Here is a 44,999-nt window from a genome sequence, read left to right on the forward strand (position 1 = left end):
GGAATGTGCCCCGGCGCAGTTCTTAGTGAACCTGCACCACGTCGCCGACCCGATCAAGGCATGCGACTACGCGGTACTGCTAAAGCGTCTGATCAAGAACATCGCCTACGACCATGAAATGGACACCACCTTCATGGCCAAGCCTTACCCGGGTCAGGCAGGCAACGGTTTACACGTGCACATTTCGATCCTGGACAAGGACGGCAAGAACATCTTTGCCAGCGAGGATCCCGAGCAGAACGCCGCATTGCGTCACGCAATCGGCGGTGTGCTGGAGACCCTGCCCGCTCAAATGGCGTTCCTGTGCCCTAACGTCAACTCCTACCGCCGTTTCGGCGCACAGTTCTACGTGCCGAACTCGCCGTGCTGGGGTCTGGACAACCGTACCGTGGCGATTCGCGTACCGACCGGTTCTTCCGATGCCGTACGTATCGAACATCGTGTAGCCGGCGCCGACGCCAACCCGTATCTGCTGATGGCTTCGGTCCTGGCCGGTGTGCATCACGGTCTGACCAACAAGATCGAACCGGGCGCGCCAGTCGAAGGCAACAGCTACGAGCAGAACGAACAAAGCCTGCCGAACAACTTGCGCGATGCCCTGCGCGAGCTGGACGACAGCGAGGTGATGGCCAAGTACATCGATCCGAAATACATCGATATCTTCGTCGCCTGTAAAGAGAGTGAGCTGGAGGAGTTCGAACACTCCATCTCCGACCTCGAGTACAACTGGTATCTGCATACCGTTTAAGCGGATTCGTGATCCAGATAAAAACGCCGTTGGCTGATTCAGCCCACGGCGTTTTTTTATGGCCGCCTGCGGCGGATCGCTGGCAAGCCAGCTCCCACAGGATTTTTTTCGAACACAAAACTCATGTACCCAATCAATCCCTGTGGGAGCTGGCTTGCCAGCGATGGCGTCCGGGCAGACAACATCAAACCCTGCTCGTACAATGCCCGCTGCCCCGCAGGAGACTTTCATGACGCGTCCCGCCCCTATTCGCAAACCCCGTGCCCGCAGTCAGGCGCGGATCGATTCGATACTCGATGCCGCGCGCACGCTGCTGGCCGCCGAGGGCGTGGGCAGTCTGTCGATCTACAGCGTCGCCGAGCGCGCGCAGATTCCGCCCTCCTCGGTCTACCACTTCTTCGCCAGCGTTCCGGCGTTGCTCGAAGCCCTGACTGCCGATGTCCACGCTGCTTTCCGAGCCTGCCTGCAAGCGCCCATCGACCATGAAGCCCTGCGCGACTGGCGCGACCTGTCACGTCTGATCGAACAGCGGATGCTGGAGATCTACGCTGAAGACGCCGCTGCACGCCAACTGATCCTCGCGCAACACGGCCTGACCGAAGTGACCCAGGCTGACCGTCAGCACGACATCGAGCTGGGTGATCTGATGTACAAGGTGTTCGACCATCATTTCGAGCTGCCGAAGCTGCCGACCGACGTCGATGTGTTTGCTCTGGCGATGGAGCTGGGCGATCGCGTGTATGCGCGCTCGGTGCAGCAGCACGGGCAGATTACTCCGCGCATGGCTGAGGAAGGGATGCGCGTGTTTGATGCCTACATTGGGCTGTATCTGCCGCCCTATCTGCCGAAAAGAAATCTCCATTGATCTGACTGGCCTCATCGCTGGCAAGCCAGCTCCCACAGGTTGATCAGTCGCTCACAGAATCCCAACCCACTGAAGATCATTGTGGGAGCTGGCTTGCCAGCGATGGCAGCGCCACCATTCTCAGATCATGCAGACAAAGAAAAACCCCGAAGGGCTCACACCCTCCGGGGTTGTTTTTTAATCACCGGCTTACAACTTGGCGATCGATACCTCGGTGGATTTCACGAAGGCGATCACCTCGCTGCCCACCACCAATTCCAGCTCCTTGACCGAGCGGGTGGTGATCACCGAAGTGACGATCCCGGAAGCGGTCTGCACGTCGATTTCCGACAGCACGTCGCCGAGAACGATTTCCTTGATCGAGCCTTTGAACTGGTTGCGTACGTTGATGGCTTTGATAGTCATGGCAATGATTCCTGTCGTTTGCTTGAGTTATTGAGCCCAACGCAATTGCGTAGGCAAGGGTGAAACGGGTTCCGGCTCCGGCGGTTCGCCGGGCATGGACAAAACTCGGTTGAGCACTTCGGTTTCCAGTGATGCCAGGCGATGCGAGCCGCGTACTCGCGGACGCGGCAGCTCGACATGCAGGTCGAGCCCCACTTCACCGTCTTCGATCAGAATCACCCGGTCGGCAATCGCCACGGCTTCGCTGACATCGTGGGTCACTAGCAACACCGTGAAGCCGTGTTGCTGCCAAAGGCGTTCGATCAGTTGCTGCATCTCGATGCGGGTCAATGCATCCAGCGCGCCCAGCGGTTCGTCGAGCAACAGCAGACGCGGCTGATGGATCAGCGCCCGGGCCAACGCCACACGCTGCTTCTGTCCACCGGACAAAGCGGCCGGCCATTCATTGGCGCGATCCGCCAGCCCTACTGCTTCCAGCGCGTCCAGCGCTTGTGGGCGCCAGTTACCCTTGAGGCCGAGACCGACGTTGTCGATGATCTTTTTCCACGGCAGCAAGCGTGCTTCCTGAAACATCAGGCGGGTGTCTTCCCGCGCTTCACTGAGCGGCGCAGCGCCGGCCAGCAAGTCGCCGCCGGTGGGTTGATCAAGCCCGGCGAGCAAGCGCAACAAGGTGCTTTTGCCGCAGCCACTGCGACCGACCACGGCGACAAATTGCCCCGCTGGAATATGCAGATCGATGTTGCGCAGCACCTGCCGCGCACCGAAGGTCTTTTGCAGATTGCGCACCGCCAGCGGAATCCCGCGCAGCAGGCGTGGAGGTTGTTGAGCGGTCATGCCGCACCTCCTTTGGCAACCTGATAGGCCGGGTGCCAGCGCAACCAGACACGCTCAAGTCCACGGGCGGCAAGGTCTGCCAGTTTGCCGAGCACCGCGTAAAGCAGGATCGCCAGCACCACCACGTCGGTCTGCAAAAACTCCCGGGCGTTCATCGCCAGATAGCCGATGCCGGAGCTGGCGGAAATGGTTTCAGCCACGATCAACGTCAGCCACATAAAGCCCAAAGCGAAGCGCACACCGACCAGAATCGAAGGCAGCGCACCCGGCAGAATCACTTGCCAAAACAGGCTGAACCCGGACAGGCCATAACTGCGCGCCATCTCCACCAGCGCCGGATCGACGTTGCGAATGCCGTGATAGGTATTGAGGTAGATCGGGAACAACGTGCCGAGCGCTACCAGAAAAATCTTCGCCGACTCATCGATGCCGAACCACAGGATCACCAGTGGAATCAGCGCCAGATGCGGTACGTTGCGGATCATCTGCACCGAACTGTCGAGCAGGCGTTCGCCCCACTTCGACAGACCGGTGATGAAACCCAGCACCAGACCGATGCTGCCACCGATGGTGAAGCCCAGCGCCGCGCGCCAGCCACTGATTGCCAGGTGCGTCCAGATTTCGCCGCTGCGCACCAGACTGACCCCGGCCTCGATCACCGCCACCGGAGCCGGCAGAATCCGCGTCGACAACCAACCCGCCGACACCGACAACTGCCACACCGCCAGCAACAACACCGGCAACGCCCAGGGCGCGAGGCTGTGGATAATTTTCTTCATGGCGCGCCTCAGCTCTGCGACGCGGCTTTGGGAAGAATGTCGTTGGCCACCATCTCACCGAAAGGGCTGACGTAACCGGCGCCCTTTGGCAGTTCCGGGCGCTCGATATCGAGGTGCGGGAACAGCAGTTCAGCGACGCGATACGACTCTTCGAGGTGTGGATAACCGGAGAAGATAAAGGTGTCGATGCCCAGGTCGGCGTACTCCTTGACCCGTGCCGCGACGGTCGGACCATCGCCCACCAGCGCAGTGCCAGCACCGCCACGCACCAGACCGACACCGGCCCACAGGTTCGGGCTGACTTCCAGATTGTCGCGACTGCCACCGTGCAGTGCGGCCATGCGTTGCTGGCCCACCGAATCGAAACGCGCCAGCGAGGCTTGAGCACGCTTGATGGTGTCGTCGTCGAGATGCGAGATCAGTCGATCTGCCGCTTGCCAGGCTTCGGCGTTGGTTTCACGCACAATCACATGCAGACGAATACCGAAACGCACGGTGCGCCCGAGCTTGGCCGCTTTGGCGCGCACCTGCTCGATCTTCTCGGCAACTGCCGCTGGCGGCTCGCCCCAGGTCAGAACCATTTCAACCTGCTCGGCAGCCAGATCCTGCGCCGCTTCGGAAGATCCACCAAAGTACAGTGGCGGACGCGGTTGCTGGATCGGCGGATAGAGCAGTTTCGCGCCCTTCACGCTGATGTGCTGACCGTCGTAATCGACGGTTTCGCCTTCCAGCACGCGGCGCCAGATCCGAGTGAATTCCACCGAGGCTTGATAGCGCTCTTCGTGACTGAGGAACAGGCCATCACCGGCCAGTTCTTCCGGATCGCCGCCAGTCACCAGATTGAACAGCGCCCGACCGCCGGACAGGCGATCCAGTGTCGCTGCCTGCCGCGCCGCGACCGTCGGGGAAATGATCCCGGGGCGCAGGGCAACAAGGAATTTCAGACGCTGAGTCACCGGGATCAGCGACGCGGCCACCAGCCACGAGTCTTCGCAGGAACGGCCAGTAGGAATAAGCACCCCGCCGAAACCCAGACGATCCGCCGCTTGTGCGACCTGTTGCAGATAACCGTGATCAACGGCGCGTGCGCCTTCGGCGGTGCCAAGGTAATGGCCGTCGCCGTGGGTAGGCAGGAACCAGAAAATATTGAGGCTCATGGAGTGGTCTCCTTGGGGATTCGAGTTACTGGGCTTGGGAGCTTTGGGCCACAGCGGCCGGTGGTGTCCAGATCACATCCTTGATGCTCAACGGCTTGGGAATCAGCTTGAGCTGGTAGAAGGTGTCGGCGATTTTCTGTTGCGCGGCGACTACTTCCGGGGTCAGGAACAGCGCGCCGTAGCCTTGGCGTTTCACCGAGGTCAGAGTGATGTCCGCCGGCAGGCCGAGCAGTGGCGAAACTTGTTGGGTGACTTGTTCAGGGTTGGCCTTGGACCACTCGCCAACCGCGCGCACTTCTTCAACCAGGGCTTTGATCACCTCGGGATTTTTCTGTGCGTAGGGTTTGGTTGCCAGGTAGAACTGGTGGTTGTCGACGATGCCTTTGCCATCACGCAGGGTTTGCGCTTGCAGCTGTTGTTCGGCGGCGGCCTGGTACGGGTCCCAGATCACCCAGGCATCGACGCTGCCACGTTCGAACGCGGCGCGGGCATCGGCCGGCGGCAGGAATACGGTTTGAATGTCGGTGTATTTGAGGCCGGCGTCTTCCAGAGCGCGCACCAGCAGGTAGTGCACGTTGGAGCCTTTGTTCAGGACGACTTTTTTGCCCTTCAGATCCGCCACCGATTTGATCGGCGAGCCTTTCGGTACAAGGATCGCTTCACTGTTTGGCGCTGGCGGTTCGTAGGCAACGTAGAGCAGATCGGCACCCGCCGCCTGAGCGAACACCGGAGGCGTTTCGCCGGTAACGCCGAAGTCGATCGAGCCGACGTTCAGGCCTTCCAGCAGTTGCGGGCCGCCGGGGAATTCAGTCCATTGCACATCGACGCCTTGCGCAGCCAGACGTTTTTCCAGCGTGCCTTTGGCTTTGAGCAGCACCAGCGTGCCGTACTTCTGATAACCGATACGAAGCGTCTCAGCCTGAGCTTGAGTGATGGCGCCGAAGGAAACAGCCGCAGCAAACAGAGCGACCAGACCACGACGCAAAAATACAGTGCGCATAGCGCTCTCCTTTTGCTGTTGGGTTTTGGCTGCACCTGCTTGGCCGTTAGCGGCTGAGTAAGGCGAGTACTTCAAGTTCCGATGGGAGTGACCTTACCAGCAGTTTTATATATCCATAAATCATATTTATTCATTTGGTTATTCGATATGGAGATATGTAATTAACCTTTCTTCAGGCGAAAAAAAAGGCCGTCGAAACGGCCTGAAATCCCCTGCTATTTGGATCTGTTGTGACCGAACCGACGCCATCGCGAGCAGGCTCACTCCTACATTTGCAATGCGCTCCCCTGTAGGAGTGAGCCTGCTCGCGATGGCAATGGTGGAAGCACCTCCAATCCTGCTGAATTACTTGTTCGGCTGTGGCGTCAGGCGCAGGTACGGCTTCACCGCGCGATAACCCTTGGGAAAGCGCTTCTTGATCTCTTCCTCGTCCTTGAGCGACGGCACGATCACCACCTCATCACCGTCCTGCCAGTTGGCCGGTGTGGCCACCTTGTAGTTGTCGGTGAGTTGCAGCGAATCGATGACCCGCAGGATCTCGTGGAAATTGCGCCCGGTGCTCGCTGGATAAGTGATGGTCAGACGAATCTTCTTGTTCGGATCAATCACGAACAGCGAGCGCACAGTGAGGGTGTCACTGGCATTCGGATGGATCAGATCGTAGAGATCAGAGACCTTGCGATCAGCGTCCGCCAGGATCGGGAAGTTGACGATGGTGTTCTGGGTTTCATTAATGTCTTCGATCCACTTGTGGTGCGAGTCCACCGGATCGACCGACAGCGCAATGGCTTTGACGCCGCGCTTGCTGAACTCATCCTTGAGCTTGGCGGTGAAGCCCAGTTCGGTGGTGCACACTGGCGTGAAGTCCGCCGGATGGGAAAACAGCACGCCCCAGCTATCGCCCAGCCACTCGTGAAAACGAATCTTGCCAGCGCTGGAATCCTGTTCGAAATCGGGTGCGATGTCGCCGAGTCTGAGGCTCATGGTGCTGCTCCTGATGAGTTGTTGTAGGACTCAACTGTAGCTCGGCTTTTGTGCTTAATAAAAAGAATAAATAAATAGATATTTAGATCTTAAAAGAATATTAAACATCTGTTCACTGGACGCTCGGCAGCAAGACGACGAACATCGCCCCCAGGGTTCGAGAAGGCCTGAGTTGCTTTAAAGAGGGGAATTTCGGGGAGGACTTACGGGGGTGAGTCTGACTCGAAAACGCAAAAGCCCCGTCCGGCGCGATGCCGGACGGGGCTTTTTCACATCAGCAGCTTGAGCGCGCTATTACAACAGCGGGATCGAGTAGCTGACGATCAGGCGGTTTTCGTCCTGGTCGCGTTGACCTGGAATGTCGTTGCGCCACATTGCGTTTTTCCACATCAGGCCGAGGTTTTTCAGCGGACCTTCTGGTACGACGTAACCTACGGTCAAGTCGCGTTCCCACTCGGAACGGCCAGTAGCGTTGACAGTGACCTGGTTGTAGCCGACCTTGCCGGAAGTGTCGATGTTATCGCCACGCAGGTAAACCATACCGGCTGTCAGGCCAGGGACGCCAACTTTGGCGAAGTCATACGAGTAGCGAGCCTGCCAGGTACGTTCGCCAGCGCGGCCGAACTTCTGGATTTGCATGTCGGTAATTGTGTAGTTCGACGAACCGTCACCTTGGTTCAGCCATGGGAAGTCGCTGTCGCCATTGCTGACCTGATAACCGCCACCGAAAGTGTGACCTTCAACGGTGTACAGGAACAGGCCGCTGTACAGGTTGTTGTCGACTTTGCCTTTGGTGATGCCAGTGCCGTAATCACCAGTGGTGAAGTAGTTGGCATCGTGACCATTTTTACCATCGTCACGGCTGTTGAAGTAACGGAAGTCTGACTTCAGCACGCCCGGGCCGATTGCCCAGTTGTGAACCAGACCCAGGAAGTGCTGCTTGTAGAAATCTTCCAGGTTGCCGTAGTAGTACTGGGCCGTCAGGTCTTTGGTGATTTTGTAGTCACCACCTGCGTAGATGAACTTGTTGCTGTCGCGGCCGGCGGCGGTACGACCGTTGGCACCGTTGATCGACAGCTGTTCGTTGTTGCTCGAGTTACGACCTTTAACCGCTTCGATCTGACCGCCAACCAGCGTCAGGTCTTTGATGTCACCGGAAGTGATCTGGCCACCCTGCCAGGTTTGCGGCAGCAAACGACCATCGTTGGTCACGATAACCGGGTTTTTAGGCTGCAGAGTACCCAGCTTCAATTCGGTCTGGGAGATCTTGGCTTTGGCAGTCAGGCCCAAGCTCGAGAAGTCATCAACAGCTTCGCCGTTGGATTTGCTTGGGAAAACAGTGCCGCCGTAAGAACCGTAGTTGGTTGTGGTTTTTGGCGAAGCACCGTTAGTACCACCACCGGAATCCAGGCGCACACCCAGCAGGCCGATAGCATCAATACCGAAGCCTACAGTGCCTTGGGTGTAACCAGAGATGAAACGTAGATCAAACGCCTGGCCCCATTCTTCTTGCTTGCTCTGAACACCAGCACGCTTGTTGGCAGGAGCGTTGACGTCGCCGTCACGGTTATCAGTGTTGATGTAGAAGTTACGCAGACCCAGAGTGGCCTTGCTGTCTTCGATGAAACCGGCTGCGCCTGCTTGCTGCGCAATAACCCCAACAGCCACGGCCAGGGCCAAGGTGGACTTGTTCATGTATCGCTCCTCTCGTTTCTAATTCTTGTGTTCCTGGTTCGGGGTCGAATGCCCTGAATCCTAAGATGCGCGATTAGCGCCAGACCGTGACTGACAAGTCAATCGTAACCTTGTGTGTCTACGACCATCGTCTAATCGCAGTGATTTGGTCCCTGCAGGTTAAAGATTTCCTGTTAACCCCAAAAAGAATTATTTAATTCTTTTTCATACCATTCAGGAATATGGCCGAGTAATGGCCTTTTGAGCCCGGACACAGAGTATCGGCTACTAAGCTCATTCCTAAATGGTATTTGTTCGCCATTTTTTAGATCGATTAGCTTTGGCGTAAACCCCACACGTCAAACCCTTTCGAAAAGGCGACGCCATAATGGCCAAACGCGCACTATCCAGTCAATTTGTTACAGTTTGTGTGTCAGTAATAATTTCCTTCTCCGCTCAAGCCTCCAACCTCACGATCGGTTATCAAACCGGTATCGACCCGAGCAAAGTGCCCCAGGCCGACGGCGTCTACGAACAAACCATTGGCCAGAAAATCGACTGGCGTCGTTTCAACAGCGGCCCGGAAGTTGTGACAGCCATTGCCTCGGGCGATGTGCAGATCGGCAACCTCGGTTCCAGCCCTTTGGCCGCTGCCGCCTCGCGTAATCTGCCGATTGTCGCGTTCATTGTTTCCGCACAAATCAATGCCGCCGAAGCACTGGTAGTGCGCAATGGCAGTGGCATCAATACCCCGCAGGATCTGGTCGGCAAGACCATCGCCACACCCTTCGTTTCCACTTCCCACTACAGCCTGCTCGGCGCGTTAAAGCACTGGGGCCTGGACGCCACCAAAGTCAAAGTGGTGAACCTGCAACCCGCTGAAATTGCCGCTGCGTGGAAGCGTGGCGACATTGATGGCGCGTTTGTCTGGTCGCCGGCGCTTGGTGAAATCCGCAAGACCGGTAAAACCCTGACCGACGCCGCACAAGTCGGCCAATGGGGCTCCCCAACCTTTGAAGTCTGGGTAGCCCGCAAGGACTACGCCGAGAAGCATCCAGAAGTCGTGGCCAAATTTGCCAAGGTCACTCTAGACGCGTTCGCCGATTACGCCAGCCATAAAGACCAATGGACAGCCGAGTCCGAGCCTGTGCAGAAAATCGCCAAATTGACCGGTGCCAACGCGGCTGACGTGCCGGAATTGCTCGCCGGCTCAACGTTCCCGGATGCCAAGGCGCAACAATCGAGCGCGCTGCTGGAGGGCGGCACGGCGAAGGCGATTGGTGAAACGGCGAAGTTTTTGAAGGAACAAGGGAAGGTTGAAACGGTGTTGCCGGATTACTCCCCGTACGTCAGCGCGAAGTTTGTTGCTGATTGACAGATAACCCTGTGGCGAGGGGATTTATCCCCGTTGGACTGCGCAGCAGTCCCTTTCTTGGGGCAGCTTCGCTACCCAACGGGGATAAATCCCCTCACCACAATAGTTATGCAGGGTCTTCTGTATCAGAGGGTCTTTTCGAAGATCTTCGAATTACGCTGATAGTTGTACAGCGAGGCCCGTGCCGCCGGCAGACGCTCGACGCTGCTCGGCTCGAAGCCGCGCTCGCGGAACCAGTGCGCGGTCCGCGTGGTAAGTACGAACAGCGTCTTCAACCCTTGCGCCCGGGCACGGGTTTCGATGCGTTCGAGCAATTCATCACCGCGACCGCCATGGCGGTACTCCGGGTTCACCGCCAGACACGCCAGCTCACCGGCATCCGAATCGGCAATCTGGTACAGCGCCGCACAGGCGATGATCATCCCTTCACGCTCGACCACGCTGAACTGCTCGATCTCGCGCTCCAGCACTTCGCGGGAGCGACGCACCAGAATCCCCTGCTCTTCCAGCGGGCTGATCAAGTCGAGCAAACCGCCGACGTCTTCAATGGCCGCTTCACGCACCAGTTCGAATTGTTCCTGAGCGACCAGCGTACCGCCGCCGTCACGGGTGAACAGTTCGGTCAGCAGCGCGCCGTCCTCGGCATAACTGACGATATGGCTGCGCGCCACGCCGCCACGGCAAGCTTCAGCCGCAGCATCCAGCAGTTCTGCCTGATAGTTGCTGCCCAGACGCTGCAAATGCGCCGGCACCTGTTGCGGACGCAGTTCACGCACCAGCCGACCGTTTTCATCGATCAGACCAAGGTCGGCACCGAACAGCAGCAGCTTGTCAGCACCGAGGTCGATGGCCGCGCGGGTGGCGACGTCTTCGCAAGCTAGATTAAAAATCTCGCCAGTCGGCGAATAACCCAGTGGCGACAGCAGCACGATGGAGCGCTCGTCGAGCAGGCGGTTGATGCCTTTGCGATCGACCCGACGCACTTCGCCGGTGTGGTGATAATCGACGCCTTCGAGCACACCGATCGGACGAGCGGTCACCAGATTGCCGCTGGCCACCCGCAGACGTGAGCCCTGCATCGGCGACGAGGCCATGTCCATCGACAGACGCGCCTCGATGGCGATACGCAGTTGGCCGACCGCGTCGATCACGCACTCAAGGGTTGCAGCATCGGTGATGCGCATTCCGTGGTGGTAATGCGGGGTCAGGCCGCGAGCGGCGAGGCGGGTTTCAATCTGTGGGCGCGAACCGTGCACCAGCACCAGTCGCACGCCGAGGCTGTGCAGCAAGACCAGGTCGTGGACGATGTTGCCGAAATTCGGATGCTCCACGCCGTCGCCGGGCAGCATGACGACGAAGGTGCAATCGCGATGGGCATTGATGTAAGGAGACGCGTGACGAAGCCAATTGACGTATTCGGGCATGAACCTGGGCCTGTAATAAATAGCAGCCGGAAAAAAGGGCGAAACGGAAAACGCACAGCGGGCTGATGGTTATCGTCGGAACAGGCTTGGCGACACGCGCGCTCTCCTCATGAATACGGGTTGGGTTACCGGCAATTTACAGCGTTCGGTCAGACAAAACACAGTCTCCTGTAGGAGCCAGCCTGCTGGCGATAGGGTCGACTCATTTAACATGAATGTGTCAAACCTGACGCCATCGCCAGCAGGCTGGCTCCCACAGGGATTAACCAGACGGCACAGATGTTTTGTCCGGGGTCAGGCAGTAATGTTCAATCAACTGCCGTAATAGATGCACGGTAGGCTGCAAACGTGACATTTCAAGGTATTCGCCCGGCTGATGCGCGCAGGCGATATCACCGGGGCCGAGCACGATGGTTTCGCAGCCAAGGCGCTGAAGATAAGGCGCTTCGGTGCCGAACGCTACTGCTTCGGCGCGATGACCGGTGAGCTTTTCGGCAATCCGCACCAGTTCTGCGTCTTCAGCCTGCTCGAACGGCGGTACTTCGGGGAACAGCGGCGCGTAATCGATCTTCACCTGATGCCGTTCGGCAACCGGATTGAGCTTTTGCAGGATCGCTGCGCGCAGGGCTTTCGGGTCCATGCCCGGCAAAGGTCGCAGGTCAAACTCCAGCGAACACTGACCGCAGATGCGGTTCGGGTTGTCGCCGCCATGAATGCAGCCGAAGTTCATCGTCGGTTGCGGCACGCCGAATTGCGGGTTGTTGAACTCGCGCTGCCACAACAGGCGCAGACCGCGCAGTTCGCCAATCGCATCGTGCATCGCCTCAAGCGCGCTGTGGCCCAGGCGCGGATCAGAGGAATGACCGCTCTGCCCGAGAATGTCGATGCGTTCCATCATGATGCCTTTGTGCATGCGGATCGGCTTGAGCCCGGTCGGCTCGCCGATCACGGCCGCCCGGCCCAATGGACGTCCGGCTTCGGCCAATGCGCGGGCACCGGACATCGAGCTTTCTTCATCGCAAGTGGCGAGGATCAGCAGCGGTTGCTTGAACGGTTGGTCAAGCAGCGGCTGCACGGCTTCGATGATGAGGGCGAAGAAGCCCTTCATGTCACAACTGCCCAGGCCAACCCAGCGCCCGTCGACTTCGGTGAGTTTCAGCGGATCGGTCTGCCACAGCGCACCATCGAACGGCACCGTGTCGCTGTGTCCGGCCAAAACCAGACCACCGGGACCCGAGCCATAGCTGGCGAGCAGATTGAATTTACCGGGGCTGACCTGCTGGATGTCGCAACTGAATCCCAGATCACCCAACCATGTCGCGAGCAAATCGATCACTGGCCGGTTGGATTGATCCAGACTCGGTTGAGTACAGCTGACCGACGGCGCGGCGATCAACGCAGCGAACTGGTCTTTCATGGACGGCAAAGGCATCGCTGACTCCAACTCCCGATTTGAAGTCCATCATAGAACCATCCGGCGCCAGGAATAAACCGCCGCAAGGCGTAGGAAGGTTCAGTCCTGTACACTGCACGACCTTGGCAGCCACACATTCCCCCGGCTGCGCTCCCGATCCTGGATTTTCCGGCCATGCAGAAAGAAACCGAAATCAAACTCCGCGTCAGCCGCGAAACCCTCGCCGCCCTGCGCGAGCACCCGTTACTGAAAAAACGCAACAAAAGTGGCTGGGAACGCCGTGAGTTGATGAACCAGTACTTCGACACCCCAGAGCGTGACCTGGCCCAGGCCAAAGTTGCCCTGCGCCTGCGCAAGGATGGCGAAGAGGTGATTCAGACCCTCAAGACCCGTGGCCAGAGCGTCGCCGGTCTGTCCGAGCGTAACGAATACGACTGGCACCTGCCGAAAGCCAAGCTCGATGTGAAGAAACTCGACGGCGAATGCTGGCCCGAGTCCCTCGCCGAGCTGGACAAGAAAACCCTGAAGCCGATATTCACCACCGACTTCGTGCGCGAACGCGCTGAAATCGCCTGGGGTCGCGGCAAGGCCAAAGTGGTCATCGAAGCCGCTTTGGACCTCGGCCACGTGGTGGTCGGCAAGCAGAAAGAAGAAATCTGCGAGCTGGAACTGGAATTGCGCGAAGGCGAGCCTGCCGCGCTGCTGGAACTGGCCGCCGAACTGGCCGAAACCCTCGCGCTGATGCCGTGTGACATCAGCAAGGCTGAGCGCGGCTATCGCTTGTACGACGCCAACAGCTACTCGCTGAGCCTGCCGGCGCCAGAACTGACCGCCGAAACCCAGCTGGACGACGCGTTCGCCGCTTTGAGCTGGCACTTGCTCGGCAGCAGCCAGCGTCTGGCCGAACAGTATCGTTTCAACGGCCACTGGCGCCTGTTGCTGGACTGGGTCGAGAACCTCGCCGAACTGCGCGCCCTGCTGAGCAGCCTCGGCCAGGCCGCACCGCGTCAGTCGACTCACGATCTGCGCGTTGCGCTGGATGCCTTGCTCGAAGACTGGCGCCCACTGGTTCAGGCCGGTATCGAAGATGAAGACGTGCGCAAAGCCGCACCGGAGCAGTTCCTCGAAGAACTGGAAGACCCGCGCTGGGGCCTGTTCTCGCTGACCACTTCGCGCTGGCTGATGGCTCGCACCTGGACGGCTGATCGCAACACCCGTGGCAACCGTCAGGGTGGCGCGCAGTTGCACAGCTGGTTGCCGCGCCTGCTCGGCGAAGAAGCTACCGCCCTGCAATTGCAGCGTTACCAGCAGCAGCCGGAAGATCTGGCTGAACAACTGCCGCGTATCGAACGCATCCAGGTCTGGCTGCACCATGCGCGCAACATTCTGGAAATCCCGGAAATGGATCGCCTGTACGGTGAGCTGAACAAACTGGCGCAACTGGCCAACGAACCGACGATCACTGACGAACTGCTCGATGCACGCAAGCAGCAGGCGATTGCGGTTTACCAGAACCGTGCCTGGAAAATGCTCCTGCGTATGTAAGTCCGCCATCGCCAGCAGGCTGGCTCCCACATTGGTTTTGTGCGCACCACAAATCCCCTGTGGGAGCTAGCCCTGCTAGCGATCAGGCCAGCCGCCTCACCTCAAACCGGCAAACTGGTGGTCGACTTGATCTCCGACAACGCCACAATCGAATTCACTTCCTGTATCCCCGGCACCAGCGACAGCTTCTCGAAGAAGAACCGCTCATACGCCTCGATGTCCGCCGCGACGATCCGCAACAGAAAATCCACCGCGCCCATCAGCACATAGCACTCCAGCACTTCCGGAAAACCGCGAATCGCCTCGGTGAATTCAGTGAAGTTCGAACGCCCGTGGGCGTTGAGTTTGATCTCGGCAAAAATCTGCGTGTTCAAACCGATTTTCTTCCGGTCCAGCAAGGTCACCTGCCCGCGAATGATCCCCTCCTCCTTCATCCGCTGAATCCGCCGCCAGCACGGCGATTGCGACAAGCCCACCTGCTCGGCGATCTGCGCACTGGACAGCGAAGCGTCCTCTTGCAGCAGGGCGAGAATCCTGCGGTCGTAGCTGTCCAGCTCGCTATGCATAGAAAAACCTCAAACTGATTACTTGGCGAATTGATTAGGTCGATTAATCGCTGATAACGCTCATCATAGATAAGAAATACCCCGTACCGAATGTAAAAATTCCTCCAGAAAATCTGGAGACCTGCCATGCCCCATCTCGAAGCCGTGCCCAGCGCCCCATTGCGCGCCGATGTCTGGAACGTCAGCAACGCCCACTGCCTTGCGCAATACCAGCTTCTTGCCGAAGCCGAGCCGGATTTGCTGGTGCGGGTGCTGAACCTGTTCGCGTTGCAATTCCTCACGCCACAACAGGTCAACGTGCAGCGGCTCGACGATCTGCTGTCGGTCGATATCGTCATCGACGGGCTGAGCTGGCACCGTGCGCAAGTGATCGCGGAAAAACTTCGTAACCTGATCAGCGTCTGTTCGGTGAACCTGCAAAACGCTGACAGCGCTTGGGATGCGCCGTCGCAAGCGACCGGCTGACAAATCCGGCAACGGCTTCGTCGGGTAGTGGCCCAACGGTCTGCGGGGCCGCGACTATCCTTTTGCGCAATGTCGCTCAAAAGGAAGCCCGCATGTCCGTTCAACTTGCCACTCAGGACCGCTGGCTGGATCTCAACGATGTGTTGCGTGAACTGGTCGCCCAAGGCTTCATCAGCCAGGATTCGGCCGAGCAGGCGCTGAACGCTCGCCGCCGCCACGCCAGCAATGGTCAGCAACATCCGCTGGAGTTCATCGCCAGCCAGCAACTGGACGACCTCAGCCGTCCGGGGAAACATCTGGACCTCGAAAGCCTGACCCTGTGGCTGGCGCAGCAGGCTGGTCAGCCTTATTTGCGCATCGACCCGCTGAAGATCAACGTTGCCGCGATCACTCCGCTGATGTCCTATGCCTTTGCGCAACGGCACAAGATTCTCGCGGTCGCCGTCGATCGCGACAGCGTTACCGTGGCCAGCGCCCAGCCTTATGTCACTGGCTGGGAAGCCGACCTGACCCATGTGTTGAAGCTGCCGGTCAAACGGGTGGTCGCCAACCCGACCGATATCCAGCGTTTCAGCGTCGAGTTTTTCCGCCTCGCCAAATCGGTGAGCGGCGCGAGTAATGCCGATCAGCAGAGCGCTAATCTCGGCAACTTCGAACAACTGCTCAACCTTGGCGCCAGCGATCAGGAGCCGGACGCCAACGACGCGCACATCGTCAACATCGTCGACTGGCTGTTCCAGTACGCCTTCCAGCAGCGCGCCAGTGATATCCATATCGAACCGCGCCGCGAGCACGGCACCGTGCGTTTTCGCATCGACGGCGTGCTGCATGACGTCTATCAATTTCCACCACAAGTGACCATGGCGATTGTCAGTCGCCTGAAAAGCCTCGGGCGGATGAACGTCGCAGAGAAGCGCAAACCCCAGGACGGTCGGGTCAAGACCAAGACCCCGGATGGCGGCGAAGTCGAGTTGCGCTTATCCACGCTGCCCACCGCGTTCGGCGAAAAAATGGTCATGCGTATCTTCGATCCGGAGGTGCTGTTGAAGAACTTCGACCAGCTCGGATTTTCCGCCGACGACCTGCGCCGCTGGCAGGACATGACCCGCCAGCCGAACGGCATCATTCTGGTCACCGGGCCGACCGGTTCGGGCAAGACCACCACGCTGTACACCACACTGAAAAAACTGGCGACGCCGCAGGTCAACCTCTGCACCATCGAAGATCCGATAGAAATGGTCGAGCCCGCGTTCAACCAGATGCAGGTGCAGCACAACATCGACCTGACTTTTGCTGCCGGGGTGCGCGCGCTGATGCGGCAAGACCCGGACATCATCATGATCGGCGAGATCCGCGATCTGGAAACCGCCGAAATGGCGATTCAGGCAGCGCTGACCGGCCACTTGGTGCTATCGACGCTGCACACCAACGACGCACCGAGTGCGATTAGTCGTCTGCTGGAACTTGGCGTGCCGCATTACCTGATCAAGGCCACCGTACTCGGGGTCATGGCGCAGCGACTGGTGCGCACCTTGTGCCCGCACTGCAAGGCGCCGCTGACCCTCGAAGAGGAAGACTGGCAAACCCTGACCCGCCCCTGGCAAGCGCCGTTGCCGAGTAACGCACAACGCGCCATCGGTTGCCTGGAGTGCCGCGACACCGGTTACCACGGCCGCGCCGGGGTCTACGAAATCATGCAATTGAGCGACAGCCTCAAGGCTTTCATCACCCCGGACACTGACCTCAGCGCGATTCGCCGTCAGGCGTTCAAGGAAGGCATGCGCAGCTTGCGCCTGTCCGGCGCACAGAAAGTCGCGGCGGGGCTGACGACGGTTGAGGAAGTATTGCGGGTAACGCCGCAAAGCGAACAGCGATGAAACGGCTACGGAACCGGATCGGGCAAATGACGATCCAACGCCGTAGTTAACCCCCTTTGGAGTCACCCATCATGCGTCTCAAACTTGCTGTCGCCACTTTGGCCTTATTGTCTCTGCCCGTCGGTTCGGCAATGGCCGACAGCTTTTGGCGTAACGTCCTCTCGTCCGGCGCCACCACCGGTTCGACTTATCTGACCTTCAAGGATCACAAGTTGATCGTCGCAGCTCAGGATGATGCCGGCAGCTTCGTTGCCAGTGACGGCGGTATCCGTGGGCCATATCTGGAAGCGGCGATGCAGAAAGTCCGCGCCGACAACCCGGGCCTGCAAGCGACGGACATGGAACTGGCGAATGCGATTCTGGCGAAGAATGCCGTGGCTTCTGAATAAGCATCCGCAAACGAAAATGCCGCTCAACATGAGCGGCATTTTTTTGCCCCGAATCTCAGATCCGATAAAGATCCCCTGTAGGAGTGAGCCTGCTCGCGATAGCGTTGTGTCAGGCGACATCGTCGGTGACTGATTAACCGCTATCGCGAGCAGGCTCACTCCTACACTGGATCTGTGTGGACTCGAAATCAGCGGTAATCATCCACCGGCACACACGCGCAGAACAGGTTGCGATCTCCATAGACGTTATCGACACGGTTCACCGCCGGCCAGTATTTGTGCGCCTTGGTATGCGCATCCGGCGTCACGCCTTGCTCGATGCTGTACGGGCGCTCCCAGATGCCGGTGATATCCGCCAGGGTATGCGGCGCACCTTTGAGCGGGTTGTCCTCCGCCGGCCAGTTGCCGTTCTGCACCTCGGTGATTTCTGCGCGGATGCTCAGCATCGCCCCGATAAACCGGTCCAGTTCGGCCTTGGATTCACTCTCCGTCGGTTCGACCATCAAGGTGCCCGGCACCGGAAATGACATGGTCGGCGCATGGAAGCCGTAATCCATCAGGCGCTTGGCGACATCTTCCTCGCTGATTCCGGTCTGCGCCTTGAGCGGCCGCAGATCAAGAATGCATTCATGCGCCACCCGCCCGTTACGGCCGGTGTACAACACTGGAAATGCACCGGATAAATGCTGCGCCAGGTAATTCGCCGCGAGAATCGCCACTTCGCTGGCGTCCGCCAGTTGCGGGCCCATCATCGCGATATACATCCAACTGATCGGCAGAATGCTCGCGCTGCCCCACGGCGCCGCGCTGACCGCGCCGTTCTGCGGCAGCGGCCCGTCAATCGGCACCACCGGGTGATTGGCGACGAACGGCGCCAGATGCGCACGAATCCCGATGGGACCCATGCCCGGCCCGCCGCCGCCATGGGGAATGCAGAAGGTCTTGTGCAGATTCATGTGCGACACGTCGGCACCGATGTCCGCCGGACGCGCCAGTCCGACCTGCGCGTTAAGGTTGGCGCCGTCCATGTACACCTGACCGCCGTGCTTGTGGATAACTTCGCAGATCTCGCTGATGCCCTCCTCGTATACGCCGTGGGTCGAGGGATAAGTCGCCATCAGGCACGACAACTTGTCCCCGGCCTCGGCCGCTTTGCTTTTCAAATCATCCAGATCGACGTTGCCCGCGGTATCGCACTCGACAATCACCACGCGCATCCCGGCCATCTGCGCCGAGGCCGGGTTGGTGCCGTGGGCCGAGGACGGGATCAGGCAAATCTCCCGCGCGCCCTGCTGGCGGCTCTCGTGGTATTTGCGGATCGCCAGCAGTCCGGCGTATTCGCCTTGGGCGCCGGAATTGGGTTGCATGCAGATCGCGTCGAACCCGGTGATCGCGCACAACCAGCGCTCCAGCTCTTCGATCATCAATGTGTAACCGACCGCCTGCTCCCGGGGTACGAAAGGGTGCAGATTGGCGAACTGCGGCCAGGTGATCGGGATCATTTCGCTGGTGGCGTTGAGTTTCATGGTGCAGGAGCCCAGCGGGATCATCGACTGGTTGAGCGCCAGATCCTTGTTCTCCAGTTGCTTGAGGTAGCGCAGCATCTCGGTTTCGCTGTGATGGGCATTGAACACCGGGTGGCGCAGAAACGGCGTGCTGCGTTGCAGGTTGTCGGGAATCCCCGAGGTGAGTATTTCGCCGTCGAGATCCTCGACGCTCAGGCCGTGATCGGCGCCCAGCAACACATCGAACAGTCTGGCCACGGTGCTTTCATCACAGATCTCGTCGAGACTCAGGCCCAGACGGCCACGACCGAGAATCCGCAGATTGATCTGCGCTGCCTGCGCACTTTCGATGATCGCGGTTTGCGCGCCGCCGACGTCCAGGGTCAGCGTGTCGAAAAACTGCGCGTTGACCCGTTTGATCCCGTGACGCTCCAGGCCTGTCGCCAGAATGCAGGTCAGCCGATGCACGCGCTGGGCAATTCGCTTCAGCCCCTCGGGGCCGTGATAGACCGCATAAAAACTGGCGATATTGGCCAACAGCACCTGCGCCGTGCAGATGTTCGAATTGGCCTTCTCGCGGCGAATATGTTGCTCGCGGGTTTGCAGGGCCATGCGCAACGCGACGTTGCCCCGGGCATCTTTCGACACGCCGATGATGCGCCCCGGAATCGCCCGTTTGTATTCCTCGCGGCTGGCGAAAAACGCCGCGTGCGGGCCGCCGTAGCCCATCGGTACACCAAAGCGCTGGGACGAACCGAACACTACGTCAGCGCCCAACTCGCCCGGCGGCGTCAGCAGCAACAAGCTCAGCAGATCGGTGGCGACGCAGGCCAGCGCCTGCTGCGCATGCAGATGATCAATCAATGGCCGCAGATCGCGGACTTCACCGTGGGTGTCTGGATATTGCAGCAATGCACCGAACACCTGGTGCTGCTTCAAGTTATCCACAGCATCGATGATCAACTCGAAGCCGAACCCTGCGGCACGGGTCTGCACCACGGAAATGGTTTGTGGATGGCAGTTCTCATCGATGAAAAACACATTGCTCTTGGACTTCGCCACGCGTTTGGCCAGCGCCATGGCTTCTGCGGCTGCGGTGGCCTCATCGAGCAACGAGGCGTTGGCCAGTTCGAGGCCGGTGAGGTCGATGGTCAGTTGCTGGAAATTCAGCAGCGCTTCGAGCCGGCCTTGAGCGATTTCTGGTTGATAAGGCGTGTAAGCGGTGTACCAGCCGGGATTTTCCAGCACGTTGCGCAAGATGACCGCCGGGGTCAGGGTGCCGTGGTAACCCATGCCGATCAGGCTGGTCCAGACCTGGTTCTGTTCGGCGTAACCGCGCAGTTTGGCCAGCGCCGCTTGTTCGTCGAGGGCCGGCGGCAGATCCAGCGCCCGATTGAAGCGGATACCGGGCGGCACCGTCTGTTCGATCAGCTCAATTCGACTGCCGAGACCAAGGCTGTCAAGCATCGCCTGTTGCTCGGCGGCATCAGGCCCGAGGTGGCGGCGCAGGAAGGCGTTAGGGTCGCGTAACTGGCTCAGGGACGGCAACTGGGACATGACGGGCTCTCTCTTGGCTGGCGCTCGGCGTCAATGCAACACGGTCAAACCAGCATAGCAGCCGATCCTTTGCGCACGACTTGGCGGCGATGGGTATTCCGGTTCATGCTGTGGCGCCTGCCTCAGGCATCCAACCATCGGATGATCAAAGTCTCATGAGCCAACAACCGTTCCTGCCGTTTTCCAAACCCGTCATTGATGAAGCCACGATTGCTGCCGTTGGCGAAGTGCTGCGTTCCGGCTGGATCACCAGCGGGCCCAAGGTCCAGGCCTTCGAAGCACAGCTGTCGGAATACTTCGGCGGACGCCCGGTGCGCACCTTCAATTCCGGCACCTGCACCATGGAAATCGCTTTGCGCATCGCCGGCATCGGGCCGGGCGACGAGGTCATCACCACGCCGATTTCCTGGGTGGCAACCGCCAACGTGATTCTCGAAGTCGGCGCTACTCCGGTGTTTGCGGACATCGACCCGGTGACGCGCAATATCGATCTCGATCAACTGGAAGCGGCGATCACCCCGCGCACCAAAGCAGTGATTCCGGTGTATCTGGCCGGTTTGCCGGTGGACATGGAGCGCTTGTACGCCATCGCGCGCAAACACAATCTGCGAATTGTCGAAGACGCCGCGCAGGCCCTGGGTTCGAGCTGGAACGGTCAGCGCATCGGCGCGACGGGGGACTTCGTGTCTTTCAGCTTTCAGGCGAACAAGAACGTCACCTGCTCCGAGGGCGGTTGCCTGGTGCTGAACACGCCCGAAGAAGCACGGCTGGCGGAGAAGTACCGCTTGCAAGGCGTTACCCGCAACGGCTTCGACGGTCTGGACGTTGATGTGTTGGGCGGCAAGTTCAACATGACCGATATCGCCGCCGCCATCGGTCTGGGCCAGTTTGCCCATATCGAAGCGCTGACCGCCCATCGGCGGGAACTGGCCCGGCATTACTTCAAATGTTTTGGCGCGGACTTCGAAGCACAGTATGGCGCGCAACTGCCGCCGGCGGACTTCGAAAACAGCAACTGGCACCTGTTTCAACTGGTGCTGCCAGAGCGCAAGGACGGTTTGCCAGCACGGGCTACATTCATGGAGCAGATGCAGGCCAAGGGGATCGGCATCGGCTATCACTATCCGCCGATTCATTTGCTGAGCTTGTACCGCGAGCGCGGTTTCAAGGAAGGGATGTTGCCGGTGGCGGAACGTGTCGGACGACTGATTGTGTCGCTGCCGATGTTTACCACGATGAGCAAAGAAGATGTCGAGCGCTCGGTCGAGGCGGTGAAAGCCGTCCTCAAGCCTTAACCCGCTCTAAATGTAGGAGCTGCCGAAGGCTGCGATCTTTTGACGTTGGTTTTTAACAACAAGATCAAAAGATCGCAGCCTGCGGCAGCTCCTACGGGGCGAGCATTACTCGCCGATTGCAGCCTTGTACGCATCTGCGTCGAGCAGTTTTTCCAGATCAGCAGCGTTGGCTGGCTTGAGCTTGAAGATCCACGCGCCGTACGGATCGGAGTTCAGCAGTTCTGGCGAAGCGCTCAGCTCTTCGTTGACGGCAATCACTTCACCAGCGATTGGCGAGTAAATGTCAGAAGCAGCTTTCACCGACTCGACCACACCGGCCTGATCTTCAGCGGCGAATTTGTTGCCGACTTCAGTCAACTCGACGAACACCACATCACCCAGCGCTTCTTGCGCGTGATCGCTGATGCCCACGGTGACGGTGCCATCGGCTTCCAGACGTGCCCATTCGTGACTTTCGGCAAAACGCAGTTCGGCTGGGATGTTGCTCATGTTCGGTGCCCTCAAGAAATTGTCAGCGGTCGGACCCGCCGGAAATAGGTTAGATCAAAGTTTTGCCATGACGCACGAAGGTCGGTTTGACCACTCGCACCGGATACCATTTGCCACGGATTTCCACTTCGGCGCGGTCGGCAGTTGCCGTCGGAACACGCGCCAGGGCAATCGATTTGCTTAGCGTAGGAGAGAAACTACCACTGGTGATCTCCCCTTCGCCAACATCAGCGATACGAACCACTTGATGAGCACGCAAAACACCGCGCTCCTCAAGCACCAGACCAACCAGTTTGTGCGCAACGCCGGCAGCTTTTTCCGCCTCCAGCGCAGCGCGGCCGATGAACTGACGCGAGGCCGGTTCCCAGGCAATGCTCCAGGCCATATTCGAAGCAAGCGGCGAAACGTCCTGATGGATGTCCTGGCCATAGAGGTTCATTCCGGCTTCAACCCGCAAGGTGTCGCGGGCACCGAGGCCAATGGGCGAAATACCAGCGCCCACCAGATCGTTGAAAAAACCCGGGGCTTGGTCGGCAGGCAGGACGATTTCCAGGCCATCTTCACCGGTGTAACCGGTGCGGGCGATGAACCAGTCACCGTCGGCGCGGCCTTCAAAGGGTTTGATCTGCTGAATCAGCGTGGCGCGGGACTGGGTCACCAGCTCGGCAATCTTGTGCCGGGCCTGCGGGCCTTGAATGGCGAGCATCGCCAGCTCCGGGCGCTCGTGCAGTTGCACGTCGTAAGTGCCGAGATGCGCCTGCATCCAGGCCAGATCCTGATCGCGGGTAGAAGCGTTGAATACCAGCCGATAACCGTCGTCGAGACGGTAGACGATCATGTCGTCGACGATGCCGCCACGCTCGTTGAGCATGGTGCTGTACAACGCACGGCCGGGGCTGTGCAGGCGTTCGACGTCATTGGCCAGCAAATGCTGGAGCCAGGCCTTGGCCTGGGTGCCGGCGACATCGATCACGGTCATGTGGGAAACATCGAACACCCCGCAATCGCGGCGCACCTGATGGTGTTCCTCGACCTGCGAGCCGTAATGCAGTGGCATATCCCAACCGCCAAAATCGACCATCTTCGCGCCGAGGGCGAGATGCAGGTCATACAGAGGCGTACGCTGTCCCATGGGTTTCTCCTTCCGGGCGTGGCGAAGGTGCGGACAGCTGCTGTACGGGTGAAAGCCTTGATATAGAAGGCTCTCAGCCGATTCCAGCGAACAGATCTGTCAGACGAACCGCACCGAATGCCGCGCATTGTAGCCGCATGATTCAGGACTGACGACTAAGTGTTTCGATGCGCAGATCGCCGGATCAGGCCGATGACCGGCAACAGTCCGACCAGAACCAGGGTCAGCGCCGGCAATGACGCCCTCGCCCATTCGCCCTCGCTGGTCATTTCGAAGATGCGTACCGCCAGCGTATCCCAGCCAAACGGGCGCATCAGCAGGGTTGCGGGCATTTCCTTGAGCACATCGACGAACACCAGCAACGCTGCGCTGAGCGTCCCGGGCAGCAATAACGGCAGATACACTTTGAAAAACAGTCGCGGCCCACTGACACCGAGGCTACGTGCTGCTTCGGGCAAAGACGGCCGTATACGCGCCAGACTGTTTTCCAGCGGCCCGTAAGCCACCGCAATGAACCGCACCAGATAGGCCATCAACAACGCCGCCAGACTGCCGAGCAACAGCGGTTTGCCCGCACCGCCGAGCCAGCCGGAAAGCGGAATCACCAGCTCTCGGTCGAGATAACTGAACGCCAGCATGATCGACACCGCCAGCACCGAGCCCGGCAACGCATAACCCAGATTGGCCAGACTGACCCCGGCGCGAATGGGTCTGGTTGGCGCCAGTCGTCGGGCGAAGGCCAGCAGCAAGGCGACGCTGACCGTGATCAGCGCCGCCATGCCGCCCAGATACAGGGTGTGCAGAATCAGTCCGGCGTAACGCTCATCGAGATCGAAGCGACCGCGCTGCCAGAACCAGACAATCAATTGCAGCACCGGAATCACGAAGGCGCAGGCGAACACCAGTCCACACCAGCTCATCGCCGCCCATGCCTTCAAACCGCGCAAGTGATACAACGCCTGGACCCGCGGCCGTTCGTTGCTAGCCCGGTTCGCCCCACGGGCACGGCGCTCGCCGTAAAGCACCAGCATCACCACCAGCAGCAACAGACTGGCGAGTTGCGCCGCGCTGGAGAGGCTGAAGAAGCCATACCAGGTCTTGTAGATCGCGGTGGTGAAGGTGTCGAAATTGAACACCGAGACCGCACCGAAGTCCGCCAGAGTTTCCATCAGTGCCAGCGCCACACCGGCACCAATCGCCGGACGCGCCATTGGCAACGCCACCCGCCAGAAGGCTTGCCACGGCGATTGACCCAGCACCCGCGCGGCTTCCATCAGCCCTTTGCCCTGAGCGAGGAACGCGGTGCGCGCCAGCAGATAGACGTAGGGGTAGAAAACCAGCACCAGCACCAGCATCACCCCGCCAGTGGAGCGCACTCGCGGCAGGCGCAAGCCGCTGCCGAACCACTCGCGCAACAGGGTTTGCACCGGGCCGGCGAAATCCAGCAAACCGACGAAGACAAACGCCAGCACGTAAGCCGGGATGGCGAACGGCAGCATTAGCGCCCAGTCGAGCCAGCGCCGGCCGGGGAATTCGCAGAGGCTGGTGAGCCACGCCAGACTGACGCCCAACAGCGTCACGCCAACGCCGACGCCGAGCACCAGCGTCAGAGTGTTGCCCAGCAGGCGCGGCATCTGGGTTTCCCACAGATGCGACCAGATCTGCTGATCGATGGTCTGCCACGACAGCAGCAGCACGCTCAGTGGCAACAGCACCAGCGCGGCGATGGCGAAGACGACGGGATACCAGCGGCGTTGGGCGGGGTGGGCCACTTCAAAGGTCTCGCGGAAAATCGTGGAGTTTAGGTAAAACGCAAAAAGATCGCAGCCTTCGGCAGCTCCTACAGAATGAATACCATCCCAATGTAGGAGCTGCCGAAGGCTGCGATCTTTTGCTCTTTAAATCAGCGAACTCAGTTCCAGCCCGCCCGATCCATCATGCGAATCGCTTCAGCCTGACGCTTGCCCGCCACTTCCACCGGCAACGTATCAGCAACAAACTTGCCCCACGCCGCCACTTCTTCCGAAGGCGCCACAGCCGGGTTGGCCGGGAATTCCTGGTTCACATCAGCAAAGATCTTCTGCGCTTCAGGCGTGGTCATCCACTCAACCAGTGCCTTGGCGGCTTCCGGGTGCGGTGCGTGTTTGGTCAGGCCAATGCCCGACAGGTTGACGTGCACGCCGCGATCCGCCTGATTCGGCCAGAACAGTTTCACCGGCAGATCCGGCTTCTGCTTGTGCAGACGACCGTAGTAATAGGTGTTGACGATACCGACATCGCATTGCCCGGCGTTGATCGCTTCCAGCACCGCAACGTCATCGGAGAACACATCGGTGGACAGGTTGTTGACCCAACCCTTGAGGATCTTCTCGGTCTTCTCGGCGCCATGCACTTCAATCATGGTCGCGGTCAGCGACTGGTTGTAGACCTTCTTCGCCGTACGCAGGCACAGGCGACCTTCCCAGTTCTTGTCGGCCAGCGCTTCGTAAGTGGTCAACTCGCCCGGCTTCACTCGTTGAGTGGAATAGGCGATGGTCCGCGCACGCAGGCTCAGACCGGTCCAGGCATGAGTGGACGAGCGGTATTGCAGCGGGATATTGGCGTCGATGGTTTTCGAGGTGAACGGTTGCAGAATGCCCATCTGCTCGGCCTGCCAGAGGTTGCCGGCATCGACGGTCAACAGCAGGTCGGCGGTGGCGTTTTCGCCTTCGGCCTTGATGCGCTGCATCAGCGGCGCTTCCTTGTCGGTGATGAACTTGATCTTCACCCCGGTTTTCGCGGTGTAGGCATCGAATACCGGTTTGATCAGTTCATCGATGCGCGACGAGTAAACCACTACCTCATCAGCGGCCTGGGCAGTTGTGCTGCCGATCAGGGTCAGGGCCAGTGCGGTCAGAAGACGCTTGGGTGCCAACATGGGAGTGGTCTCTCGGTCGGAAAATGTGGGCCAAATGATAAGGACTCACATTTACCACCACAATCGAACACTTCCCCAAGTCTTTACCAGATGTTGCGCAAGCTGAAATATGCGGTGACTGCGCGGACGCCTTCGCTGGCAAGCCAGCTCCCACAGGGTTTCACGGTGCACTCCGGATTGCAGCTTCACACCGCCCACTGTGGGAGCTGGCTTGCCAGCGATGAGGCCGGCAGCCTCAATAAAGAAGTCAGGGTTTGGCGAGGGCCGGGAGGTCGCCGGTCAGGCCGAGGGCTTCTCGCACGAACAACGCCTTGGCCTCCGGCATCTGCTCGACCAGTTTCAACCCGGCATTACGCAACCAGCGCACCGGCAGCGGATCAGCCTGGAACAAGCGCTCGAAGCCTTCCATCGCCGCCATCAGCGCCAGGTTGTGCGGCATGCGCCGACGTTCGTAACGGCTTAGCACCTTCACATCCGCCAGACGTTCACCACGTTCGGCCGCTTGCAGCAGCACTTCAGCCAACACCGCCGCATCAAGGAAACCAAGGTTCACACCCTGCCCAGCCAACGGGTGAATGGTGTGCGCGGCATCGCCGATCAACGCCAGACCTTCAGCGACATAACGCTTGGCATGGCGCTGGCGCAACGGCACGCAGACCCGTGGATCAGCGCTGATGACTTCACCCAGGCAACCCTCGAACGCGCGCTCCAGCTCACGACAGAACGCCGCTTCATCCAGCGCCATCAGGCGCTCGGCTTCGCTCGGCGTGGTCGACCAGACGATCGAGCACCAGTCCTGCTGACCATCACGCTCCAGCGGCAAAAACGCCAACGGCCCGTGATCGGTGAAACGCTGCCACGCCGTCATCCGGTGCGGCTTGCTGCTGCGCACGCTGGTGACGATGGCGTGGTGCAGATAATCCCACTCGCGAGTGGCGACGCCGGTCAGGCGCCGAACCGCCGAATTAGCGCCATCGGCAGCGATCACCAGCGGCGCACGCAAGGTGCGGCCATCGGCGAGTGTCAGCAGCCAGTCGTCGCCGGAGCGGCGCATCTGTTCCAGTCGCGCATTGGCCAGCATGCCCAGATCGCAGTCGTGCAAGCGGTCGAGCAAGGCGTCCTGCACCACGCGATTTTCGACGATGTGCCCGAGCACCTCTGCATGCACGCTGCTCGCCGAGAAGTGGATCTGCCCGGTGCCGCTGCCGTCCCAGACGTGCATGTCGGTGTAAGGACTGCTGCGCCGTTTGGCGATGCCATCCCAGACGCCGAGGCGTTCGAGAATCCGCTGGCTTGCGGCCGACAGCGCACTCACCCGTGGCTCGAACGGCGCGTCGATATCGAACGGTTTGACGCTCAACGGGCTGCCGTCGAGCAGCAGGACTTCCAGCCCGCTGTCCTGCAACGCCAACGCGAGGGCGCTGCCGACCATTCCGGCTCCGACAATCAGCAGATCTGCGCGCATTTCCATGCTTTAAGCCTGTCTCGCTTGCGGCTTGAGCCGCACGTAAAGGGTTTTACCGACCCGCGCCACCAGATTGCCGGCGCCGTCATGAATGTCGACCTGCAACTGCGGCAGGTATTTTTCGCCACTGGCGGTCTGCCGGCGAATCTCGTCGAGCAAGGTCTCGTCGATGTTGAACCGGGCGAACACCCGGCCCTTGCCCGGCGCAATGAAATCGATATCGGCAGCCTTGTCCCAGACGATGTAACGCGAGCCGAGGTTTTCCATCAGCATCAACATGAAGAACGGATCGACCATCGAATACAGACTTCCGCCGAACTGGGTGCCGACGTAATTGCGGTTGTACCAGCCCAATCCCATCGACACTTGAATGTCGCGAAAGTCATCGCTGATGTGCCGCACCCGCACGCCAGCACCAAGGTAAGGCGGGTAAAACGTCATCACCCAGCGCATCAAGCGTGCCTTGCCGAACGAACGCATCAACCAGTTACGCATCCGGACGTGTTCCCAAACCCATGGCCTGACGGGCGAACCAGCGTTTGGCCGGTGGCAGCAGATCAAGACCGAGTAAACCGATGTTGCGTCCCAGCGACACCAGCGGCTGGGTGCTGCCAAACAGTCGGGTGACCTGATCGGAGAAACCTACGGTGAGCTCTTGGTCGAGACGCTGACGCTCTCGATAAGCCTGCAACGTAGCGAAATCGCCCAGCGGTTTGTCGCTGGCGAGCAAGGCTTCAGCCAGCGCATTGGCATCGCGCAGCGACAGGTTGAAACCCTGGCCGGCAATCGGGTGCAGGCTGTGCGCAGCGTTGCCAAGGATCGCCAGATGCGGACGCACCTGCTCCTCGGCCTCCACCAGCGACAGCGGATACAGATGCCGTGCGCCAACCTGTTTCAGGGTGCCGAGGCGATAGCCGAACACGCTCTGTAATTCACTGAGGAAATCGCGATCACTCAAATCCGCCAGACGTTGCGCGTCCATGCCCAGACGGGTCCAGACCAGTGCGCAGCGATTTTCCGGCAATGGCAGCAGCGCCATCGGACCGTCATCGGTGAAGCGCTCGAAGGCCATGCCGTTGTGCGCTTCGCTCGGGGTAATGTTGGCGATCAGCGCGCTCTGGTTGTACGGACGCTTGCGCACGTTGATGCCCAGTTGCTCGCGCAGCCCGGAACGACCGCCATCGGCCAGCACGGCGAGGTCGCATTCAATAGTGGTTTCGTCGTTGAGGGTCAGACGATAGCCGTCAGCCATCGGCTCCATGCGGATGACTTCCGCCGGGCAGCGCCAACTGATCACGTCTTTATCGACGTGTTGCCACAGGCACTGGCCGAGCCAGGCGTTTTCCACCACGTAACCGAGCGCAGGTACACCCTCTTCCATCGCCGACAAACGGGCGGTGGAGAAGCGTCCACGGTCGGAGACGTGAATCTGTTTGATCGGCTCGGCCCGGCGGGAGATTTCCTGCCACACACCGAGTCGCTGATAAATCTGCCGGGCGCCGAACGACAGCGCCGACGAACGCGCATCGTAGCTCGGCTGCCAACCTTCGCCGGGGGCGAACGGTTCGATCAGCACGATCTTCCAGCCACGGGCCTTGGCCCCTGCCTGCAAAGCCAACGCGAGACTGGCGCCGACCAGACCGCCACCGATGATTGCCAGATTGACCCGACTCATGCCGCGTGCGCCCGGGCTTGCGCCATCAGCGCTTCGATGTCGGCGACGGTTTTCGGTACGCCGTTGGTCAGGATTTCACATCCGGTTTTGGTCACTACCACGTCGTCCTCGATGCGCACGCCAATGCCGCGCCATTTCTTCGCTACGTTCTGATTGTCCGGGGCGATATAGATGCCCGGCTCCACGGTCAGCGCCATGCCGACCTCCAGCACGCGCCATTCGCCGCCGACCTTGTATTCGCCGACGTCGTGCACATCCATGCCCAGCCAGTGGCCGGCGCGGTGCATGTAAAACGCTTTATAAGCTTCGCTGGCGATCAGTTCGTCGACGTCGCCCTGCAACAAGCCCAGCTTCACCAGACCGCTGGTGATCACTCGCACCGTGGCTTCGTGCGCCTGATTCCAGTGTTTGTTCGGGGCGATTTCGGCAAACGCCGCTTCTTGCGAAGCCAGGACCAATTCGTAAATCGCTTTCTGCTCGGGCGAATACTTGCCGTTGACCGGCCAGGTGCGAGTGATATCGCTGGCATAGCAGTCGATCTCGCAACCAGCGTCGATCAGCACCAGATCCCCGTCCTTGAGCAGCGCGTCATTCTGCTGGTAATGCAGGATGCAACTGTTGCGCCCGGCAGCGACAATCGAGCCGTACGCCGGCATCTTCGCCCCGCCCTTGCGGAATTCGTAATCGAGTTCGGCTTCGAGGCTGAACTCGTGCAATCCGGCGCGACTGGCCTGCATCGCGCGGATATGGGCCTGGGCCGAGATCCGGGCGGCTTCGCGCATCACCTTCACTTCTGCCGCCGATTTATACAGGCGCATGTCGTGCAGCAGATGATCCAGGGCAACGAATTCGTTCGGCGGCTGGGCGCCAAGATGCGCTTTGGAGCGGATCACGTTGATCCAGTCCATCAGGTGCCGGTCGAATTCCGGGTTGCTGCCCATCGCCGAATACACCCGGTCACGACCTTCGATCAGGCCCGGGAGAATGTCGTCGATGTCGGTGATCGGGAAGGCATCGTCGGCGCCAAAGTCGCGGATCGCGCCTTCCTGCCCTGCACGCAAGCCGTCCCATAACTCACGTTCGGCGTTGCGTTCACGGCAGAACAACACGTACTCACCGTGTTCGCGACCGGGCATCAGGACGATCACGGCCTGCGGCTCGGGGAACCCGCTGAGGTACTGGAAATCGCTGTCCTGGCGATAGACGTGCTCGACGTCGCGGTTGCGAATGGCAACGGCGGCGGCGGGCAGGATCGCGATGCTGTTGGGTTCCATCTGCGCCATCAAGGCCTTGCGGCGACGGCTGTATTCCGCTTTCGGGATATGGATCATGGGCAGATGGCTTTCCCTGTCACGCGATTAATGCAACGACGGTTTGGCGGCGGGCGGCACGTCGGCTTTCTTGGTTTCGGAGAACAACAGCAGCGGCGCGACGCGCAGGTATTCCATGACTTCCATGTAATCGCTTTCGCCGTCTTCGGATTCTTCCAGAGCGTCTTGCACCTGGGAGATGGCTGCCAGATCCTGCAGCACTTCAGTGGCTTCGGTGCTCAACATGCTGCTGTCGCGGCAGTTAAGACCAAACCCGCTGAGGAAACCCTGGCACCATTCGCCCAGTGCGGCAGCGCGGTCAGTCAGTGGCGCGTCATCGGTCGGCAGCAACAGCACGACGGTCACGTCGTCACCGGTCAGTTCGCCTTTGACCATTTCCTGCAAGCCGATCAAGGCATTGCGGACGTTGTCCTGGATCTCGCCTTCGAGCAATTCGGCGGCATCGATCAACCAGCCTTCGTTGTCGAAGCCGGCGCCGGCGCAACTGCGGCCGAGCAGCAGACCATGCAATTCGGCAGGCGAGACTTTGTGGCCGCTGGAAGTCAGCAGAGTGGCGAAGGCTTGGTACGGGGAATTCTGAATGGTCATGGGCAGCTAGGCGCCAGACGGCGCTATGTCTAGAATGAAGGCCTTGTATCCTACATCGACAGACTCGCCAAGACTATTAAAGGCTGTCCGCCTGTCACCTCCATCAGACACAAATTCAGTGGACACAATGGAAGACAACGACCTGCAAGCGCTGATGGCCAGACTCGAGCTGCTGATTACCCGAGTCGAGCAACTAAAGAGCCAAAACGGACTCTTACTAGCTCAGGAAAAGACCTGGCGCGAGGAACGCGCGCATCTCATTGAAAAAAACGAAATCGCCCGGCGTAAGGTCGAGTCGATGATTTCGCGCCTCAAGGCCCTGGAGCAAGACTCATGAGTTCAAGCAATAGCGTAACCGTGCAGATCCTCGACAAAGAGTATTCGATCATTTGCCCGCAGGAAGAACGCAGCAATCTGGTGAGCGCCGCACGCTACCTCGATGGCAAGATGCGTGAAATCCGCAGCAGCGGCAAAGTCATCGGCGCCGACCGTATCGCCGTGATGGCTGCACTGAACATCACCCACGATCTCTTGCACAAAGAAGAGCGACCGGACATCCAGGCCAGCGGCTCGACCCGTGAACAGGTGCGCGACTTGCTCGATCGTGTCGATCTGGTGCTGGCCACCGAGCCAGACGTCACCAAGGGCTGATTCGTCAGACCGCTTGAGGTATACTCGCGGCACTCCCTGGGGTGCTTGCCAGTTGACGATGTCCCTGAGCCGATTCGCACTACCCTGGAAGTTGCACGTTGGGCTGGTGTGCATGTCCGCTAGACGGAAAGCCTTAAAGTCTACTGCATCTTCCACCTTGAACTTTCGGGTTCAAGGGCTAAGTTGACAGCGGTTCATCCGGGGAGCCTGATTCGAATCCGATGTCGGTGAAAACCGACATCGGATTTTTTATGCGTACGTTTTCGTCCCACCTGCCGAAGCCGAACCATGACCGAACCCGCGCTGCTGCCCCGCCCGCAACTTCGCCGCCTGCTGCGCAAGGCGCGCCGCTCACTGTCCAAGAGCGAACAACGCCAGGCCGCCAAAGGCTTGTACCGGCAACTGGCGCAAGACCCGCATTTCCGCCGGGCGAAACATATCTCTCTATATTTGCCCACCGACGGTGAAATCGATCCGCGCCTGCTGCTGCGTGAAGCTCAGCGTCGAGGCAAAGCGACCTATCTACCGGTGCTCAGTGCCTGGCCGCGAACCAAAATGGTTTTCCAGCGCATCCGCCCTGGCGAGAAACTCAAACCCAATCGCTTCCGCATTCTGGAGCCGCGCGCCTGCCTCGCTAGACAACGCAAAGTCTGGACGCTGGATCTGGTGCTGTTGCCGCTGGTGGGTTTTGACGACGTCGGTGGACGTTTGGGAATGGGCGGTGGCTTCTACGACCGCAGCCTGGCGTATCTGGCGCGTCGAAAAAACTGGCGCAAGCCGACGCTGTTGGGGCTGGCCCATGAATGTCAGAAGGTTGAACGATTGGCGCAAGCGAGCTGGGATGTACCGTTACAAGGCACGGTCACCGACAAGGCGTGGTATTTCGCAGGATAGACGCCGCGCGGATCAGCGACGTCGGGAAGGCAGTTTCAGCGTTTGAACGCGGTCGACTGTTGTACTTGTTGCGCGACTTCAATCGGTGCATCGGTCTTGTTGGCCCACAGGCTCTGCGCATAACCAGTGGTCACGACGCCCAGGCCGAACAAAACAACCAAAATCCATAGTAAATCCGGTTTGCGTTTCATCGATTGCCCCCCTCGGGCACATCATCACGATGACAGCAGCGGTTTCCGTGTGTAGGCCGTGCAGCAGCGTCAAGCTTTAAAGGCCGGCATTTTGCGACAACGTGACCCTCTGCGCAAACGCTGACGTCAACCGACCGTCGGTTTGTCATAAAATTGCCCGACAACCTGCCCAATGACCGTTTCAGGAGCAAAAAACATGGCCTATTGGCTGATGAAGTCCGAGCCCGACGAACTTTCGATCAAAGGTCTGGAAAAGCTCGGCACCGCGCGCTGGGACGGGGTTCGCAACTATCAGGCGCGCAATTTCCTGCGCGCCATGGCGGTTGGGGACGAATTCTTTTTCTATCACTCCAGCTGCCCGGAGCCGGGAATTGCCGGGATCGGCAAGATTATCAAGGCAGCCTACCCGGACCCGACGGCGCTGGAGCCGGAGAGCCATTACTTCGATCCGAAGGCCAGCCCCGAGAAAAACGCCTGGAGCGCGATCGATGTCGCCCATGTCGAAACGTTTGCGCGGGTGTTGAAACTTGATTATCTGAAGCAGCAGACGGCGCTGGCCGAGATGCCGTTGGTGCAGAAGGGATCGCGGTTGTCGGTGATGCCGGTTATGGCCGAGCAATGGGCGGCGGTGATTGCGCTCAAGCCTTGAAGCTTTTTCGGCTGACAAAATGCAATCGCTGGCAAGCCAGCTCCCACAGGGTTCTGCGGCGATCACATTAATGTGTTTCACCGCAAATCCTGTGGGAGCTGGCTTGCCAGCGAAGAGGCCCGCCCGGACAGCAGAAGTCTTACTGAATGATCAGGTTGTTGAACAACAGATCCTCAACCACTGGCTTGCCAGTCTCGTCATTCATCACTTGCTGAGTCTGCTTCAGCGCTTCCTGACGCAGCTTTTCCTTGCCTTCGATGCTGCCCATCGCCTCGGTAGTCTGCTGAGTGAACAGCGCCACCAGTTGATTGCGGATCAGCGGCTCGTTGGCCTTGACCAGTTTGGCCGACTCATCACCCGTCACGCGCAGCGCGACGTCAGCCTTGAAGACCTTGAGTTTCGGCGTGCCATCCAACCCGTAGTTACCCACAAACGGCGGGCTCAGGGTGATGTAGCTAACCTTTGGCGCTTCGCCTTCTTTGGCTTCTTCGGCCAGCGCTGCCACAGGCAGAGACAGGGCCAGCAACAACATGATCCACGCTTTCACAATTCGCTCCTTATCCGGTTTGCGGCCTAGCATAACGACCCGCCGCGCAAGCACAAGCTTATGGGCGACTATCAGGGTCGGGCATGCTCGTTGACCCGTTGACTGACACACCTACACTTATCGGCCATCACTCCCAAAGGAATAGCCCTGATGAAAGCCGTGCTGTGCAAAGCCTTCGGCCCTGCCGAATCGCTGGTGCTGGAAGACGTCGCCAGTCCTGTCGCGAAGAAGAACGAAATCCTGCTGGAGGTGCACGCTGCCGGGGTCAACTTTCCGGACACGCTGATCATCGAGGGCAAATACCAGTTCAAGCCGCCCTTCCCGTTTTCCCCGGGTGGTGAAGCGGCGGGTGTGGTCAGCGCGGTAGGTGAAAAAGTCAGCCATCTGAAGGTTGGCGACCGGGTCATGGCCCTGACCGGCTGGGGCAGCTTCGCCGAACAGGTCGCGGTGCCGGGCTACAACGTCCTGCCGATTCCACCGTCGATGGATTTCAACACCGCCGCCGCGTTCAGCATGACCTACGGCACCTCGATGCACGCCCTGAAACAGCGCGCCAATCTGCAACCGGGTGAAACCCTGCTGGTACTGGGCGCATCCGGCGGTGTCGGTCTGGCGGCAGTGGAAATCGGCAAAGCCATGGGTGCCCGGGTCATCGCTGCTGCCAGTAGCGCAGAGAAACTCGCGGTGGCCAAAGCGGCCGGCGCCGACGAACTGATCAACTACAGCGAAACCAGCCTCAAGGAAGAAATCAAACGCCTGACCGATGGCCAGGGCGCTGACGTGATCTACGACCCGGTCGGCGGCGACCTGTTCGATCAGGCCATCCGCGCCATCGCCTGGAACGGCCGTCTGCTGGTAGTCGGCTTCGCCAGCGGACGCATTCCCGAATTGCCGGTCAACCTCGCCTTGCTAAAAGGCGCGGCAGTGCTCGGCGTGTTCTGGGGTTCCTTCGCCCAGCGTCAGCCACAGGACAACGCGGCGAACTTCCAGCAGTTGTTTGGCTGGTTTGCCGAGGGCAAGTTGAAACCACTGGTGTCGCAGGTCTATCCGCTGAGTAATGCGGCGCAGGCGATCAATGATCTTGGGCAACGCAAGGCTGTGGGCAAGGTTGTGGTGCAGGTGCGCTGAACCTGTGATGCACGCCGTCAGTTGCCGGGCGCATCGCCGATGTCGCCCGGCAGCAGGTGTTCCTGAATCTTCTCACTGCGAGACGGGATGAGGCGGCCGTTTTCATCGAAGCGCAGCACGATCAGCCAGTCGTAGACATCGTCGGGCCATTTTTCCTGGCCCATCAATGCTGTGGCGTCGCCGCCGAAGGCTTTGAGCAGTTTATTGATATGCCCGTGATGCCAGGCAATCAGCACGGTCTGCGCCTGATTGCTCTTGCGCAACAGTTTGACCAACTGATGAAGATCACCATTGAGGTAGGGCTGCTCAATCGCAAGGTTCAGACGCTGGGCCAGCGGGATCAGGGTCAGGCGCGAGCGCGAACTCTCCGGGGTGTCGCCGGCAGCAATCAAACGCTGGGGAGTGAGGGTCTGGCCGTCGAGTTGCAGCGGATTGAAATAATCGACGTAGGCTGCCGCACGCTGTTCGCCTCGGGCATTGAGTACCGATCCCACATCAGGTTTTTCTGCATGCCGAATAATCAGCACCGTGGCGTTGCGCAGACCGGAATGGGCGGGATGATCGGTGACGATCAATGTCAGCATCACAGCGGCAATCCCCGCCGCCACCAAAAATCTCGGCACCAACATGCGAACCTTCAGTGGCATTTCTTATCTCGACTGATCAATCGGCTGAACTGACCGCGAGTCTAAGTCACTCGATGTTGATAAGTGGTGAAAACGCCCTGTTCTTACAGCTGAGCGACAGGTTCGTAAAGGAACATGCGACTTCCAACATTTTCCGCTGTTTTGCCGATGCGAACCGGTGCTATTTTCGGTAACGAAACTGTAACATTCGCATCCGCAGTCAAAACAAGAAATCTGGAGCTCTTGAATGTTTGCTTTCTTTCGTCCTGCCGCACATCAGGCTCCTTTGCCTGAAGAACAAATAGACAGCACTTACCGACGCCTGCGCTGGCAGATCTTCGCCGGTATTTTCATTGGTTACGCAGGTTACTACCTGCTGCGCAAAAACTTCTCCCTGGCCATGCCGTACCTGATCGACGAAGGCTACAGCCGTGGCGATCTGGGTCTGGCGATGTCGGCAATTGCCATTGCCTATGGCTTGTCGAAGTTCCTCATGGGCCTGGTGTCCGACCGCTCCAACCCGCGCTTCTTCCTGCCGTTCGGCCTGCTGGTTTCGGCCGGGGTGATGTTCGTGTTCGGTTTCGCGCCATGGGCCACGTCCAGCGTGACCATGATGTTCATCCTGTTGTTCATCAACGGTTGGGCGCAGGGCATGGGCTGGCCGCCGAGCGGAAGGACGATGGTGCACTGGTGGTCGCAGAAGGAACGCGGCGGCGTGGTCTCCGTATGGAACGTCGCGCATAACGTCGGTGGCGGTCTGATCGGTCCGCTGTTCCTGCTCGGCATGGGTCTGTTCAATGACTGGCATGCGGCGTTCTACGTCCCGGCAGCCGTGGCACTGGGCGTGGCGGTGTTTGCTTTCATCACCATGCGCGACACCCCGCAATCGGTCGGCCTGCCGCCAATCGAGCAGTACAAGAACGATTACCCGGAAGGCTACGACGCCAGCCACGAAGACGAATTCAGCGCCAAGGAAATCTTCGTCAAGTACGTGCTGCGCAACAAAATGCTCTGGTACATCGCCATGGCCAACGTCTTCGTCTACCTGCTGCGTTATGGCGTACTGGACTGGGCGCCGACCTATCTCAAGGAAGCCAAGGGTTTCACCGTGGATAAAACCTCGTGGGCCTATTTCTTCTACGAGTGGGCGGGTATCCCGGGCACGCTGCTGTGCGGCTGGATGTCGGACAAGATCTTCCGTGGCAACCGTGGCCTGACCGGCATGGTGTTCATGGCACTGGTGACCGTGGCAACGCTGGTCTACTGGCTGAACCCGGCCGGCAACCCGACCGTCGACATGATCGCGCTGTTCTCGATCGGCTTCCTGATTTACGGCCCGGTGATGCTGATCGGCTTGCAGGCACTGGAACTGGCGCCGAAGAAAGCCGCCGGCACCGCTGCCGGTTTCACCGGTCTGTTTGGTTATCTGGGTGGTTCGGTCGCAGCGAGCGCGGCGATGGGCTACACCGTTGACCACTTCGGCTGGGACGGTGGTTTCGTGCTGCTGGTCGGCGCTTGCCTGCTATCGATGGCCTTCCTGGCCCCGACGCTGTGGCACAAACAAGTCGCCAGTCAGAGCCGCGAAGCAGTCGCCTGATCAGTCTTTGACTGACAGCGCTTGAGCCGCGCCTCCAGATTCCGGTCTGGCATGGCGTGGCTGCGCAGGGCGTGTGCGGTCTGCTCGACATAATCGCGAGTCGTGCCGTACCGCCCGCAAGCGCTTTCGAATACCTGGCTCAGCACATGATCCGGCAAGTTGCCGGCATAGCTGGGCAGGTGTCGCTCCAGCACAAATCCCAAGGCCTGTACCTGGCTGCCATCTTCAAGACGGCAGTTGAGCCAGTGCGGGCGATAGGATGGAAACGGCATCTCGCGCTTCCATAGCGCATACAGCGCACTGTCGAGATTCTCTTCCGGCAGCCGATAGGCAAAGCCGCTGCAAGAACCCCCGCGATCCAGACCAAACACCAAACCGGGCATTTCCGGCGTGCCTCGGTGCTCGTGCGACCACAGATACAAACCACGATGGTAGCCATGCACCCGACCGCGCACCCGTTCAGAGGACGAACACTCGGGTTTCCAGATCAGCGAGCCATAGGCGAACAGCCACACCGGCCCGCCCTTGTGGCGCGCCATGGTCGATTGCATCGAGACGAGAAGTTGTTCGTGCGTCAGCTGCGGCCCCAGATCGAGGCGCGGAGGGTAAGCCAGATTCAGAAAAGCAGATTCAATGGCTGTCATGACGGTAGTGTTCGGCCCCGCAAGTATTACAAGATGTAAGCACAATCCGCTTTATAGAACATATAGCAGTAAATCTAAAACGAAAAGTGCTAAAGGATGTATGACACTTTTGATAAGGAGAAATAGCGGTTATCAACGCGGTCACTGGCTTTTATATAGCCTAATCCCCTTTCACCAATGTCTTAAATACCTGAATGACATATCCATAAGCATTCGCTCACCTGTTCAGGGTTTGTTCATGAGTACGAAGGAAATTTCCTACTAAAATATCGGAATCTCTTTATGTCCCGTCGCTGAACGCCTGCGTATAACGGCCTTCCTCTGGCACAAGCCATCCCGTTACCGAGGCTGAACAATGAAAACTCCATGGATTTTGACCTCACTGCTGCTGAGCCTGGCCGGCCAGACAATGGCGCAGGAAAGCCCGGAGAAAGACGATGGGTTCTGGTATGCGCAGACCAGCGTCTATACCAAACATTACTCTCCCGACCCTGAACACAATAACAATCAAGACTTGATTGGCATTGAACGTAATCAGGCGTCAGGCTGGGTATTCGGCGGGGCGACTTTTCGTAACTCGTTCAGCCAGCGATCGAACTACGGTTATGTCGGCAAACGTTTCGACAGCGCCGATTACCCGGTTTACCTGAAACTCACTGGCGGGTTGTTGCAGGGTTATCGCGGCGACTACAAGGACAAGATCCCGCTCAATCACTTCGGCGTTGCGCCGGTGATCATTCCATCGCTGGGTACTCACTACGGACCAGTGGCTGCCGAGCTGGTATTGCTCGGCGCCAACGCGGCCATGGTCACGACCGGCGTGCGTTTCTAGAAACGCACGCGCAATCGCGGCTCAGGAACGAGGCGCGTAGGCAAATACGTCGGCGCGCATTTGATGCGCATCCATCCCCGCCTCAACCAAAGCGTCCAGCGTGCCATAGACCATGGCCGGTGAGCCGCTGGCGTAGACGTGCAGAGGCTTCAGGTCGGCGAAGTCTTCGCAGACCGCCTCATGCAGCATCCCGCAACGCCCTTCCCAGCCACATTGATCGCTGACGACCTTGTGCAGGAACAGGTTGGGCAACTTCACCCATTCGTCCCAATGTTCCATCTGATAGAAGTCTTCCGGTCGGCGCACGCCCCAGTACAGATACACCGGGTGCTTGAAGCCGTTGGCCCGGCAATGTTCGATCAGGCTGTGAATCTGCCCCATGCCGGTACCTGCGGCGATCAGCACCAGTGGACCGTCGGGCAGTTCCGCAAGGTGGGTATCACCGAACGGCAGTTCGACGCGCACCAGCGGATTGCGCTGCAATTGCTCGATCAGGCTCAACGCACTGGGTTCGCGCGCCAGTACATGGATTTCCAGATCACGCCCGCCATGCGGCGCCGAGGCCATGGAGAACGCCGATTTCTCGCCGTTCTCGCGTTCGATCAGCAAATACTGCCCGGCGTGATAACGCGGCGGCTTGCCGGCCGGCGCGCGCAAGCGCACGCGCCAGGTGTCGCCACCGACATCCCGGCATTCGATGACCTGACACGACAGGCTGCGCACCGGCAGTTCTCCCAGCGCGAGCACGCCATCCCACAGCACGATGCAGTCTTCCAGCGGCTCGGCTATGCAAGTGTAGAACTCGCCGTGGTCGCGCACATCGCCGGCCTGCGCGACCCGACCTTCCACCAGCAACGCCGCGCAAACGTGGCAGTTGCCGTTGCGGCAGCTTTGCGGGCATTCGTAGCCCAGGCGCCGCGCGCCATCGAGAATCCGCTCACCGGGCTGTATCTCAAGTACCGCTCCGGAGGGCTGCAGGGTTACACGCATCAATCTATTCCTAACTGATTCCAGATGGCATCGATCCGTTGAGTAACGGCGTCGTCCTTGACGATCACACGACCCCACTCGCGAGTGGTCTCACCCGGCCACTTATGGGTGGCATCGAGGCCCATTTTCGAGCCCAGGCCAGAGATCGGCGAGGCGAAGTCGAGATAGTCGATCGGCGTGTTATCGATCATCACCGTGTCACGCTTGGGGTCCATGCGCGTGGTGATGGCCCAGATCACGTCGTTCCAGTCCCGGGCGTTGATATCGTCGTCGGTGACGATAACGAACTTGGTGTACATGAACTGTCGCAAAAACGACCAGACACCCAGCATCACGCGCTTGGCATGCCCCGGATACGACTTCTTCATGGTCACGATGGCCATGCGGTACGAGCAGCCTTCCGGCGGCAGGTAGAAATCGGTGATCTCCGGAAACTGCTTCTGCAGGATCGGCACGAACACTTCGTTCAGCGCCACACCGAGGATCGCCGGCTCATCCGGCGGACGACCGGTGTAGGTGCTGTGGTAGATCGGTTTGATCCGGTGGGTGATGCGCTCGACGGTAAATACCGGGAAGCTGTCGACTTCGTTGTAGTAACCGGTGTGGTCGCCGTACGGGCCTTCATCGGCCATTTCGCCCGGATGAATCACGCCTTCGAGGATGATTTCGGCAGTCGCCGGCACTTGCAGATCGTTGCCACGGCACTTCACCAGCTCAGTGCGATTGCCGCGCAACAGACCGGCGAAGGCGTATTCGGAGAGGCTGTCCGGTACCGGCGTCACCGCGCCAAGGATGGTCGCCGGATCGGCACCGAGGGCCACGGACACCGGGAACGGCTGACCTGGATGCTTCTCGCACCACTCACGGAAATCGAGCGCGCCGCCACGGTGACTGAGCCAGCGCATGATCACCTTGTTGCGGCCGATCACTTGCTGACGGTAGATACCGAGGTTCTGCCGGTCCTTGTTCGGGCCTTTGGTGACGGTCAGGCCCCAAGTGATCAGCGGTCCGACGTCGCCGGGCCAGCAGGTTTGCACCGGCAGCATCGCCAGATCGACGTCATCACCTTCGATAACTACTTCCTGGCATACCGCGTCTTTGACGACTTTCGGCGCCATCGCGATGATCTTGCGGAAGATCGGCAGCTTCGACCACGCGTCTTTCAAGCCCTTCGGCGGCTCCGGCTCCTTGAGGAACGCCAGCAGCTTGCCGATCTCGCGCAACTCGCTGACCGACTCGGCACCCATGCCCATGGCGACCCGCTCGGGCGTGCCGAACAGGTTGCCAAGCACCGGGATGTCGTAACCGGTCGGCTTCTCGAACAACAACGCCGGGCCCTTGGCCCGCAGCGTGCGATCGCACACCTCGGTCATCTCCAGCACCGGCGAGACGGGAATCTGGATGCGTTTCAACTCTCCGCGCTGCTCAAGCTGCTGCACGAAATCCCGAAGATCCTTGAATTTCATTGACGATGGCACCCTCAAAATAGGCGTACATCCTACCTGCTCTGACGGGCAAACAGCAGCCCGTCAGCGCTTGGCATTGCTCAATTGTGGCTGGTGCCCAGCAGTATCGGCGCAAACAAAGGGCTCAATCTGGCACTGCCCATGTCAGAAAGATGATCAGCATCCTTGTACTGTGAATGGCCATCGACATCGATGACGCACAGCCCGTCCTTACACATGAAAGGTGTCGGGTCGAGGACGTGCACACCGGAATCCACGGCACTCATTGAGTTGAACAGGTCAGTGAAAAATTGCTGACGCGCCAGATGTTCATTGAGCGGCCGACCGAGCCCCTCGGCCGAGCGCCCGATTCGGGCCAGGCTGGTCAGACGGTTGATGAAACTCTTGTGCTGCAGCGGCACCTCCTTGAACAGCCAGACCTGCACGCCCGCGTCACGTAGCTCGGCCACTTGCGCCTTGAGCGCTGCGGCCATGCGCCGTTCGGCTTGCTGCGTATTGTCTTTGCGATCAAGCAGGAACTGTCTGTCGCCATCGCCGTCTTCACGGCCATAAACGTACAAGCTCCAGTTGGCCGCCAACACCACGTCCTTGATCCCGAGGCTGAGAACTTTCCCCATGTTTCGCTTATTGAAGTCTTTGCACTGCTGGCGTAATACATCTTCGATAATCGGCGGGCAGGCACTCAGACTGTACAACCACACTGGCGGCCCATTTTGACTGACGCTTCCTTCGATGGCCGGTAACAACGCGGCGGTATGACTGTCACCCCAGAACATCTTTGTCGCCGCTAACTTCTGTTCACCGCCCAGCAGGCATGCTTTGTCCAGCGCCTTGTCCGTGCTTACCTGCATACATTTCACCTGCCCGGCCTGCCATTCCCGGGACTGAGCGTACTCCAACGCTTTACCGGTCATGCGCTGGGGCACACCTTGCGCCCGGTCAATCGCCGTCCCCGTCACAGCCAGAGCCGTGATAGAGATCAAACCACCGATCAATACCGAGTTGCGGCTGGCAAACACTCGCTTTTCACGAAACGGCAGCTCGATGTAACGCAAGCTCAGCCATGCAAGACCCAGCGCGAGGGCCATCCAGCCAATCGCTTCCAGAGGCTGGATGCCGTCGATGGAAATCGCGTTGGCATACACGTAAACCGGCCAATGCCACAGGTAGAGCGAATAGGACAGCAGACCAACCCACACCAGGGCACGCAGACTCAACAGCCGGCCAGCCCAGGTCGAACCCTGCGCACCCGACCAGATCAGCGCAGTCGTGCCCAATACCGGAAGCAATGCCGCCCAGCCCGGGAACACCGTGGACTTGTCAAACGTGAACACCGCTACCAGCACTGCCGCCAGTCCAGCCAGACCCACCAACTGACGCAGCCACGTTCGTACAACCAGTTTCGGCGCAGGCATCACCGCCAGCATGGCCCCGCAGAGCAGTTCCCAGGCCCGGGTTGGCAACGAGAAAAAGGCAAATTCGAGCCTGCGTTCGATGTAGATAATGTTCAGGCCGAACGACACCAGCAGCACGCCAAACAGCAGCCAACGCCAATGGCGGATGTGGCGCACCATCAACACCATCATCAGCGGGAAGAAGATGTAGTACTGCTCCTCCACCGCCAGCGACCAGGTATGCAGCAATGGTTTGAGCTCCGAAGCAGGCTCGAAGTAGCCGTCCTGACGCATGAACAGGATGTTGGAGATGAACAACGACTGGTAACGAACCGTACGCCCCAGTTCGGAAAGGTCTTTGGGTGTCAGCAAAAGCCAACCCAACGCCAGCGTCACCACCACAACCACACTCAAGGCCGGCAGGATGCGACGAGCCCGGCGCCCCCAGAAATCAAGGAAGCTGAAGCGCTGGGCACTGATTTCACGGAACAGGATTGTGGTGATCAGGAATCCGGAGATGACGAAGAACACGTCAACGCCGACAAAACCGCCGCTGAATGTACTGAAGCCGAAATGGAACAACACGACGGGAATAACCGCGAGTGCCCGTAATCCGTCGATATCACGGCGATTGCCAAACGTGTGCATAGCGCTCCTTGTGGGTTCGGATACAAGCCGATCAAACAAGGACATTAGCCAGCCAGGAAAGTTATGCACCGCGAGCGCAAAAAAAAGCGCCCCTTTCGGGACGCTCCTTTTTAAGCGGCTTTCGTATTACTTGCGCTTCATCGACAAGAAGAACTCGTCGTTGGTCTTGGTCGTTTTCAGCTTGTCGATCAGGAACTCGATGGCGGCAACTTCGTCCATCGGGTGCAGCAGCTTGCGCAGAATCCACATGCGCTGCAGTTCGTCGTCGGCAGTCAGCAACTCTTCGCGGCGGGTGCCGGAACGGTTGATGTTGATGGCCGGAAACACACGCTTCTCGGCGATCTTGCGATCCAGAGGCAGTTCCATGTTGCCGGTACCCTTGAACTCTTCGTAGATCACTTCGTCCATCTTCGAACCGGTTTCAACCAGTGCGGTGGCGATAATGGTCAGCGAGCCGCCCTCTTCGATGTTCCGCGCAGCGCCGAAGAAACGTTTCGGTTTCTCCAGGGCGTGGGCATCGACACCACCGGTCAGAACCTTGCCGGAGCTCGGGATCACGGTGTTGTAGGCACGGGCCAGACGGGTGATGGAGTCGAGCAGGATCACCACGTCCTTCTTGTGTTCGACCAGGCGCTTGGCCTTCTCGATCACCATTTCGGCAACCTGTACGTGACGGGTCGGCGGCTCGTCGAAGGTCGATGCAACCACTTCGCCGCGCACGGTGCGCTGCATTTCGGTTACTTCTTCCGGACGCTCGTCGATCAGCAACACGATCAGGTGAACTTCAGGGTTGTTACGGGCGATGTTCGCTGCGATGTTCTGCAGCATGATCGTTTTACCGGCTTTCGGCGGTGCAACGATCAGACCGCGCTGGCCTTTGCCGATCGGAGCGCACAGGTCGATCACTCGACCGGTCAGGTCTTCGGTGGAACCGTTGCCGGCTTCCATCTTCATGCGCACGGTCGGGAACAGCGGGGTCAGGTTCTCGAAGAGAATCTTGTTTTTCGCGTTCTCTGGACGATCGAAGTTGATCGTGTCGACCTTGAGCAGTGCGAAATACCGCTCGCCTTCCTTCGGAGGGCGGATCTTGCCAACGATGGTGTCACCGGTGCGCAAGTTGAAGCGGCGGATCTGGCTAGGCGAGACGTAGATATCGTCCGGGCCGGCCAGGTAGGAAGCGTCAGCGGAGCGCAGGAAGCCGAAGCCGTCCTGGAGAATCTCCAGCACGCCATCACCGGAGATTTCCTCACCGCTTTTCGCGTGCTTCTTGAGCAGGGAGAAAATCAC

At 59.5% G+C, this 44,999-nt stretch carries 43 protein-coding genes and 1 other RNA gene; 16 read left to right on the plus strand and 28 right to left on the minus strand.

Annotated elements, in window-relative coordinates; translation table 11 throughout:
- Window positions 1–748: glutamine synthetase family protein (locus tag ACIOZM_RS09915; protein ID WP_401212709.1), on the plus strand; the 748-nt coding region annotated here is incomplete at its 5' end.
- Between the two features lie 229 nt (window positions 749–977).
- Window positions 978–1,613, plus strand: a complete 636-nt coding sequence (locus tag ACIOZM_RS09920; RefSeq protein WP_401212711.1) for a TetR/AcrR family transcriptional regulator — start codon at window positions 978–980, stop codon at window positions 1,611–1,613.
- A gap of 189 nt (window positions 1,614–1,802) precedes the next feature.
- Here the strand turns inward: ACIOZM_RS09920 and ACIOZM_RS09925 are convergent, their stop codons facing one another.
- From ACIOZM_RS09925 to ACIOZM_RS09955, 7 genes are all read right to left on the minus strand, one after another.
- The gene (locus tag ACIOZM_RS09925; RefSeq protein WP_003229256.1) at window positions 1,803–2,018 is read right to left on the minus strand and encodes a molybdopterin-binding protein; all 216 of its coding nucleotides are present in this window, start codon (window positions 2,016–2,018) and stop codon (window positions 1,803–1,805) included.
- 27 nt (window positions 2,019–2,045) lie between these two features.
- Window positions 2,046–2,852 carry an aliphatic sulfonates ABC transporter ATP-binding protein gene (gene ssuB / locus ACIOZM_RS09930; protein WP_401212714.1) on the minus strand — a complete coding sequence of 269 codons (807 nt, stop codon included), beginning with the start codon at window positions 2,850–2,852 and terminating at the stop codon, window positions 2,046–2,048.
- Window positions 2,849–3,631 (minus strand): aliphatic sulfonate ABC transporter permease SsuC, encoded by a 783-nt coding sequence (gene ssuC, locus ACIOZM_RS09935; protein ID WP_003229260.1) that lies wholly within the window; start codon window positions 3,629–3,631, stop codon window positions 2,849–2,851. Before ssuC ends, ssuB begins: the two co-directional genes overlap by 4 nt.
- A gap of 8 nt (window positions 3,632–3,639) precedes the next feature.
- Window positions 3,640–4,788 (minus strand): FMNH2-dependent alkanesulfonate monooxygenase, encoded by a 1,149-nt coding sequence (gene ssuD, locus ACIOZM_RS09940; protein ID WP_401212717.1) that lies wholly within the window; start codon window positions 4,786–4,788, stop codon window positions 3,640–3,642.
- 25 nt (window positions 4,789–4,813) lie between these two features.
- Complete coding sequence (locus tag ACIOZM_RS09945; protein WP_401212719.1) at window positions 4,814–5,788, minus strand: sulfonate ABC transporter substrate-binding protein; 975 nt, start codon at window positions 5,786–5,788, stop codon at window positions 4,814–4,816.
- A gap of 345 nt (window positions 5,789–6,133) precedes the next feature.
- Window positions 6,134–6,772, minus strand: coding sequence for a peroxiredoxin (locus tag ACIOZM_RS09950; RefSeq protein ID WP_401212722.1), 639 nt, complete (start codon window positions 6,770–6,772; stop codon window positions 6,134–6,136).
- A 294-nt stretch (window positions 6,773–7,066) separates the two neighbouring features.
- The gene (locus ACIOZM_RS09955) at window positions 7,067–8,467 is read right to left on the minus strand and encodes an OprD family porin (RefSeq protein WP_401212724.1); all 1,401 of its coding nucleotides are present in this window, start codon (window positions 8,465–8,467) and stop codon (window positions 7,067–7,069) included.
- A 367-nt stretch (window positions 8,468–8,834) separates the two neighbouring features.
- Between ACIOZM_RS09955 and tauA the strand changes: the two genes are divergently transcribed.
- Window positions 8,835–9,821, plus strand: coding sequence for a taurine ABC transporter substrate-binding protein (gene tauA, locus ACIOZM_RS09960; protein ID WP_401212727.1), 987 nt, complete (start codon window positions 8,835–8,837; stop codon window positions 9,819–9,821).
- A 125-nt stretch (window positions 9,822–9,946) separates the two neighbouring features.
- Here tauA and argA read toward each other — a convergent pair whose 3' ends face one another.
- Together argA and argE are read right to left on the minus strand one after the other, a co-directional pair.
- A complete protein-coding gene (argA, locus tag ACIOZM_RS09965) occupies window positions 9,947–11,245 on the minus strand; it encodes an amino-acid N-acetyltransferase (protein WP_401212730.1) in 1,299 nt (432 codons plus the stop codon).
- 262 nt (window positions 11,246–11,507) lie between these two features.
- Entirely contained in the window at window positions 11,508–12,677 is a 1,170-nt protein-coding gene (argE, locus tag ACIOZM_RS09970; protein WP_401212733.1) for an acetylornithine deacetylase, read from the minus strand.
- 156 nt (window positions 12,678–12,833) lie between these two features.
- Between argE and ACIOZM_RS09975 the strand changes: the two genes are divergently transcribed.
- On the plus strand, window positions 12,834–14,204 hold the full coding sequence (locus tag ACIOZM_RS09975; protein WP_401212736.1) for an inorganic triphosphatase: 1,371 nt from the start codon (window positions 12,834–12,836) through the stop codon (window positions 14,202–14,204).
- A 101-nt stretch (window positions 14,205–14,305) separates the two neighbouring features.
- On the opposite strand, the gene ACIOZM_RS09980 is transcribed toward ACIOZM_RS09975, so the two are convergent.
- Window positions 14,306–14,770: an Lrp/AsnC family transcriptional regulator gene (locus ACIOZM_RS09980; RefSeq protein WP_027610503.1), complete on the minus strand. Its 465-nt coding sequence runs from the start codon at window positions 14,768–14,770 to the stop codon at window positions 14,306–14,308.
- Window positions 14,771–14,896: 126 nt separating this feature from the next.
- On the opposite strand from ACIOZM_RS09980, the gene ACIOZM_RS09985 reads away from it, so the two are divergent.
- The 3 genes from ACIOZM_RS09985 (at window position 14,897) to ACIOZM_RS09995 (ending at window position 17,501) form a co-directional block, all read left to right on the plus strand.
- On the plus strand, window positions 14,897–15,235 hold the full coding sequence (locus tag ACIOZM_RS09985; protein ID WP_401212739.1) for a hypothetical protein: 339 nt from the start codon (window positions 14,897–14,899) through the stop codon (window positions 15,233–15,235).
- A gap of 92 nt (window positions 15,236–15,327) precedes the next feature.
- Window positions 15,328–17,112, plus strand: coding sequence for a GspE/PulE family protein (locus ACIOZM_RS09990; RefSeq protein ID WP_401212741.1), 1,785 nt, complete (start codon window positions 15,328–15,330; stop codon window positions 17,110–17,112).
- A 68-nt stretch (window positions 17,113–17,180) separates the two neighbouring features.
- Entirely contained in the window at window positions 17,181–17,501 is a 321-nt protein-coding gene (locus ACIOZM_RS09995) for a DUF2388 domain-containing protein (RefSeq protein ID WP_401212982.1), read from the plus strand.
- Between the two features lie 188 nt (window positions 17,502–17,689).
- Here the strand turns inward: ACIOZM_RS09995 and gcvP are convergent, their stop codons facing one another.
- On the minus strand, window positions 17,690–20,563 hold the full coding sequence (gcvP, locus tag ACIOZM_RS10000; protein WP_401212744.1) for an aminomethyl-transferring glycine dehydrogenase: 2,874 nt from the start codon (window positions 20,561–20,563) through the stop codon (window positions 17,690–17,692).
- 155 nt (window positions 20,564–20,718) lie between these two features.
- Between gcvP and ACIOZM_RS10005 the strand changes: the two genes are divergently transcribed.
- The gene (locus ACIOZM_RS10005) at window positions 20,719–21,858 is read left to right on the plus strand and encodes a DegT/DnrJ/EryC1/StrS family aminotransferase (RefSeq protein ID WP_401212745.1); all 1,140 of its coding nucleotides are present in this window, start codon (window positions 20,719–20,721) and stop codon (window positions 21,856–21,858) included.
- Between the two features lie 105 nt (window positions 21,859–21,963).
- Here the strand turns inward: ACIOZM_RS10005 and gcvH are convergent, their stop codons facing one another.
- The 9 genes from gcvH to ACIOZM_RS10050 all read right to left on the minus strand — a co-directional run bounded on the left by gcvH (window position 21,964) and on the right by ACIOZM_RS10050 (window position 31,455).
- Window positions 21,964–22,347 carry a glycine cleavage system protein GcvH gene (gene gcvH / locus ACIOZM_RS10010; protein ID WP_401212747.1) on the minus strand — a complete coding sequence of 128 codons (384 nt, stop codon included), beginning with the start codon at window positions 22,345–22,347 and terminating at the stop codon, window positions 21,964–21,966.
- A 49-nt stretch (window positions 22,348–22,396) separates the two neighbouring features.
- On the minus strand, window positions 22,397–23,479 hold the full coding sequence (gcvT, locus tag ACIOZM_RS10015) for a glycine cleavage system aminomethyltransferase GcvT (protein ID WP_401212750.1): 1,083 nt from the start codon (window positions 23,477–23,479) through the stop codon (window positions 22,397–22,399).
- 155 nt (window positions 23,480–23,634) lie between these two features.
- On the minus strand, window positions 23,635–25,251 hold the full coding sequence (locus ACIOZM_RS10020) for an ABC transporter permease (RefSeq protein ID WP_401212752.1): 1,617 nt from the start codon (window positions 25,249–25,251) through the stop codon (window positions 23,635–23,637).
- Between the two features lie 140 nt (window positions 25,252–25,391).
- Entirely contained in the window at window positions 25,392–26,396 is a 1,005-nt protein-coding gene (locus ACIOZM_RS10025) for an extracellular solute-binding protein (protein WP_401212755.1), read from the minus strand.
- A 247-nt stretch (window positions 26,397–26,643) separates the two neighbouring features.
- Window positions 26,644–27,861, minus strand: coding sequence for a 2-octaprenyl-3-methyl-6-methoxy-1,4-benzoquinol hydroxylase (locus tag ACIOZM_RS10030; RefSeq protein ID WP_401212985.1), 1,218 nt, complete (start codon window positions 27,859–27,861; stop codon window positions 26,644–26,646).
- 9 nt (window positions 27,862–27,870) lie between these two features.
- Window positions 27,871–28,356, minus strand: a complete 486-nt coding sequence (locus ACIOZM_RS10035; protein ID WP_401212758.1) for a DUF4442 domain-containing protein — start codon at window positions 28,354–28,356, stop codon at window positions 27,871–27,873.
- The gene (gene ubiH / locus ACIOZM_RS10040) at window positions 28,349–29,536 is read right to left on the minus strand and encodes a 2-octaprenyl-6-methoxyphenyl hydroxylase (protein ID WP_401212760.1); all 1,188 of its coding nucleotides are present in this window, start codon (window positions 29,534–29,536) and stop codon (window positions 28,349–28,351) included. The genes ACIOZM_RS10035 and ubiH overlap by 8 nt, the downstream gene beginning before the upstream one ends.
- Window positions 29,533–30,867, minus strand: coding sequence for a Xaa-Pro aminopeptidase (gene pepP, locus ACIOZM_RS10045; protein WP_401212763.1), 1,335 nt, complete (start codon window positions 30,865–30,867; stop codon window positions 29,533–29,535). Before pepP ends, ubiH begins: the two co-directional genes overlap by 4 nt.
- A gap of 27 nt (window positions 30,868–30,894) precedes the next feature.
- The gene (locus tag ACIOZM_RS10050) at window positions 30,895–31,455 is read right to left on the minus strand and encodes a YecA family protein (RefSeq protein ID WP_401212764.1); all 561 of its coding nucleotides are present in this window, start codon (window positions 31,453–31,455) and stop codon (window positions 30,895–30,897) included.
- Window positions 31,456–31,582: 127 nt separating this feature from the next.
- Here ACIOZM_RS10050 and ACIOZM_RS10055 point away from each other — a divergent pair, with 127 nt between their 5' ends.
- From ACIOZM_RS10055 to ACIOZM_RS10070, 4 genes are all read left to right on the plus strand, one after another.
- Window positions 31,583–31,792 carry a TIGR02449 family protein gene (locus ACIOZM_RS10055; protein ID WP_401212767.1) on the plus strand — a complete coding sequence of 70 codons (210 nt, stop codon included), beginning with the start codon at window positions 31,583–31,585 and terminating at the stop codon, window positions 31,790–31,792.
- On the plus strand, window positions 31,789–32,106 hold the full coding sequence (locus tag ACIOZM_RS10060; protein WP_401212769.1) for a cell division protein ZapA: 318 nt from the start codon (window positions 31,789–31,791) through the stop codon (window positions 32,104–32,106). Before ACIOZM_RS10055 ends, ACIOZM_RS10060 begins: the two co-directional genes overlap by 4 nt.
- Before the next feature lie 30 nt (window positions 32,107–32,136).
- A non-coding RNA gene (gene ssrS / locus ACIOZM_RS10065) (6S RNA) lies at window positions 32,137–32,315 on the plus strand.
- Window positions 32,316–32,394: 79 nt separating this feature from the next.
- Window positions 32,395–33,000 carry a 5-formyltetrahydrofolate cyclo-ligase gene (locus tag ACIOZM_RS10070; protein WP_401212770.1) on the plus strand — a complete coding sequence of 202 codons (606 nt, stop codon included), beginning with the start codon at window positions 32,395–32,397 and terminating at the stop codon, window positions 32,998–33,000.
- Window positions 33,001–33,035: 35 nt separating this feature from the next.
- Here the strand turns inward: ACIOZM_RS10070 and ACIOZM_RS10075 are convergent, their stop codons facing one another.
- Window positions 33,036–33,191 (minus strand): hypothetical protein, encoded by a 156-nt coding sequence (locus ACIOZM_RS10075; RefSeq protein ID WP_401212772.1) that lies wholly within the window; start codon window positions 33,189–33,191, stop codon window positions 33,036–33,038.
- 196 nt (window positions 33,192–33,387) lie between these two features.
- Between ACIOZM_RS10075 and ACIOZM_RS10080 the strand changes: the two genes are divergently transcribed.
- Window positions 33,388–33,840 carry an EVE domain-containing protein gene (locus tag ACIOZM_RS10080; protein WP_401212775.1) on the plus strand — a complete coding sequence of 151 codons (453 nt, stop codon included), beginning with the start codon at window positions 33,388–33,390 and terminating at the stop codon, window positions 33,838–33,840.
- A gap of 139 nt (window positions 33,841–33,979) precedes the next feature.
- Here the strand turns inward: ACIOZM_RS10080 and ACIOZM_RS10085 are convergent, their stop codons facing one another.
- Window positions 33,980–34,387 carry a flagellar basal body-associated protein FliL gene (locus ACIOZM_RS10085; RefSeq protein WP_401212777.1) on the minus strand — a complete coding sequence of 136 codons (408 nt, stop codon included), beginning with the start codon at window positions 34,385–34,387 and terminating at the stop codon, window positions 33,980–33,982.
- 150 nt (window positions 34,388–34,537) lie between these two features.
- On the opposite strand from ACIOZM_RS10085, the gene ACIOZM_RS10090 reads away from it, so the two are divergent.
- Complete coding sequence (locus tag ACIOZM_RS10090) at window positions 34,538–35,515, plus strand: NADPH:quinone oxidoreductase family protein (protein ID WP_401212780.1); 978 nt, start codon at window positions 34,538–34,540, stop codon at window positions 35,513–35,515.
- Between the two features lie 17 nt (window positions 35,516–35,532).
- On the opposite strand, the gene ACIOZM_RS10095 is transcribed toward ACIOZM_RS10090, so the two are convergent.
- The gene (locus tag ACIOZM_RS10095; RefSeq protein ID WP_401212782.1) at window positions 35,533–36,162 is read right to left on the minus strand and encodes a flagellar basal body-associated protein FliL; all 630 of its coding nucleotides are present in this window, start codon (window positions 36,160–36,162) and stop codon (window positions 35,533–35,535) included.
- 226 nt (window positions 36,163–36,388) lie between these two features.
- Between ACIOZM_RS10095 and glpT the strand changes: the two genes are divergently transcribed.
- Window positions 36,389–37,738, plus strand: coding sequence for a glycerol-3-phosphate transporter (glpT, locus tag ACIOZM_RS10100; RefSeq protein WP_401212785.1), 1,350 nt, complete (start codon window positions 36,389–36,391; stop codon window positions 37,736–37,738).
- Here the strand turns inward: glpT and ACIOZM_RS10105 are convergent.
- Window positions 37,714–38,382, minus strand: a complete 669-nt coding sequence (locus ACIOZM_RS10105) for a gamma-glutamylcyclotransferase (protein ID WP_401212788.1) — start codon at window positions 38,380–38,382, stop codon at window positions 37,714–37,716. The genes glpT and ACIOZM_RS10105 overlap by 25 nt on opposite strands.
- 355 nt (window positions 38,383–38,737) lie before the next feature.
- Here ACIOZM_RS10105 and ACIOZM_RS10110 point away from each other — a divergent pair, with 355 nt between their 5' ends.
- Window positions 38,738–39,214: a sn-glycerol-3-phosphate transporter gene (locus ACIOZM_RS10110; protein WP_401212791.1), complete on the plus strand. Its 477-nt coding sequence runs from the start codon at window positions 38,738–38,740 to the stop codon at window positions 39,212–39,214.
- 21 nt (window positions 39,215–39,235) lie between these two features.
- On the opposite strand, the gene ACIOZM_RS10115 is transcribed toward ACIOZM_RS10110, so the two are convergent.
- The 4 genes from ACIOZM_RS10115 to rho form a co-directional block, all read right to left on the minus strand.
- On the minus strand, window positions 39,236–40,204 hold the full coding sequence (locus ACIOZM_RS10115) for a CDP-6-deoxy-delta-3,4-glucoseen reductase (protein WP_401212794.1): 969 nt from the start codon (window positions 40,202–40,204) through the stop codon (window positions 39,236–39,238).
- On the minus strand, window positions 40,204–41,670 hold the full coding sequence (gene ubiD, locus ACIOZM_RS10120) for a 4-hydroxy-3-polyprenylbenzoate decarboxylase (RefSeq protein ID WP_401212797.1): 1,467 nt from the start codon (window positions 41,668–41,670) through the stop codon (window positions 40,204–40,206). The genes ACIOZM_RS10115 and ubiD overlap by 1 nt, the downstream gene beginning before the upstream one ends.
- A gap of 80 nt (window positions 41,671–41,750) precedes the next feature.
- Window positions 41,751–43,712 carry an acyltransferase family protein gene (locus ACIOZM_RS10125; protein ID WP_401212800.1) on the minus strand — a complete coding sequence of 654 codons (1,962 nt, stop codon included), beginning with the start codon at window positions 43,710–43,712 and terminating at the stop codon, window positions 41,751–41,753.
- Between the two features lie 126 nt (window positions 43,713–43,838).
- Window positions 43,839–44,999 (minus strand): transcription termination factor Rho (rho, locus tag ACIOZM_RS10130; protein ID WP_401212802.1); only part of this gene is annotated, 1,161 nt, incomplete at its 5' end.

This window comes from Pseudomonas sp. NPDC087346, from assembly GCF_044744235.1.
Classification (GTDB): Bacteria; Pseudomonadota; Gammaproteobacteria; order Pseudomonadales; family Pseudomonadaceae; genus Aquipseudomonas.

Coding starts and splice junctions, on each gene's coding strand:
- ACIOZM_RS10090 (WP_401212780.1), top strand. CDS start 34,538: ATGAAAGCCGTGCTGTGCAAAGCCTTCGGCCCTGCCGAATCGCTGGTG.
- ACIOZM_RS10025 (WP_401212755.1), bottom strand. CDS start 26,396: ATGTTGGCACCCAAGCGTCTTCTGACCGCACTGGCCCTGACCCTGATC.
- ACIOZM_RS10030 (WP_401212985.1), bottom strand. CDS start 27,861: ATGCGCGCAGATCTGCTGATTGTCGGAGCCGGAATGGTCGGCAGCGCC.
- ssuD (WP_401212717.1), bottom strand. CDS start 4,788: ATGAGCCTCAATATTTTCTGGTTCCTGCCTACCCACGGCGACGGCCAT.
- glpT (WP_401212785.1), top strand. CDS start 36,389: ATGTTTGCTTTCTTTCGTCCTGCCGCACATCAGGCTCCTTTGCCTGAA.
- ACIOZM_RS10115 (WP_401212794.1), bottom strand. CDS start 40,204: ATGCGTGTAACCCTGCAGCCCTCCGGAGCGGTACTTGAGATACAGCCC.
- ACIOZM_RS09990 (WP_401212741.1), top strand. CDS start 15,328: ATGTCCGTTCAACTTGCCACTCAGGACCGCTGGCTGGATCTCAACGAT.
- argA (WP_401212730.1), bottom strand. CDS start 11,245: ATGCCCGAATACGTCAATTGGCTTCGTCACGCGTCTCCTTACATCAAT.
- ACIOZM_RS09950 (WP_401212722.1), bottom strand. CDS start 6,772: ATGAGCCTCAGACTCGGCGACATCGCACCCGATTTCGAACAGGATTCC.
- ACIOZM_RS09980 (WP_027610503.1), bottom strand. CDS start 14,770: ATGCATAGCGAGCTGGACAGCTACGACCGCAGGATTCTCGCCCTGCTG.
- ACIOZM_RS10105 (WP_401212788.1), bottom strand. CDS start 38,382: ATGACAGCCATTGAATCTGCTTTTCTGAATCTGGCTTACCCTCCGCGC.
- ACIOZM_RS10005 (WP_401212745.1), top strand. CDS start 20,719: ATGAGCCAACAACCGTTCCTGCCGTTTTCCAAACCCGTCATTGATGAA.
- ACIOZM_RS10080 (WP_401212775.1), top strand. CDS start 33,388: ATGGCCTATTGGCTGATGAAGTCCGAGCCCGACGAACTTTCGATCAAA.
- argE (WP_401212733.1), bottom strand. CDS start 12,677: ATGCCTTTGCCGTCCATGAAAGACCAGTTCGCTGCGTTGATCGCCGCG.
- ACIOZM_RS10125 (WP_401212800.1), bottom strand. CDS start 43,712: ATGCACACGTTTGGCAATCGCCGTGATATCGACGGATTACGGGCACTC.
- ACIOZM_RS09985 (WP_401212739.1), top strand. CDS start 14,897: ATGCCCCATCTCGAAGCCGTGCCCAGCGCCCCATTGCGCGCCGATGTC.
- ssuB (WP_401212714.1), bottom strand. CDS start 2,852: ATGACCGCTCAACAACCTCCACGCCTGCTGCGCGGGATTCCGCTGGCG.
- ssuC (WP_003229260.1), bottom strand. CDS start 3,631: ATGAAGAAAATTATCCACAGCCTCGCGCCCTGGGCGTTGCCGGTGTTG.
- gcvP (WP_401212744.1), bottom strand. CDS start 20,563: ATGTCCCAGTTGCCGTCCCTGAGCCAGTTACGCGACCCTAACGCCTTC.
- gcvT (WP_401212750.1), bottom strand. CDS start 23,479: ATGGGACAGCGTACGCCTCTGTATGACCTGCATCTCGCCCTCGGCGCG.
- ACIOZM_RS10055 (WP_401212767.1), top strand. CDS start 31,583: ATGGAAGACAACGACCTGCAAGCGCTGATGGCCAGACTCGAGCTGCTG.
- ACIOZM_RS09975 (WP_401212736.1), top strand. CDS start 12,834: ATGCAGAAAGAAACCGAAATCAAACTCCGCGTCAGCCGCGAAACCCTC.
- tauA (WP_401212727.1), top strand. CDS start 8,835: ATGGCCAAACGCGCACTATCCAGTCAATTTGTTACAGTTTGTGTGTCA.
- ACIOZM_RS09945 (WP_401212719.1), bottom strand. CDS start 5,788: ATGCGCACTGTATTTTTGCGTCGTGGTCTGGTCGCTCTGTTTGCTGCG.
- ACIOZM_RS10110 (WP_401212791.1), top strand. CDS start 38,738: ATGAAAACTCCATGGATTTTGACCTCACTGCTGCTGAGCCTGGCCGGC.
- ACIOZM_RS09955 (WP_401212724.1), bottom strand. CDS start 8,467: ATGAACAAGTCCACCTTGGCCCTGGCCGTGGCTGTTGGGGTTATTGCG.
- gcvH (WP_401212747.1), bottom strand. CDS start 22,347: ATGAGCAACATCCCAGCCGAACTGCGTTTTGCCGAAAGTCACGAATGG.
- pepP (WP_401212763.1), bottom strand. CDS start 30,867: ATGATCCATATCCCGAAAGCGGAATACAGCCGTCGCCGCAAGGCCTTG.
- ACIOZM_RS09920 (WP_401212711.1), top strand. CDS start 978: ATGACGCGTCCCGCCCCTATTCGCAAACCCCGTGCCCGCAGTCAGGCG.
- ACIOZM_RS10070 (WP_401212770.1), top strand. CDS start 32,395: ATGACCGAACCCGCGCTGCTGCCCCGCCCGCAACTTCGCCGCCTGCTG.
- ubiD (WP_401212797.1), bottom strand. CDS start 41,670: ATGAAATTCAAGGATCTTCGGGATTTCGTGCAGCAGCTTGAGCAGCGC.
- ubiH (WP_401212760.1), bottom strand. CDS start 29,536: ATGAGTCGGGTCAATCTGGCAATCATCGGTGGCGGTCTGGTCGGCGCC.
- ACIOZM_RS10075 (WP_401212772.1), bottom strand. CDS start 33,191: ATGAAACGCAAACCGGATTTACTATGGATTTTGGTTGTTTTGTTCGGC.
- ACIOZM_RS10095 (WP_401212782.1), bottom strand. CDS start 36,162: ATGCCACTGAAGGTTCGCATGTTGGTGCCGAGATTTTTGGTGGCGGCG.
- ACIOZM_RS10060 (WP_401212769.1), top strand. CDS start 31,789: ATGAGTTCAAGCAATAGCGTAACCGTGCAGATCCTCGACAAAGAGTAT.
- ACIOZM_RS09925 (WP_003229256.1), bottom strand. CDS start 2,018: ATGACTATCAAAGCCATCAACGTACGCAACCAGTTCAAAGGCTCGATC.
- ACIOZM_RS10035 (WP_401212758.1), bottom strand. CDS start 28,356: ATGCGTAACTGGTTGATGCGTTCGTTCGGCAAGGCACGCTTGATGCGC.
- ACIOZM_RS10050 (WP_401212764.1), bottom strand. CDS start 31,455: ATGACCATTCAGAATTCCCCGTACCAAGCCTTCGCCACTCTGCTGACT.